The following is a 57671-nucleotide window of genomic DNA, read 5'->3' as shown; positions in this document are numbered from 1 at the left end:
ATCATAGATAAAGGAACTTTTATTGATCCAACTCAATTTCCAGATGGAATAGATTATGTATTGGTAAATGGAAAAGTAGCAGTAAATGAAGGAAAATCGACAAATAAGTTAAACGGAAAAGTAATAAGAGTTACAAAATGAAATATAATGTAATAATAAAATTTTTAAGCTTAATCAAACAATAATTATTTTTTAGAACTTAAGCTTTTAAAATTTAAAACAAGCTAATAATAGTATAAAGCCTACAAAATATTTACTATATACTGATTATAGAAATTATTTTATAGGCTTTTTATTTTTTTATAGAAAAGTATAAATTAAATAGTTAAAATTAATCTCTGCCGTTCGTATTAGTTTGAAGAGTCTGTGTTTGTTCAGCTCGAAGAACTTATATGGATGTCAAGAGATTTTATTTATTTTTTTCTGAATTCCATTATATATTTTTTATGTTTAGCAATGAGCTCTAAGATTTGTATTTTTGAAAATTTTCTTTTATTTGTATTTAAAACTAAAGTAGCAAGTTCTGAAAATTGAGAGAATATAGAAGATCTATTTTCGCCTTTTCTTAAATTTTCCTTAATCTCTTTTAATTTTTTTTGAAGTTTAATATCACTGTTTTCATTTATTTCTAATTTACTTGCCATTCTTGAAATAAGAGAATCAAAATTGGTATCAGTACTATATAATTTTTGTTCACAAATTTCACAACCACAATTTTCTTCAAGTAAATGTTCTTCAATTTTCTGATACAAATCTTTTTTTAAATCATCTAAACTTAAATATACAGAATAAATAGGAGCAACTGAACTATGAAGTTCATTAGCTATTTTCTTTGCAGTAATAGCAGAAGTACCTTCTTTTTTAAATAAATTTATAGCTGCTTCTAGTATCATTTCCTTTGTGTACTCGGTTCGTCTAGCCATAAAAAAACTCCTTTCGTAAAGAACTTCTATATTTTCATTTTATCCTATTTTTTTGATTTTATCAATATTCTTTTATTAAAAATTTTTATTTATAAAATCTTCGATAAGCGAAAAATCTGAATCGTTAGGATGAGATTGAGCTTCATCTATTATTTCCTTAATATTAGGAACAAATTTGTGGATTATATTTAGAGGGAATTTTGTAAATTTTTCTTTTAGGTCATCAGAAACTTTTCCTCTAGCTAAAACCCCGTCAATAAAATTATTTTTCTTTGAGCATAATTTACTTAAATTATTAAAACATTTTTTTGCATGGTCAGAAGATAGGGAAGCGGCTAAAGTTCCTATAAAATAAAGTTTTTTATCAACTAAAGAGTTGATAAATTTTTTTGCTTTAGCATCAGCAGTAGCTTTGTCTATCCAAGTTCCAATAATTATATTATCATATTCATCTAGATTTATAGTTTCAATCTCTTCGATAGGAACTATATTTTTTTCGTCTTTTAGAAATTCAAAAGCTTTTTCACACACAAGTTTTGTATTTCCTGTTTGTGAAGAATAAATTATTAAAGTTTTCATTTTTAAATCCTCCTTGAAATAGTTAGTTTTTAATTCTATAAGAAAATATAAATAAAGTTTCTGACGTTGGTATTAGTTCGAAGAGCCTGTGTTTATTGAGCTCGCAGAACTCATACGGCTATCAAGAGACTAATTTTTATATTAAATTTATTACTTTCCTATAGAATAAAATAAAATATTAAAAAATTAATATCTAATATCTGTTTATTTATTACTATATTTTAAAAATTTCATTACAAATAGAAAGTGTAGATTCTCTATGAGAGACTAAAATAACAGTTTTATCTTTAGCTTCTTCAGCAAGTGATTTTAAGATAATAGCTTCGTTTAAAATATCTAAATTAGAAGTCGGCTCATCTAATAAGAAAAATTCTCTATTAGCTAAGAATGCTCTAGCAAGTCCAATTCTTTGCCTTTCTCCACCAGAAAAATTCCTTCCACTTTCTTCTACAACAGTATCTAATTTATTAGGTAAAGATATTACATAATCATAGAACGAAGCTTTTTTAAGAGCTATATATATTTCTTCATCAGTAGCATCTGGTTTAGCTACAAGTAAGTTATCTCTAATATTTCCAATAAAAAGATTAGTACTTTGTGTCATATAATTAAATTTTTTATGTAATTGATTTAAAGGAATATCTTTTATATTATTACTATCTAAAATAATCTCTCCAGAAGTTATATCCCAAAATCTCATAATTAATTTAAGTAAAGTAGATTTTCCACAACCACTTTCTCCCATTATACCGGTTATCTTACCTTTTTTTATTTTTAAAGAAAAATCTTTTAAAATATCTCTTGAGTTTTCATTATATGAAAAAGAAATATTGTTAATAGAAATAATATCAACACCATTTTTTAAAACATAATTGAAATTATTAGAAACATTTTCGTTACTATCAATGATAGGTTTTTCTATCATTAAATCCAATACTCTTTCACCAGAAGCAAAAGTTTGAGCTAAGATATTTCCTAGAGCAGCAAGATTAATATATGGAGCAAAGCTACCAATTTGTAAAACACCTGCAAGTATAGCAACTTCTTTTGTTAGAATAGAATTTTTTATTAAATAGCAACTTAGTAAAATTTGAATAGTAGAAAGAAAAATAATAGCAGAATCAGCCATCATTTGAACTTCAGCCATTTTATTTCTCAAATCTTTTTGATTTTTACCTAAAGAAGAAGTAATTTCATCTATTTTTTTCTTTGTTAATAAACCTTGAGAATATTGTATTATTTCTCTAATTCCTTTTAATTTATCCAAAAATTCATCATTAAGAGATCCTAATTTTTTCCTAATTTCAATACCTGCTTTTGAAGATCTTTTATGAGCAATGTAAGGTATAATAATTCCTACAATTATTTGGCAAAATAGCATATAAAGAGCATAGATAAAATGCAAATTATAGAAGTATACAAATAAGAAGATACTTGTAAAAAATGCAATAATAATTGGAGAAATAGTATGAGCATAAAAAACTTCTAAAAGTTCGATATCAGCAGTTAAAATAGATATAAGATTACCTTGATCTTTAGTTTCCATTTTAGCAGGAGCTAATTTTCTCATAACTTTAAATAGCTTTACTCTAATATCAGCAAGTATATGAAAAGCTATGTAATGATTGGTAAATTGTTCTAAGTAATGTAGGATAGCTCTAAAAAATCCACAAAAAATCATAGCATAGAAATATGTTTGAGTAGAAAAAGAACCACCAACAACATTTTTTAAAGTATCTTTTGTTGCAGGGATAACAGATAATATGGCATAAGCTCCAAAAAGACTTATCCCAAATGAAAATAAGAAACCAATAACACCAGTTGAAACAGCTATTGTCATTTTAGACCAAAGAGAGCTTAATAATTTTATTAAATTATACATAATATTAAAAGCAGATCTATTTTTCATTCTTTTCACCTCTCTTTGATAAATAAGTTTCTAAGACTTCTTGATTTTTATACATTTCAGAATATAATCCATTTTTTTCATAAAGTTCTTGATGTTTACCATATTCTATAATTCTACCTTTATCCATAGCATATATACAGTCAGCATTTTTGATAGCTGATAATCTATGGCTAATATAAATTATAGTTTTAGTTTTTGCTAAATTATGAATAATATTTAAAATAATTTCTTCTGATTCAATATCAATATTTGATGTTGCTTCATCGAATATGTAAACTGAAGCATCATACAATAATGCTCTTGCAAGAGCAACTCTTTGAGCTTGTCCACCAGATAAATTTTTCCCTTGGCTTTTTAATATAGAATCTAGTCCTCTATCTTTTTCAAAAATAGACCAAAGTTTTACAGTTTTTAAAACTTCAATCATTTTTTCATCTGGAATATCAACTTGTCCCATTGCTAAATTTTCTCTAACAGTAGAAGCAAAAATATGAGAATCATGAGTAATTTTTAAAATATTTTTTATTAAATCTTCGCTTTTAATTTCTGTGATATCAATACCATCAATAAAAATTTTATTTCTAGGAACTTTTTGTTCGCCAGATAGAATTGAAACTAAAGTGGATTTTCCACAACCAGAATGCCCAACTATTGCTGTTAGAGAGTTCTTTTTAAAATTCAAACTAATATCTTTTAAAGCTAAAGTTCCATCAGTATAAGAAAAATCCAAGTTACTAATTTTAATTTCATTATTGTTTTTAAAATTAGAATTTCCATTACTTTGCTTTTCAGGAGCATCTAAAAATTTACTAATATTTTCAGCCGCAGTAACTCCAGTCATTGCGACATGAAATAGAGCTGTTAGACTTCTCATTGGAATAAAAAATTCAGGAGCTAACATAAAAATAAATAGCATAGAGAATAAACTTATACTTCCATTCAAATAAAATTTTATTGAATAAATGATAGACAAGATAGTTCCACCGTAAATAACCCAATTTATAAGAGCAATAGATAGCAATTGCATTTTTAAAACTTTCATAGTTTCTATTCTAAATTCTTCTGACATTCTAGCTATTTCTTTTTCTCTTTGCTCATCTGTTCCATAAAGTTTTAGAGTAGTAAGTCCTTGTAAACTATCCAAAAATAAAGTTCCAACATTCATATACTTTGAGAAGTATTTTCTCTGAACTTTTTTTACTTTATTTAAAATAACATAAAGTAAAAAAGGAATAAATAATGAGAATAACAATAAAATTAAAGCAATTTTAACATTAAAAAATGCTATTGGTATAAACAAGATGAAGCTAGAGAAAACACAATAATAAAATTGAGTAAGAAATCCTCCAAAATAAACTTCAAGTTGTTCAACATTGTCAACAGAAAGATGTATTAACTCTTGTGTTTTAAATAATTGGCTATATCCTAAACCTAATTTTAAAACTTTTTCAAAAATTATCTTTCTTAAATTTCTTTTTACATCAACAACTAAATCTCCTAGGAGATGGGAAACTTTTATTGTTGAGAACTGTCTTATTGCAATAAGAACAATAATTGCAAAAACAATGTAGATATAATTAAATGAAAAATTTTTATCTATAATACTATTAAGTAAAAATGCAATTATTGAGTAGAAAATTATATTAGCAATAAGTTTGACACAAGATAATGCGGTTGTTATAGAAATATATTTTTTTATATTTCCAGAAAAGTCATAAAGTCTTTTATCAATCATAACTAAATCCTTTCTATAAAAATATTTTATATTTTAGAGTATAGAATGTTATTTTATTTGTCAATAAAAAATTTTGACTTTGAAAATTAATTTTATAAAAATTATAATATTGAAAAAATAAAAAAAACTAGATTAACTTAAAATCTAGTTTTTTTTTATTTATAAGGAAAGTATAAAATTAAATAATGAAAATTAGTCTCGGACGTCCGTATTAGTTCGAAGAGCCTGTGTTCATTGAGCTCGTAGAACTCATACGGCTGTCAAGAGACTTTATTTAATTTTATCTAGTTATATCTTTTCCAAATTTGTTTTTTACCTATAAGTCCACTCTTATCAATAGAACCTTTTACTGTTAAAGTATTATCTTTATTTAGTTTCATATAACTGTGGTAAACTTTTCCATTTTCAGGGTTATAGATATTACCATTTTCATATTTATCATCAGTAGCATTGTAATCAAAATTATAGACAAAATCAATTCCGATAAGTTTTCTGTTTTTTAAAGATTTATCTTTATTGTTTAAATCCATTTTTTCTTGACCTTTAAATTCACCGTCTGGATAAGTAGGAATAGTCATATTTTTAATTCTTCCATTATATTTATCTTTATTTTTGTAAATTTCAACTATAAGTTGATTTCCACTAGCTCCTTTTTCAGTAATCCAAAGTCCAACTATACTATCTTCACTAGCAAATGATACAGCTGATAGTAATAAGACTAATATAAAAATAAGTTTTTTCATAAATTTCAACTCCTTTGTTTTTTTATATAATAACATCTGTTATTTTATTTGTAAAGAGCTTTTTCTTATTTCATAGGAAAGTATAAATTTAATATGAAAATTAGTTTCCGACATCCGTATTACTCTGGAGAGCATTTCGGTGAGCTCGGAAGAGTCATACGGCTATCAGGAGACATTTTTGTATACTATAAAATAAACAAAAAAAATGATATAATAAAAAAGACATAAAATTTAAATAAGGGGAAAGTTATGGAAAAAATTTTTATTAATGTAGCTGAAGAATTAAAAATACCTGTAGACAAAATTGAAAGTACGATGAAACTTTTGGATGAAGGTGCAACAATACCTTTTGTTGCTAGATATAGAAAGGAAGTTACAGGAAATCTAGATGAAGTCCAAATCGGAAATATTTTACAAAAAGTGGAATATTTGAGAAATCTTGAAGAGAGAAAAGAAGAAGTAATAAGACTTATTGAAGAACAAGGTAAATTGACAGACGAAATTAAGAAAAATATTGAAGAAGCAAAAATTTTACAAGAAGTAGAAGACATATATTTTCCATATAGAAAGAAGAAAAAAACAAAAGCAGATATAGCAAAAGAAAGAGGTTTAGAACCATTATCAGAAAAATTTTATTCATTAAATAATTTAGAAGAAATAGAAATTGCTGCAAAAGACTTTATTACTGAGGAAGTTCTTACTGTTGAAGAAGCAATAGAAGGAGCAATGCTTATTATAGCTCAAAATATTTCTGAAAAAGCTGAATATAGAGAAAAAATTAGAGAAATATATTTAAAGGTCTCTATGATAGATTCAAAAGCTAGTAAAAAAGCTGGAGAATTAGATGAAAAAAAGGTTTATACAGATTATTATGAGTATCAAGAAAAAATAAGTAAAATGCCATCTCATAGAATATTGGCAGTAAATAGAGGAGAAAAAGAAGACATACTTACAGTTCATTTATCATTGGAAGATGGTGATAGAGATAGAGTTGAAAAAATGATAATCAAAGAATTTCCAAAAAATGAATTGGAAGAAACATATAAGAGTATTATAAAGGATTCATTAGATAGATTGATACTTCCATCAATAGAAAGAGAAGTTAGAAATATATTGACAGAAAGAGCTGAATTAGAGTCAATAGATGTATTCAAAGATAATTTGAAAAACTTATTATTACAAGCTCCACTAAAAGAAAAAAATGTTTTAGCATTGGATCCTGGATATAGAACAGGTTGTAAGGTAGCAGTTATAGATAAATTTGGTTTTTATAGAGAAAATACAGTTTTTTATTTGGTTGAAGCCATGCATAATCCAAAGCAAATACAAGATGCAAAGGATAAATTTGTAAAATTAGTTAAAAAATATGACATAGATATAGTTTCTATAGGTAACGGAACAGCTTCAAGAGAAACAGAAACTTTTGTAGCTAATTTGATAAAAGAAGAAAAATTAAATATAAAATATCTTATAGTAAATGAAGCAGGAGCATCAGTTTATTCAGCTTCAAAAATAGCAGCAGAGGAATTTCCGGATTTAGATGTTACTGTTAGAGGGGCAATTTCAATAGGTAGAAGAATACAAGATCCTTTAGCAGAGCTTGTAAAAATTGATCCAAAATCTATTGGTGTAGGAATGTATCAACATGATGTTAATCAATCTAAATTAGATGAGTCTTTAGACAATGTTATAAGTCATGTTGTAAATAATGTTGGAGCAAATATAAATACAGCTTCTTGGGCATTATTATCACATATATCTGGAATAAAGAAGACAGTTGCAAAGAATATTGTTGAATATAGAAAAGAAAATGGAAACTTTAAAAATAGAAAAGAAATTTTAAAAGTAAAAGGTGTAGGTCCTAAAGCTTATGAACAAATGGCAGGATTTTTAGTAATTCCAGAAGGGGAAAACATATTGGATAATACAGTTATTCACCCAGAGTCTTATCATATAGGAGAACATATCTTAGAGAAAATCGGATTTAATCTTCAAAAATATAATGATGATTTAAAAGAAGCTAGAGAAAGATTAAAATCTTTTGACTATACAAAATTTGCTCAAGAAAACTCTTATGGATTAGAGACAGTAAAAGATGTGTATGAAGCTTTATTAAAAGATAGAAGAGACCCAAGAGATGATTTTGAAAAACCACTTTTAAAATCAGATATTTTAAATATTGATAATTTAGAAATTGGAATGGAACTTGAGGGAACAGTTAGAAATGTTGTTAAATTTGGAGCATTCATAGACATTGGTTTAAAAAATGATGCTCTATTACATATATCAGAAATATCTGATAAATATATAGATGATCCGAGCAAAGTTTTATCAGTTGGACAAATTATAAAAGTAAAGATAAAAGAAGTTGATAAGGAAAGAGGAAGAGTAGGCTTAACTAAGAAGGGGAACTAGATGTTTATAAAAAAAGACTCTTTATTGCTAAGAATAATTTCATACAATGGTATTGCTATAATAATGATATCTATTGTTATGGCACTGTTGTTTGGAATAATGATTTTTAATGAATTAAATATGAGACTTTTGGATAAATCAAGGGAAAGAACTTTATTAGTGAATAAGGCATATCTTTCTTTAATTGAAAAAACAAAAGAAACACTTAATGATGTTTCTAACGATGCTATAAATTTGGTGTTGGTGGATAGTAATGATGAATTTATTAAAAACAAGTTAGCAGATGTAATAAAAAATCAATTGAATGTGGATTCTTATTCTTTATATAACAAAAGTTATATTCAAGTACTTTCTTCTAAAAATTTAATTTTAGGTGAAAGTGGAGACAGAGAAATAAAGTATGATTTATACTTAGCTAATAATATCAATCCAAGCCTATCAACATTAGAAAATGTAAAATATGAATTTTTAGGAACAAAAAATGATTTATATGTGAGGATAATTTATCCGTACAGAGTATATAAATCTCATGAAAGAAATTATATTGTACTGACTTTACCTTTAAAAAATTATAGTCTCTCTAAAGTAAAAGAATATGCTTATTTATCAGATGAAGATAAAATATTTTTTACAACAAAAGAGGGAAAATCATATGGAGAGTTATATTTAGAAAAACCTTTAGATTTTTTTAAAAATTTTAAATTTAATAAGGTTGCGAGAGAGTTATCTAGTGATAAATACTATTTCTCAGAAAAAAAAGTTGGTGGAAATAACTACTATCTAGGAATGTTAGCTTTAAAAAACAGTGATAATACTTATATAGGAAATATAGGTGTAGCAATTTCAAAGAGTAGTTCTATAGCTATAAAATATATGCTTGCAACCATGATACTTGCTGTTTGTTTATTATCAGTAGTAATAAGTACAACATTATGTGCAAGAATATTTGCTAGGTTATTAAGACCTTTGATGCTAATTGCGGATAAAACTAGTGAAATAGGAATTTATAATAATTTAAAGAAAGACTATGACTATGAAGTTAATTTTGATGGAGAGAACATTTTTGAGATTAGATCTATATCAAACTCCTTAAAAAATATGGCAAAAAGAATAGAAGAAAATGAAACGTTATTAAGAGAGAATAATAATAAATTAAATTTTAACTTAAACAGGATTATTACAATTGAAAATATTTTAATAGGAGTAGATATTAATAAAAACTTTATAGAGAGTATAGAGCAAATATTACATGCTATGACTTCAGAAGTAGGTCTAGGTTATAGTAGAGCAATATATATGCATTATGATAAAGAGAGAAACGAGCTTACGGCAAAAAATTATTCTGTGAATGCACACATAGTTTCTAATATAGAGAAATATACTCAAGGTATAAGTGGTTTTAAATTTCAATTGAAAGATATAGAAAATATGTTACCTTTATTAAATGTTAAGTATGAACCCGGAGGAATTTTTTGGGAAAGTATGAACAGTAGAAAAATAATTTATCATAACGATAAAGGATTTAAGTATACTTTTGGGAATAAACTTTTTAAAGCACTAGGGCTAAGAAATTTTATGGTGTTACCAATAGCTGATAAAGAAATAAAAGTAGGTTGTATAATAGTAGATTATTTTGGAAGAGATCGAACGATATCAGAAGAAGAAGTTGAATTGAATGCTTTATTGTTAATGAATTTTTTGATAAGAGTTAAAAATAATATGTTGGAAGAAGATAAACTTATGAAAGAAAGATATTTAACTATGACTAAGATTTCTAGTAAATTTATTTCAAATAATAAGAATTTAATCAATAATGTAGAAACTTTTATTGAAAAAATTAAAAATAATAGATATAATAGTAAAGATATAGATAAAATTATTCGCTATGTTAGAGATGAAAAAAAGAGAAATGTTGTTCTCAATTATTCTGTGAATAATAATACCAACAATTTTAGACCTTTCAATCTTGAAAGATTGATTGATAAAATTGTGAAAAACAGCGATAGAATTTTACGAAAATATGGGATAAATATTTCTGTATTTGTAGATTTCTCAGGAGAAATTTATGGAGATAAGAAAAAAATATATCAATTGTTTTTACAAATTTTAAGAAACTCTATAAACTCTATTTTAGTTAGAAATAAATTAGATAAAAAAATAAATATTATAGTTATTACTGACAAAGACAATAGGGTTATAATAGATATAGTGGATAATGGTATTGGAATGACTGAAGAAGAAGTTAATGGACTTATGAAACCATATACTGAAACAGAAAATAGAGTTAAAAATATAATGGGTATGGGTCTTATAACTATTTATAAAATAGTTAAAGAGCATAAGGGTTTAGTAAGTATAACTTCAGAATTAGATGTTGGAACAAAAGTAAGAATAATTTTTAACAAATATAGGGAGGAAAAAATAAATGAGTAGTGAAAAAGAATACACAAGTACACTTCATTTGCCAAAAACAGACTTTCAAATGAAAGCTAATTTACCAAACAAGGAGCCAAAGTATATTAAGAAATGGACAGACGAAAAAATTTACGAAAAAGGTTTGGAAAAAAACAAAGATAGAGGGGATTTTATATTACATGATGGACCTCCTTATGCAAACGGAAATACACATATAGGACATGCTTTAAATAAAATATTAAAAGATATCATTTTAAAATATAAAACTTTTAGAGGATTTAGATCACCTTATGTTCCTGGTTGGGATACACATGGACTACCAATAGAATTAAAAGTTGTAGAAAAATTAGGAGTTGCTAAAGCTAGAGAAATGTCAGCTTTAGATATAAGAAAATTATGTGAAGAATATGCTAGAAAATGGGTAGAAGTTCAAAAAGAGCAATTTATAAGACTAGGAGTTTTAGGAGATTGGAATAATCCTTATCTAACTCTTGATCCTAGATTCGAAGCTAAACAATTAGAATTATTTGGTGAAATATATGACAATGGATATATATTTAAAGGATTAAAACCAGTTTATTGGTCTCCTGTAACTGAAACAGCTTTAGCTGAAGCAGAAATAGAATATCATGATCATACATCTCCATCTATATATGTAAAAATGAAAGCTAATAAGGATTTGTTAGAAAAAATTGGCTTTGCTGATGAAAATACATACATGGTAATATGGACAACAACTCCATGGACATTGCCAGCAAATGTGGCTATATGTTTAAATGAAAATTTTGAATACGGAGTTTACAAAACAGCTAATTGCAATTTAATACTTGCTAAAGAATTGGCAGAAATAGCTTTCAAAGAAATTGGAATAGAAAATGCTGAACTTGTAGCAGAGTTTACAGGAAAAGATATAGAAAATACTTCTTATCAACATCCTTTCTTAGAAAGAACAGGATATATTATTTTAGGAGATCACGTTACAGCTGATGCAGGTACAGGTTGTGTACATACTGCTCCAGGGCATGGACAAGATGACTATGTTGTTGGAATAAGATATAAATTACCAGTAATTTCTCCAATAGATAATAGAGGATATTTAACAGATGAAGCAGGAGATTTATTTAAAGGCTTATTCTATACAGAAGCTAACAAAGCAATAATAGCTCATTTAACTGAAACAGGACATTTATTAAAAATGAAAGAGATAAGCCACTCATATCCTCATGACTGGAGATCAAAAACTCCGGTTATATTCAGAGCTACTGAACAATGGTTCATTAGAATGGAAGGTGGAGATTTAAGAGAAAAAACTTTAAAAGCTATAAATGAAATAAACTTTATACCATCTTGGGGAAGAAATAGAATAGGATCTATGATGGAAACAAGACCTGACTGGTGTATCTCAAGACAAAGAGTTTGGGGGGTTCCAATTCCTATATTCTATAACGATGAGACAGGTGAAGAAATATTCCATAGAGAAATATTAGACCATATCTGTGATATGGTAAGAGTTGAAGGTTCAAATGTTTGGGTAGCAAAAACTCCTGAAGAATTAATTGGAGAAGAATTATTAGGAAAATATAACTTAAAAAATGTAAAATTGAGAAAAGAAACAAATATAATGGACGTTTGGTTTGATTCAGGAAGTAGCCATAGAGGAGTTTTAGAAGTTTGGGAAGGATTGCATAGACCATGTGATTTATACCTTGAAGGTTCAGACCAACATAGAGGATGGTTCCATACATCTTTATTAACATCTGTTGCATCTACAGGAGATTCTCCATATAAAAATGTTTTAACTCATGGATTTGTTAACGATGGAGAAGGAAAGAAAATGTCTAAATCATTAGGAAATACAGTTTCTCCTGATGATGTAATAAAAGTTTATGGAGCAGATATTTTAAGACTTTGGTGTGGATCAGTTGACTATAGAGATGATGTTAGAATATCTGATAATATAGTTAAACAAATGTCTGAAGCATATAGAAGAATAAGAAATACAGCTAGATATATTTTAGGAAATACTTATGATTTCAATCCAAAAACAGATAAAGTAGCATATAAAGATATGCTTGAAATAGATAAATGGGCTTTAAACAAATTAGAAGTATTGAAAAGAAGTGTAACTGCAAATTATGATAAATATGAGTTCTATAATTTATTCCAAGAAATTCATTATTTTGCAGCAATAGATATGTCAGCATTTTATCTAGATATAATAAAAGATAGATTATATACTGAAAAGAAGGAATCTGTTGCAAGAAGAGCTGCTCAAACAGTTATGCATGAAGTATTAATGACATTAACAAAAATGATAGCTCCAATTTTATCATTTACTGCTGAAGAAATTTGGGAAAATTTACCAGTTGAAACAAGAGATGAAGAGTCTGTATTCTTAGTTGATTGGTATGAAAATAATGATGAATACTTAAATCCTGAATTAGATGAAAAATGGCAACAAATTATAAAATTAAGAAAAGAAGTAAATAAAAAATTAGAAAAAGCAAGACAAGGAGAAAATAAAATTATCGGAAACTCTCTAGATGCAAAAGTAAGTCTTTTCTCAAAAGATTCATCTTTACAAGAATTTATGAAGTCTGATGTATCATTGCTAGAAACAGTTTTTATAGTTTCTAAAGTTGAAATAGTAGAAAGTACAGACGAAAACTTTACTAAAGCTGAAGAAGTGGAAGGATTAGAAATAAAAATTACTCGTGCTGAAGGAGAAAAATGTGAAAGATGTTGGAAGTATGATAATTTAGGAGTTGATGCAGAACATCCAACACTTTGCCCAAGATGTACAGAAGTCTTGAAATAGGGAGAAAAGACAATGATATACATATTTTTATTTTTAATACTATTGATAATAGATCAATACACTAAATATATAATAGATTCGGTTATGCATATAACCCAATCTATTCCCATAGTGGAAAATTTTTTCAATTTAACTTATGTTCAAAATAGAGGAATTGCTTTTGGATTATTTCAAGGAAAAATAGATGTAGTTACAATCTTTGCAATAGTAGCAGTAATATTTATTATGTTTTATTTCATAAAAAATTTAAAAAAAATTAGTTTTATTGAGAGAATTGCTTATACTATGATAGTTTCTGGTGCTATTGGAAATTTGATTGATAGAATATTCAGAGGCTATGTAATAGATATGCTAGATTTTAGAGGAATATGGCATTTTATATTCAATTTTGCTGATGTATGGATAAATATAGGGGTAATATTAATAATTGTAGAACATATATTTTTCGATAGAAAAAGAGGAGGAAATAAAAAATGACATTTCAAGAAATAATTTTTTCTTTACAACGATTTTGGAGCTCAAAAGGTTGTATAATAGGGAATCCTTATGACGTTGAAAAAGGAGCAGGGACATTTAACCCTAATACATTTTTGATGTCTTTAGGACCAGAACCATGGAATGTTGCTTATGTAGAACCATCAAGAAGACCAAAAGACGGTAGATATGGAGAAAACCCTAATAGAGTATATCAACATCATCAATTTCAAGTAATTATGAAACCATCTCCAACTAATATACAAGAAATGTATTTGGAAAGCTTGAGAGTTTTAGGAATAGAACCAGAAAAACATGATATAAGATTCGTTGAAGATGACTGGGAATCACCAACTTTAGGAGCTTGGGGACTTGGTTGGGAAGTTTGGTTAGATGGAATGGAAATAACACAATTCACATATTTTCAACAAGTTGGAGGATTAGAATTAGATATAGTTCCAGTTGAGATAACTTATGGACTAGAAAGATTGGCTCTTTACATTCAAAATAAAGAAAATGTCTATGATTTAGAATGGGCAAAAGGTGTAAAATACGGAGATATGAGATATCAATTTGAATTTGAAAATTCAAAATATTCATTTGAACTTGCTAGTCTTGATAAACATTTTAAATGGTTTGATGAATTTGAACAAGAAGCAAAATATATTTTAGAAAAAGGGTTGGTTTTACCAGCTTATGATTATGTTTTAAAATGTTCACATGTTTTTAATGTTTTAGATTCAAGAGGAGCTATTTCTACAACTGAAAGAATGGCATATATATTGAGAGTTAGAAATTTGGCTAGAAAATGTGCAGAAGTTTTTGTAGAAAACAGAAAAGCATTAGGCTACCCTCTTTTAAATAAAAAGTAAGGAAAATATTTTGTTTGTTAGATAACATCTAACTTATAGTAAAATATTTAGAGAAAAGAGAAAAAAGAGGAGGATATAAAGTGAAATTATTATTTGAAATAGGAATGGAAGAAATACCAGCAAGATTTTTAAATCAAGCTTTAACAGATTTAAAAAATAATTTTGAAAAAAAATTAACTACAAATAGAATAAAATTTGACGGAATAAAAACTTATGGGACACCAAGAAGATTAGTTTTAGTTGTTGATGAAGTTTCAGAAATGCAAGAAGAATTAAATGAGTTAAATATGGGACCATCAAAAGAAATAGCATATAAAGATGGAGTTTTAACAAAAGCAGGACTTGGTTTTATAAAAGGGCAAGGAGCAGAAGAAAGCCAAGTTGAACTAATTAAAACTGATAAGGGAGAATATATTGCTATTAGAAAATCCTCTAAAGGAGAAGCAACAGAAAAAATACTTCCTGAAATATTAAAATCTTTAGTTTTAGAAGAAACATTTCCAAAATCAATGAGATGGTCGGATAAAACTTTGAGATTTGCAAGACCAATTGAATGGTTTTTAGCTTTATATGGAGATAAAGTTATAGATTTTGAAATTGAGGGAATTAGAAGCTCAAATAAATCTAAAGGACATAGATTCTTTGGAAAAGAATTTGAAGTTGCAACAGCTGACGACTATTTGTTAAAAATCAAAGAAAATAATGTAATAATTGATATTGATGAAAGAAAACAAATGATAGAAAAGATGATTAATGAATCTTTAAAAGAAGATGAACAAGTAGTTATGGATAAAGGACTTTTAGAAGAAGTAACAAACTTAATTGAATATCCTTATCCTATTATAGGTTCTTTTTCTGAAGATTTCTTAGAAGTTCCACAAGAAGTTTTAATCATATCTATGCAAGTACATCAAAGATATTTTCCTATATTAAATAAAAAAGGGAAATTATTACCTAAGTTTGTTGTAATAAGAAATGGTATAGATTATTCAGAAAATGTTAAAACAGGAAATGAAAAAGTTTTATCTGCAAGACTTTCAGATGCTAGATTTTTCTATCAAGAAGATTTGAAAATTCCTTTAAAAAATAATGTTGAAAAATTAAAGACAGTAGTTTTCCAAAAAGACTTAGGAACTATTTATTCAAAAATTAAGAGAAGTGAAAAAATAGCTAATTTCTTAATAGAAAAACTTGGTTATGAATATAAAAAAGAAGATATATTAAGAACAGTAGAATTGGCTAAAGCTGATTTAGTGTCTAATATGATAGGAGAAAAAGAATTTACAAAACTTCAAGGATTTATGGGAGCTGATTATGCTTTAAAACTTGGAGAAAAAGATAGTGTTTCTCTTGGAATAAAAGAACATTATTATCCTAGATTCCAAGGAGATTTATTACCTAGTGGAATAGAAGGAATAATAGCAGGTATTTCAGATAGAATAGATACTTTAGTTGGATGCTTTGGAGTAGGATTAATTCCAACAGGTTCTAAAGATCCATTTGCATTGAGAAGATCAGCTCTAGGTATAGTTAATATAATTGTTAATTCATCATTGAATGTATCTTTAAAAGATTTAGTAAATGTATCTCTTGATACATTAGAAAAAGATGGAGTTTTAAAAGAAGATAGAGCTAAGACTGAAAAAGAAGTACTAGAATTTTTTAAACAAAGAATAATTAATATTTTCTCTGATATGAAATATAGAAAAGATATAATTAATTCAGTTTTAGATAAAGATTTTGATAATATTATAGATGCTCTTGATGTAGTAAAAGCAATAACAGAAAAACTTCAAAAAGAAAAATTTGTTAAACTTTTACAAACATTGAAAAGAATTGCAAATATTGTTAAAAATAATAAAACAAAAGAAGTTAATGAAAAATTATTCCAAAATGAATATGAAAAGACTTTATATGTATCTGCTAAAGATTTAGCAGTAGAAATTCAAGAAATTTTGAAAAATAAAGAATATTCAGAATATTTTGATAAATTGACTACAATTATACCTGCTATAGATAAATATTTTGAAAATACTATGGTTATGGATGAAAATAACGAAATTAAACAAAATAGAATCAATCAATTAACTTATATTTTAGAAATATTTGATAAAGTGGCTTATTTGAATAAGTTAGATTAAAACTTGGAGGGAAAATGGACTCAAAGAAGATAGAAAACGCTTTTTTTGAAGTAATAGATGCCTTAGAGGATAACAGTAAATATAAGGAAGAATTAAAAGAAACTCCTAAACGGATAGCCGATAGCTATAGAGAAATATTTGGGGGGATTGGAGTAGATCCTTTTTCTGTATTGAATAAAACTTATGAAGTTGTTAGTGATGACTTAATTATAGAAAAAAATATAGATTTTTATTCAATGTGTGAACATCATTTTCTACCTTTCTTTGGGACTATTTCCATAGCCTATATACCAAACAAGAAAATTTTTGGATTTGGAGATATAATAAAACTTATAGAAATTTTATCAAGAAGACCTCAACTGCAAGAAAGACTTACAGAAGAGATAGCTAGATATATTTATGAAATTTTAAACTGTCAAGGGGTTTATGTTGTTATTGATGCTAAACACTTGTGTATGACTATGAGAGGTCAAAAAAAAGAAAATACAAAAATTTTAACGACTTCTGTAAAAGGTGTGTTTGAAACTGATATTAATAAAAAACTTGAAGTTTTGACATTATTGAAATAAAAAGAAAGAGAAATTCATCAATTTGTATTTAATTTATTTTACTTAATGAGGAGTAGAAATGGATAAAATTTATATAAGAGATTTAGAATTTATAGGTTATCATGGAGTTTTTGAAGAAGAAAAAAAATTAGGACAAAAATTTTTTATAAACTTAGAGCTTACGACTAATTTAAGAGAAGCAGGCTTAAATGATGATATAACAAAAACAACTCATTATGGAGAAGTTTCAGAAAGTATAAAGAAAGTCTTTTTTCAAAAGAAATATGATTTGATAGAAACGTTAGCAGAAGATATTGCTAGAGAAGTATTAGTTAATTACCCTCTGGTAAATGAGTTAAAATTAGAAATAAAAAAACCTTGGGCTCCAGTAGGCTTACCTTTGAAAGAAGTTTCTGTTGAGATTACAAGAAAATGGACAGAAGTATATATCTCATTGGGCTCTAATATGGGAAATAAAAGAGAAAATCTTGAAAAAGCTATTAAAGAAGTAGCTAATATAAGAGATACTTTTATTATAAAGGAAAGTAAAATTATAGAGACAGAACCTTTTGGTTACAAAGAACAAGATGATTTTTTAAACTCTTGTATAGGAGTAAAAACTTTGCTTAGCTCCAGAGAAATTTTACAGGAATTACTTTCTATTGAAAAGAAAATGGGAAGAGAAAGAAAAATTAAATGGGGACCTAGAATTATTGATTTAGATATTATTTTTTATGGAAAAGAAGTTATAGAAGAAGATGACTTGATAGTACCTCATCCATATATGGAATATAGAGAATTTGTTTTGAAACCTTTGGAAGAAATAATACCTAATTTTGTTCATCCTTTACTTTCAAAGAGAATTAGTACACTTAGAAAGGAGCTTGAAAATGAAAAAAATTAGTTGTGGAAATAAAGAAATTATTTTGGGCGAAAGAACTTTAGTAATGGGAATTCTAAATGTTACACCTGATTCATTTTCAGATGGAGGTAAGTATAATAATTTAGATGCTGCTATGAAACAAGCAGAAAAACTTATCTCAGATGGAGCAGATATAATAGATGTTGGTGGAGAATCGACACGACCAGGGCATATACAAATAAGTTCAGAAGAAGAAATTTCAAGAGTTGTACCTATAATAGAAAAAATTTCTAAAAATTTAAATACAATAATATCAATAGATAGTTATAAATATAATGTGGTTGAAGAGGCTATAAAAGTTGGTGCAAATATCGTAAACGATATTTGGGGCTTACAATATGATAATGGAGAAATGGCACAGATTGTAAAAAAATATAATTTGCCTTTAATAGCTATGCATAATCAAAATGATGAAATCTATAAAAAAGATATAATTTTATCTATAAGAGATTTTTTTGAAGAAACTTATAAAATAGCAGATAAATACGAAGTAGATAGAAATAAAATAATTTTAGATCCAGGTTTGGGATTTGGGAAGAATGCTGAGCAAAATATAGAAGTTTTATCTAGATTAAATGAAATTAGGGATATGGGTCCTATATTATTAGGAGCCTCTAAAAAAAGATTTATAGGAAAACTTCTAAATGATTTACCTTTTGATGAAAGAGTAGAAGGAACTGTTGCAACGACAGTAATAGGTATTGAAAAAGGAATTGATATTGTGAGAGTTCACAATGTTTTAGAAAATAAAAGAGCTTGTTTAGTTGCAGATGGGATTTATAGGAAATAGAATAGTAACAAGTAAGGAGTAATAACAAAAATGGAAATGAACAAACAAAGAGTAGTGCAAGAATATGTACCAGGGAAGCAAGTAACACTTGCACATTTAATAGCAAATCCAGATAAAGATATGTGTATAAAATTAGGATTAGATGAAGAAAGAACTAATGCTATTGGAATACTTACAATAACACCTGGAGAAGCTGCTATAATAAGTGCCGATGTAGCTATAAAGTCTGGAAGTATAGAGTTAGGATTTTTAGATAGATTTAGTGGAACACTTTTATTAGTGGGAGATTTTGCTAGTGTAGAGTCTTCTTTAAAAGCAGTATTAGAATTTTTACAAAATACATTAAAATTCTATGTTTGTGAAATTACAAAATCATAGATTTTTGAAGAGGTTACAAAATGAAAAAAATAATGTTAATAGGAAAAACTGGTTGTGGAAAAACAACTCTAACTCAAAAATTAAATAATGAAGAAGTTAAATACAAAAAAACACAAGCAGTTTCTTATAAGAGTAAAGTAATAGATACACCTGGAGAGTATGTTGAAAATAAAGTATATTACAAGTCATTGCTAGTTCTTTCGTCTGATGCAAAAATGATAGTAATGGTGCAATCTTCAATAGATGAATCAACATTATTTCCACCAAAATTTGCAACTATGTTTCCTAGAAAGGAAGTAATTGGAGTTATTACAAAAGTAGACCTAGAAAACTCCAATGCAGAAAGAAGTGAAAAAATATTAAGAGAGGCAGGAGCAACAGAAATATATAGAATTGGACTAAATGATAGTGAAGGTTTAGAAGCTATTAGAAAAAGGTTGGGGTTAGATGAAGCTTAGAGTTGTTGTTGTGGAAGATGAAACACTAACAAGAATAGACCTTATAGAAATATTAAAAGAAAATGGATATGATGTTGTAGGAGAAGTTTCTGATGGAATAGAAGCTGTTGAAGTGTGTAAAAAGATGCAGCCTGATATAGTTTTATTAGATATAAAGATTCCATACATTTCAGGTTTGAAAGTAGCAAATATTTTAAAAGAAGAGGGTTTCACAGGTTGCGTGGTAATACTTACAGCCTATAATATTGCTGAATATATAGAAGAGGCTTCTAATAGTATAGTCATGGGATATATTTTAAAACCAATAGATGAGCCTATTTTTATTGAAAGGCTTAAAATGATATATAAAAATTTTAAGCTATATAGTGACTTGAAAAAAGAAGTTGAGGAAACTAAAAAGAAACTAGAAGAAAGAAAAATTGTTGAAAGAGCCAAAGGAATAGTTATGGCAAAATATACTCTTTCTGAGGAAGAGGCGTATAAAAAAATTAGAGATTTAAGTATGCAGAAAAGAATAAGTATGTATAAGTTATCAGAAATAATTATAATGACAGGAGGTCTTGAGTAAAGTGCTAAGATTACTTTGTAAAATTTGTGCCACTTTAACTCCATCTGATATAGATATAGTAGAACAAATGTCTAATGTAGCTACAATACTTAGTAACATTTTGGATATGGACGTATTTTTGGACTGCCCAACAAAGAAAAATGAAGAAGCTATGGTAGTATTCCATGCAAGACCAGAAAAAAATAGTTTATACAGCAAAAATATTTCTGGTGAAATAGCATATAGGCTAGATGAACCAGCAGTTTTTAGGACATTTGAAACAGGATTACCCTCAAGAAACTACAAGGCTATCACTCAAGAAAAAGCTAATGTTTTACAAAATATTTTACCTATATTTAATTCTTTAGATGAGGTGATTTGTACTATAATAATAGAGTATAGTGAGCAGCAAAAAGAGTTTTTTGAAAAGGAATATGACAAAAAAGCAGCTGGAATATTGATGGGACAAATAGATAGTCTGAAAGATAGGGTAACAGAGTACATCAATGATGGGATAATAATTTTTAATAAAAATGGTTATTCAACATATGCTAATAAAGTTGCAAAGAGTTTGTATGAAAAATTAGGGGTAACCTCTATAACAGGTCAAAGTTTTGAAAATTTATATTTTGAGAGAGCTAAATATAACGACATAATTAAAAACCCAGATGAGTATCAACAAAAAGAAGTTAAAATATTAGATTTTATTTTAAATGTACAATGTTTAGTAAGTAAGATAAACGAAGATGTAAAAAGAGTAACTTTAATTATAAAGGACATTACAGAAGAAAAAAAATATGAAGAAGAGCTTAAAATAAAAACAGTTTTTATTAAAGAAATTCATCATAGAGTTAAAAATAATTTACAAACAGTTGCAAGTTTGCTTAGAATACAAAAAAGAAGAGTTAAAAGTCTTGAAACTAAAAAGATTTTAGATGAAACTATTAATAGAATTTTAAGTATAGCAATAACTCATGAGATTTTATCTGCTACTGGAATAGAAAATATTTCTATAAAACAAATATTGGATATTTTATGTAAAAATTATTTTAAGAATAATATAGATAGGTCTAAAAAAATAGATTTTGAAATAGTTGGAGATGAATTTTTTATTAGCTCTGATAAAGCAACTTCAGTAGCTCTAGTAGTGAATGAAATAGTACAAAATGCAACTGAACATGCTTTTGTAACAAGAGATAGTGGGAAAATTGATATAACTATAAAAAAAGGAGAAAAAAGTTCAAAAATTACTGTTTCTGATAACGGTATTGGTATGAAAGCAACAGAAAATAATGATAGTATGGGACTTTTAATTATAAGTTCATTAGTCAAAGATAAATTAAAAGGAAATTTAGAAATTAAGAGCCAAAAAGATATTGGAACAACAATAGAATTTGATTTTAAAAATTAAAAAGATAAAAAAGACCCTTGACATCTGTGTTTATTGAGTTCATAAAACTTATATAGATGTCAAGTTTTTTTATTTTGGTTATTTGGGTTATTTGTCAAATAGTATTGATGAAAAAGTTTAGACTATCACTTAGTATAATTAAGAGAATTTTTGAGAATAAAAACTTGAAAATTTTCTTCAATAATATTTCTTCTTCTACATTAAGCTTTGATATAGTATTTCTGACTACTTCAATCATCATCTCAATAATCTTTTCAACATCAACACTTTCAACAATAATATTATCTACAAAGTGTCCAACATAAAAAAAAGAGCAAGTGTTTTTTTCTTGTCTGCCTGTTCTAAATATTTTTCATGTTTTTTTCTTATATATCTACTTACTAACTTTAACCTTTTGTCCGTTGAAATAAAGATAATATTCTTTTGGGATTTTATTTCTTCCATTTTTTTGCCTGTATTTTTAGACAAAAAAAGAGGACTTCCGCACAATAATAGGTCCTCTGAAATGGAAGAAAGTTACTCTTTTTCTATATTTCAAATTTGATTTTTTATAATAATTACCAGTATTAAAAAGGTCAATTGTTATTTTCTATATGAATAACAGACTTTAAATAATACATTGTAATTCCCCATTACTGCTTAATCTATTTTTATTCCTCTCATGATTACCCTCACTAAGAAATCTACACTACTTTTTAAGAATTGTTAACTTAAAACAACTTCATTATTGCTTATTGGTTGCAAGACTAATTTTGTCAAATATTGTTCCACAATATTACTTCTTATATTTTTCTTTCACTTATAGTATAATGTATAAAAGTTTCAAAATATGATACCTTTATATTTATAGGAGATGTTTGAATGAATAAATCAGAGCGACTTAATGATATGATGATATATTTAAATAATAAGAGCTATTTTAACTTAACAGATTTGATGGAAAAATATAATATCTCAAGAAGCACTGCAATCAGAGATATTCAATCTTTAGAACAGATTGGAATGCCAATATTTTCGGAATATGGCAGGTATGGAAGATATGGAATTTTAAAAAATCGATTACTTTCACCCATTATTTTTACCACAGATGAAATGTATGCGATGTACTTCTCCATGCTGACACTAAAAGAATATCAATCCACCCCTTTTAATTTAGATCTACAGAAATTAAAACTGAAATTTGAATCCTGTATCTCTAAAGAACATAAGTTGAATTTGAGCAGAATGGAAACAGTATTCAGCTTTAAAGCTTTAAAGCAAGTGAATAATTGTCCATTTTTGAAGGATATATTGTATTTATCAATTAACTATTCTGTATGTGATATTACTTATAAAAGTAAAAATAATGATTATAAATATACCGTACAATTTTTGAATATATCTACATCGTTTGGTCAATGGTATGTGACAGTATATAATTATGATAATGACAAAATGCAAGTATTTCGTTGTGATAAAATTCTTTCTTTATCTATCAATGAAAATAAGAAACCTGTTGACAACTATAGAATTGAAACCTTGAAAAAAAATAATTTCAAAGAAAAAAAATCTACGGATTTTGAAGTAAATATAACAGAAAGAGGTGTGGATTTATTTATAAAAGAAAATTATCCATCAATGGCATTAGTTTGGTGTAATAATGCACCGGTTATTAGAGGATACTATAACAAAAATGAAGAAGATTTTATCTCGAGTTACTTTTCCGTTTTTGGAAAAGAAATTATTTCAATTAATCCACCTGAGTTAAAGGAATTGATTATTAAAAAAATAGAAGATAATATAACTTACATTAAATCTCTTTAAATTTGTAACTGAATTTTAAAGGTTTCACAATTTGATACTTTTATTCTGTATAATTAAATTATATAAAAAGGAGGTCTTCTTAAATGAATGCAAAAACAGAATTTTTGAAAATTATGGCTGAACAAACAGAAATAGCCTTAGCAACATCTGTAGATAATATTCCAAATGTGAGAATAGTAAATTTTTATTTTGAGCCGACTGAAAATATAATTTACTTTTCGTCTTTTAGAGGAAATGATAAAATCAAAGAAATAAAATCGAATCCATATGTGGCATTTACTACAATTCCTCACTCAGGAAATGAACATGTCAAGGCTAAAGGCATAGTTCAAAAAAGTTTAAAAACTATTTTTGATGTTGCTGAGCAATTTATTGCTAAAGTTCCGGATTACAAAGATACTATAGAATATGCGGGAGAATCCTTGATTTTATTTGAAATAAGATTTGATACGGTTATAGTTACAAAGGATTTAGGGACAATCAAAACATTAAAGCTATAATTTGGAACATATTTATCAAGATTAAGTTCTAAAAATTAATAAAATCTTTGAGAGTATAGAAAAAACTCTGTAAATATTTAAAAGAATAGTCTTCTACAATAGAATATAAAATATCGTAGGAGGCTATTTTTATTATATAGGAAAGTATAAAGTTTAATAGCAAAATTAGTCTCTGACACCCGTATTACTCTGGAGAGCATTTCGGTGAACTCGGAAGAGTCATACGGCTGTCAGGAGACTTTATTTAGTTAAAAAAGTATATAAAAAATGATAAGAATATTACTTTTGTATGTTATTAACTCTTATTTGTCTGTTAGATTTAATAAATCTTCAAGTATTAGTTCTTTTTTTAGTCTATTTATCTTCAATAATTCACTAATATTAACTTTATCTAAGAATTCTTTTTTTAGACCATAGTTTAATACTTTAACATTTGAATTTCCATAAAATCTAGCAATTTTTTCTCCAAAACCACCATCTAAAACTCCATCTTCAAGAGTAACGACTAGGTCATGTTCTCTTTTTAAGTCTTCTAACATTTCAGTATCTATTCCACTTGCATAAATTGGATTTATAACAGTAAGATTAATACCTGTTTTTTCTTCATACAGCTTAGCAACTTGTTCTCCTAGTTGATAGAAAGTTCCAAGTCCAATAATAGCAATTTTTTTTCCTTGTTGCTTCATTTCAAAAGTATTCAATTTAGAAAAATCTTTTTTAAATTCTTTTCCTGTTGACACCATATTTCCACCTGGAATTCTAATTACAACCGGATATTTTTCTTGCTCTATTGCCCATTCTAACATTGCAAGATGTTCTTCTTTAGTAGAAGGAGCAAGATAGACTATATTAGGAATATTGCTTATTAGGGGTATATCAAACCAACCTAAGTGAGTAACATCAGTCATTCCAATAGCTCCACCATAATAAATGATAAAAGTAGCAGGATTATTATTTATTGCTAAATCTTGTGATAATTGGTCATAAGTTCTTTGAATAAAACTACTAACAACTCCAAAAATTGGTTTAGCTCCTTTTGAAGCCATACCAGATGCAATAGCAACTGCTGTTTCTTCAGCTATACCGACATCTATGAATTGAGAACCAACTTCATCTCTAGTTTTTTTGTTAAATCCTAATGTTCCAGGAGTTCCTGCTGTTATAAGTACAACTTTTTTATCTTCTTTCATTTTTTTTAGTAGATATTCTCTTGTAACTTTGGTATAATTCTCAGAGTTATTTTTTGATTTTGGTTCCATTGTTTCTAAATCAAAAGGCATTACATAATGCCAAGGTTCTTTATCTATTTCTGCTTGTTTATATCCTTTACCTTTTTGAGTAGAAATATGAACAACTATTGGTTGTTCAATATCTTTAACTTTTTGAAAAGCCTCTATTACTCGTTCAATATCGTTTCCGTCTTTAACATATATATAGTTAAGTCCCATAGCTTTAAATAAATTAGTTTCTGCTGTTCCATCAGTATCTCTTAATAATTTTAAATTTTTATACAGCCCACCATGATTTTCAGCTATTGACATATCATTATCATTTACTACTATAATAAAATTAGAATTTAATTCACTACCTGCAAAATTTAATCCTTCAAGAGCTTCTCCACCACTTAGAGAACCATCTCCAATTATAGCAATGATATTTTCTGTTTCTCCTTTAACATCTCTTGCTTTAGCAAGTCCTAAAGCTAAACTAATAGAAGTAGATGTGTGACCTAATATAAAATGATCGTGTTCACTTTCATATTGATTGCTATATCCAGTAACGTCATCAAAATGTTTTTCATCAATAAAAGCTTCTTTTCTTCCTGTAATTATTTTATGTGGATAAGTTTGGTGAGATACGTCAAATACAAACTTATCTTTTGGAGAATTAAATACATAATGTAGAGCTATCGTAGTTTCAACTATTCCTAAGTTAGGACCAAAGTGTCCTCCGTATACGGCATCTCTTTTTATGATAGTGTCTCTAATTTCTTGGGCTAATTCTCTCATCTCGTTAAAATTTAATTTCTTTATGTCTTCTGGTTTATTAATTTTTTCTAAAAGCATTCCTTTCTCCTTGCTATATATTTTTTTTAAATGATATAAATTATTTAATAGTATAATTTTATCTTATATAAGAAAAAATGCAAATATTTTTATTCTATAGGAAAGTATAAAATTAAATAAAAAAAATTAGTCTCTTGACAGCCGTATGAGTTCTACGAGCTCAATGAAGATAGGCTCTTCGAAATAATACGGACGTCAGAGACTTTATTTATAATAATTTAAATAATAAATTAAAAGTAATTTAATGGATAATAAATAAAAAATCTTGAAATTATACACATAATCGGTTATAATACAAAATGATAACAAATAAAAAAAATGCTTTGTTTTAGAAAAGGAGGATAAATATGAAAAATGCAATATTAGCAATTTCTGAAAAGAAAGAAGTACTAAAACAAATAAGAAAAGAGTTGGCTGAAAAATATGAGGTTATAACATTCAATAATTTATTAGATGCAATAGATATGGTTAGAGAAAGTGATTTTGATCTGATTCTTTTAGATAACAATTTAGAAGGTTTATCTATAGAAGAAGCTAAAAAGAAGTTGGAAAGTATAGGAAAGGAATTTGTAACTATAGCTTTAGTTGATGAGTATAACAATGATATTTATAAAACAATAGAAAATTCAGGAGTTTTTGCTATTTTAAATAAGCCTTTAAAAATAGAAGACTTAGATGCAATATTATTACCATCATTAAAAGGTTTAGAATTAAAGAAAGAAAATAGAAGACTAGAAGATAAAATAAGTATACTAGAAGAAGATACAGATATCATTGGTCAATCTATGAAAATAAAAGAAGTAAGAAATCTTATAGAAAAAATAGCTGACAGTGATTTGCCAGTTCTTATAGTTGGAGAAACTGGTACAGGAAAAGACATCATAGCTAAAGAAATTCATAAGAAAAGTGAAAGAAATAAAGGAAAATATTCTCAAATAAGTTGTGCTTTATTTCCTGGAGAATTAATTGAAAGAGAAATGTTCGGTTATGAAAGAGGAGCTTTTTTAGGAGCAAATGCAAGTAAGAAAGGACTACTTGAAGAAATAGATGGTGGAACTATATACATAGAAGATATAGCTAAAATGGATATAAAAGTTCAATCAAGATTTTTAAAAGCAATAGAATATGGTGAATTTAAAAGAGTTGGTGGGACTAAAGTTAGAAAAACTAATGTTAGATTCATAGTTGGAACAGATATAGATTTAAAAGTTGAAACTGAAAAAGGAAAATTCAGAAAAGATTTATATCATAGATTAACAGCATTAACAATAGAAGTTCCTCCTTTGAGAGAAAGAAAAGAAGATATTCCAGTATTAGCAAATTACTTTTTAAATAAAATAGTAAGAATACTTCACAAAGAAACACCAGTTATTTCTGGAGAAGCTATGAAATTTTTAATGGAATATTATTATCCAGGAAATATAATGGAATTGAAAAATTTAATAGAAAGAATGGCTTTATTATCTAAAGATAAAATATTAGATGTTGAACAACTACCTTTAGAAATAAAAACTAAATCAAATATAGTTGAAAATAAAACAGTTATTGGGGTAGGACCATTAAAAGAAATCTTAGAACAAGAAATATATAGTTTAGAAGAAGTTGAAAGAGTTGTTATAGCTATAGCTCTTCAAAAAACTAGATGGAATAAGCAAGAAACTTCTAAAATACTTGGTATAGGAAGAACAACTTTATATGAAAAAATTAGAAAATATGGTTTAGATATAAAATAATGAAAATTAAAAGTGAGGAATCTTAAAATGTCAATTAGAAAATTTCGTAAACAAATGAAACCTTTTATTATTGTTTTAACAGTTGTCTTTATATTATCTTTAGCATACAGTGGATATGAAAGTTTTAGAAAAAGTAGAGCTGATAAAAAAGCACAAGAAGCAATGCTTTTAAATGCTGATTATGTACAAAAGATTGATATAGAGAGAGCAAAACAAGAATTAAATAACACATATAAAGAAGGTGTAGATAAATCAATAATAGATATACTTGCATTCAATGATGTTATTGAAAAAAATCTAACATTACATCTTGCTAAAGATTTAAAAATAAAAGTACCTAGCTCAGAAATAGATAAACAATATCAAGAATTAGAAGCTTCTATGGGAGATAAAGAACAATTTAAAAGAATGCTTCAAGTTCAAGGTCTTACTAAAGATTCTTTAAAGAAAAAAATTGAAGAAAATTTATTAATTCAAAAGACTATTGAACAATTCTCTAAGGATATTAATCCAACAGATGAAGAACTTAATAGTTACATAGCACTTCATTCATTAGTGAATGCTGATAGAGCAAAAGTGCTAGAAAGCTATAAATTTGAAAAAGGTGCTGAAAAATATAGAATTGAATTAGGAAAAGCTAAAAAAGCTATGACAATAAAAGAATTGGCTCCTGAGTATGAAGCTCTAGTAGAAAAAACTTCTTATGAAGAAGAAGGATTTGCTATAACAAATTTAGATTTAGCGAAGGCTACAATCCAAGTAATGTTATCAAAGAAAACAACTAAAGAAGAAGCTGAAAAAGAAGCTAAACAAATAATATCTAATCAAATAAAAGTAGCAAAAATTGCAAAAGAAAAAGGTGTTTCAGTTGATGAAAACTTAGATATGCTATCTCAATTACAAGAGTATTTGCTAGGTTTATCAAAAAAAGTAGGGGAAGATGTAAAACCTACTGATAAAGAATTAAGAGAGTTTTTTGAAAGATACAAAAATAGATATGATATTTTACCTTCTGCAGATGCAAAATTAACATTTATAAATGTAAAACCATCTAAAGAAGATGAAAATTTATCTAAACAAAAAGCAGAAAAAGTATTGGCTGAAGTAACAACTCAAAATTTTGAAAAAAAAGGAAATGAGTTAAAAGCTACTGGAGAATATGTATATGAAGATTTAGGAACTTTCCAAACAGGAATGATGGTAAAAGAATTTGAAGAAGCTGTAAAAGATGCTCCAAGTAATTCAATAGTAAAGAAAGTTGTAAAAACTGGATACGGATACCATGTAATTTTTGTTAGAGAAAATGATTCTAAAAATTCAAAATGGACAGCATCTCATATAATGGTTCCAACTAAACCTTCAGAAAGTACAATAAAGGCTAAAATGGATAAATTAAATAAAGTTAAATCTGATGTAGAAGCTGGAGTTATAGCATTTAATGATAAAATAGACGAAGATGTTATTCAAAATATAGAAGTTAAAGATGTTTCTCCAGACGGAAATATTCCTAATGTTGGATATAGCCCAGAAATAGCTAAAGCTATTTTTGAAGCTCCTTTGAATAGTATAAAGATAATAAATAATTTTGGACCAACACCTACTAAATATACAATATTATTAGTTCAAAAGACTAAAGAAGTGAAACCAGAATTAGCCAATTTTGAAAAATCAAAAGAACAAGTAAAAATTGACTATATTAATTTAAAAGTTGCAGAATATATGGCAAAACTTTTTAAATAATAACAAAAAAATAATTTAAAAAAGGGACTGTTGTGAAGTTTAAAATATGAAATTAAAAATAGTTTGTTATAAGTAGATTTTTATAAATAAAATCTGAGAAGATAACTCTTTAATTTTTTAATTTTAATAGATGCAATAGCCCTTTTTATTCTATAGGAAAGTAAAAAATTAAATAGTAAAATTAGTCTCTGACGTCCGTATTACTCTGGAGAGCATTTCGGTGAGCTCGGAAGAGTCATACGGCTGTCAGGACACTTTATTTATTCTCTATGGAGAAATCTAAAAATAATAGAAAAATTGAACTTTAATGTTAGTCTTAATAAGAAATATATCTTTGTTGAAGCTATAAAATTTATATAGCTATTTATAAAAAAAGAAGGAGGAGAGATGTATTATAAACCGGAAGATGTAGATAAGTTATTAGATACAGTTGCAATACAAGATGTTGTTGGAGAGTTTGTAGACTTAAAGAAATCAGGTTCTAGTTATAAAGGGTTATGCCCCTTTCATGCAGATACAAATCCTTCTTTTTCAGTAAATCCAGAAAAAAGAGTTTGTAAATGTTTTGTATGTAATAATGGTGGTAATGCAATATCATTTTATTCTAAATATAAAAAAATACCATTTTATGAAGCTGTGAAGGAGTTAGCAAGAAAATATAAAGTCAATATAAAGCCACAAAAAGACAATTCTAATGTTGATGAGTATGAGAAATTTTATGAGATTATGGAAGAAACTCATCGTTTTTTTATGGAAAATATATTCAAAAATGAAGCTAGGGGAGCTCTAAATTATCTTTCTAGTAGAGATATTGATACAAATCTCATAAAAGAACATCAACTAGGTTATGCTTCAGCTAAATGGTCTGATTTATATGAATTTTTAACTTTAAAAGGTTATACAGAAGAAGATTTATTAGTTTTAGGTCTTATTAAGAAAAATGATAACGGAAATATTTATGATACTTTTAGAAATAGAATTATTTTTCCAATATTTTCAAATCATGGAAGAGTAATAGCTTTTGGAGGAAGAACATTAGAAAATAATAAGGAAATTCCTAAGTATATAAATTCTCCAGATACTCCCATATTTAAAAAAGGTAAAAACTTATACGGATTAGAAAGAGCTCCTATTATAAAAAATAAAGACTATTGTATATTGATGGAAGGATATATGGATGTCCTTTCAGGAGTATTATATGATTTTGATACAAGTATTGCTCCCTTAGGAACAGCTTTAACTGTTGAACAAGCAAGTTTATTAAAGAGATATACAGCTAATGTTTTTCTATCTTTTGATATGGATAAGGCAGGAGTTTCAGCAACAGAAAGAGCAGGCCTGATTTTAAAAGAACAAGGATTTAATATAAGGGTATTACAATTTGAAGGAAGTAAAGACCCAGATGAGTTTTTAAAGAAAAATGGTAAGGAAGCATTTATAGAAGTTGTAAAAAAATCTCAAGAGATATTTGATTTCTTGTATAAAACTTATTCGAGCGAATATGATTTGGAAAACCCATTAGCTAAACAACATTTTATAGAGAGATTTTCACCTTTCTTTTCTGTAGTGGCTAATCCTATTGAAAGAGAAACATATTTAAAAAATTTATCGTCAAAGACAGGGATTAGTTTTGAAAGCTTGTTTGATCAACTTGTTAAAAATAATAAAGAGAACACAAAACATTATTTTCAGGAAGAAATTAAAAAGGAAAAAAGAAAAGAAAAACAAGAAGAAAGATTTTCCAGTCAAGATAGAGAAAGTCAAAATTTAGAAATTGCTATATCTAAATTGTTGTTATTAAAACCTAAATATTATAAGTTTTTTGATGAAAAAATGAGTAATGGTTTTATTTTAAAAAAAGTTTTTGAATTTTTTTCAAAAAAAATAAAGGAAGATAATGATTTAGGTAGTAATAATATAATAAAGGATTTCAATATATTTATAGAAGAAGATAATGATTTAACCCTTAGTGAAAGAGAAGATATACTAGGAATATTAAATATAAAGTGCTCTATGGAGAACGATAGAGATATAGAAGATGAAAAAAATAATATAGAAACCATGAAGAGTTATTTTAGAAATAGAAGAGATCAAGAAATAGAAAAAGGTGATTTAAGTCTTCAAAGAAAACATAATTGGAATCTTTTTTTTGACGAGATAAATTTTGTCTTTGTGGAAGAAAACAGAAGAGTTGGGAAAAAAAATGTAAAAAAAGTAAGAACTAATATGAGTTTTGATGAGTTAGTGATAATTTTTGAAAAATATAAATATCTTTTTCAAGAAAATTAAAGTTTAAAGTTATTTAAGGGAGGTAGCATGAAAGAATTATTAAAGAAAGAAAAAGTTCGTGCATTAATTAACAAAGCAAAAGAGGATAAGATAACTTATGAAGAAATTAATGAAGAATTAAAAGATGACTTTCCTATTGAAAAAATAGAAAAACTTATACATACAATAATAGAAACTGGTGGAAAAATTGTAAGTAAAAGTCAACTTGAAGAAGAGGATGAAGAAGAAGAATTAGATGAATTTGATGAACACGAAGAAGAACATAAAGATTCAGATGATTATATAGAACATGAAGATGATATACTTGATGAAGAAGAAGAAGATGAAGATAAGGTTGATGAAGATACAGAACATTTTTTTGATGATGAGTTTAACCCAGACTATGTTGAAGATATAAGTGAAGATGAACTTACTGATGAAAAACTTTTAAATTTAGGTGGAAGTACAAAAGTTGATGAACCTATAAAAATGTATTTGAGGGAAATAGGACAAGTTCCATTGTTATCACATGAACAAGAATTGGAGTTTGCAAAAAGGGCTTATGATGGAGATGAGTATGCAAAAAATCAACTAACAGAAGCGAATTTAAGATTAGTCGTAAGTATTGCTAAAAAACATACAAATAGAGGATTAAAACTTCTTGATTTAATTCAAGAAGGTAATATTGGTTTGATGAAAGCAGTTGAAAAGTTTGAATATACAAAAGGGTATAAGTTTTCAACATATGCAACTTGGTGGATAAGACAAGCTATAACAAGAGCAATAGCAGATCAAGGTAGAACAATAAGAATACCTGTTCATATGATAGAAACAATAAACAAAATAAAGAAAGAATCAAGAATTTATTTACAAGAAACTGGGAAAGATGCTACTCCTGAAATATTAGCTGAAAGATTAAATATGGAAGTTGAAAAAATTAAAGCAATACAAGAAATGAACCAGGAACCTATATCTTTAGAAACTCCAGTTGGAAGTGAAGAAGATAGTGAGCTTGGAGATTTTGTTGAAGATCAAAAAACAACAAGTCCATATGAAGCAACTAATAGAGCTATACTTAGAGAAGAGTTGGATAGTGTGTTAAAAACTTTAAGTCAAAGAGAAGAAAAAGTATTAAGACTTAGATTTGGATTAGATGATAGCTCACCAAAAACTTTAGAAGAAGTTGGGAAAATATTCAATGTTACTAGAGAAAGAATAAGACAAATAGAAGTAAAAGCTATTAGAAAATTAAGACACCCAAGTAGAAAGAAAAAACTAGAAGACTTTAAGGTGGATTAATAATTAGGAGGAGTATTTTGAAAATTTTAGAGTTTGAAAATTTTTTACAAAAAAATAGAGATATAGATATTGAAGAATTGAAAAAATATGTTTTAGAACATTCTAAAAATTTGGAATTATATCCTATTCAAAAAGGTAGAAAATTAACAGAAGAAGAAATAGAATATGAGTATATAGATTTATTAATAACAGAAACTTTGGAGAATTTAAAAGATGACATTTGCACTTGTGAACATGATTGTGGTGTTGACGATTGCTGTGGAACAAGGGTTGAAAAAAATTTAAAAAAAGTTTATGAAATAGGGCTACATATGTTGAAAGATGGAATATCATACACCGATTTAACTCAAGAAGGTTTTATAGGAATGATGACAGCTGATAGTTTATTTGATGATGATAAGGATTTTAAAAAATATAAAGACTATTTCATAGTTAGAGAAATGTTTAATTACATTGATGACTATGCTAATTATAGAAAAGCTGGATATAAAAATTTTGCTGAAAGTGAAATAGATAAAAGTGGACATTCTAAAGTATCTTTAAAAGATAAAAGTAAGTCAGATGAGTTGAGAAAACTTGAAAAAGAAAATGAAGAAAAAAAGATTGAAGAAATGAGAAAACTTGAAAAAACAGTTGAAAATCTTTTTGATTATTCTAACATAAAATATAGATTAAGGGAAAGAGAAATACAGGCTTTGACACTATACTTTGGTTTAGATGGACATAGAAAAAGAGATATTTTAGAAGTTCAAAAAATCATGAATATGAAACAAGAAGAACTTGATAATCTTTTAAAAGATGGACTTTTCAAATTATCGGTTGTAGATGAAAGAGTTGAACTATGAAAACTAGAGAAATTATAAAAATAATTGAAAAAAAATTCCCTAGAGAAAATGCTGAAGACTGGGATAATATCGGACTTTTAATAGGAGATTACGACAAAGAAGTCCAAAAAATTCAGTTTTCTATAGATGCAACTTTAGAAGTCATAGATAATGCAATAAAAGAAAAAGTTGATATGATTATTACTCATCATCCTATTATATTTAAAGCTATAAAGGAAATAAATGAGCAAACTGTTTTAGGTAAAAAAATAAGAGCTTTAATAAAAAATGATATAAATGTTTATAGTATTCATACAAATTTAGATTCTACGATTGATGGGTTGAATGACTATGTTTTAAAAAAATTAGAAATTGAAGAGAGTAAAATTCTAGATTTGGATAAAGAAAAAAATTGTGGAATAGGAAGAGTTTTTAAACTAAAAACACCAATATCGTTATTAAAATATTCAGATTTTGTAAAAGAAAAATTAGGTATTTCAAATTTGAGAGTGATTACAAATGATTTAGATACAGAGATAAAAAAAGTTGTCTTAATCAATGGTTCAGCTATGAGTTATTGGAGAAAGGCTAAAAAAGAAAATATTGATTTATTTATAACCGGAGATGTTTCTTATCATGATGCTTTAGATGCAAAAGAAGCTGGTTTAAGTGTTATAGATTTTGGACATTATGAAAGTGAAAACTTTTTTTCTGATATTTTAGTCAAAGAATTGAAAGCAACTGGATTGAATTTTATAGTTTTTAATAGTGAGCCAGTGTTTAAATTTTTATAAATGGAGAGATTATGAAAAAAATATTAGCAATATTTCTATTTTTATTAATTTCAATTTTATCTTTAGCAAATGTTAATGACAATTTGAATTTATTAAAAGATGATGATAAGAAAGAAATTAATGAAAAAATAGAACAAATAAAAAAAGAGAAAGATGTTACAGTCTTTGTGAATACATTATACATGGAGGAAAGTTTTGTAGTTTCAGATCCGGAGAGAGCTTTAATTTTGAATTTAAAAAAATCTAATGATGAAAAATATAATGTTGAAGTCTCTTTCAGTAAGGATATAGATGTTGATGATTATCAAGAAGAGATGAATAATTTGCTAAATGAAACTGCAATCTTGCTTGAAAGAAAAGAATATACAAAGTATATATTAACTATACTTGATGGTGCAACAGCAATTTTACAAGAAGTTAATATAGATCCTTTAAATCAGATGACAATGACTAAAGAGCAAAAAGATGGGAAAGATGTTTCTATATGGCCAATTTTATTAATAATGGTACTTGTAGGAATTGGATATAAAGGTTATACTGTATATGAAGAAAAAAGAGCTAACAAAAGAGATTCTAATGAAAAAAATGATTAGGTAGAATGAGTAATGGTATTCGAGTTAATTGCTGTATTTTACAGAGGAAAGTCCGGGCTTCACAGAGCAAAAGGGTAGCTAACGGCTACTAAAGGAAACTTTAAGGAAAGTGCCACAGAAAATAAACCGCCATTATGGTAAGGGTGAAAAGGTGGTGTAAGAGACCACCAGTTTTTTAGGAGACTAAAAAAGCTAGGTAAACCCCCTTTGAAGCAAGACTAAATAGGAAAGTGATAGGAGTTGCTCGCTCTCTTTCAGGGTAAGTCGCTAGAGATTATAAGTAATTATAATTCGAGAAAAATAATTAACAAATACAAAACCCGGCTTATTGAATGCCAAAATAAAAAAACACACAGTATAATTTTAACTGTGTGTTTTTTTACTCTATAGGAAAGTATAAAAATAAATAATGAAAATTAGTCTCTGATATCCGTATTAGTTCGAAGAGATTGTATTTATTGTTCTCGTAGAACTCATACAGCTGTCAAGAGACCAAGAGACTTTATTTAGATATAAGTTCTCTTAAATTTTTTACAACACGATTAGGGTAAATTTTTAACTTTTCTATATCTTTTTCAGTATGGACACCTGAACAAACCATTATAGTTTCAATTTTAGCATCATAACCTAATTTTATATCAGTTTCTAGATTATCTCCTATTAAAATTACTTGATCTTTAGTTAATTTTTTTTCTTTTAAAAAAATATCTAAAATTATTTCATAAGGTTTTCCAACTTTTATAGCAGTTTTTCCTGAAGAATACTCAAGCATATTTACAATAGCTCCATTACCTATATCAAAAGTTTCATTATTAGAAAGTAGTCTATCTGTGTTGGTAGCTATAAAAGTAGCACCATTTAAAAGACAATGTAAAGCTGAGCTATATTTTTTGTAATCAGCATTTTTGTCTAAACCAACAAATAAAAAGTTAGCATCATTTTCAACAAATTCAAAATTCTCATCTAAAAGAGCTTCTTCAAGTCCACTCTCACCTATCATAAAGCATTTTCTTTCAGAATAATTTTGAGCAACATATTTTGCCGCAGCAATAGCTGATGTAAAAAATTGCTCTTCTCTAATATTTTTAAATCCTAGATTAAGCATATGCTCTTTTGCTTGTTTTTTAGTTCTAGTTGCATTGTTAGTGAGAAATATATGAGGAATGTTATTGTTATTTAAATATTCAATAAATTCACGAGCACCATCAATATTTGTATTTCCACTATACATAGTGCCATCTAAGTCTATAAGATAAGTTTTAGTCATTATTCTCCTCCGTTTTTTTGATTCTATATGAAAGTATAAATTTAAATATTAAAATTAGTCTCTTGATAGCCGTATGAGTTCTACGAGCTCAATGAATACAGGCTCTTCGAACTAATACGGACGTCAGAGGCTTTGTTTATTAAATTAAATAGCAAAGTAAAAATTAAGCTTGATATTCGTATTAACTTAGATAGTTTATATAATTGAGTTTCTAAAGCTCATAAAAATATCAATAATTAACTAAGTTTATATTATCCCATTGCAGAAAAAATATCAAGAAAAATATTGTAAAAATCAAGCAGTACTATAGTTTTTTATTTGACAAAACTTAAAAAAAATGCTAGAATTGTCAATGGATTAAATAATCACAACAATTATTTCTAAGCAGGGTGGTCTTGAATAGATTGCTTAGTTTTGAGATTGTTGGAAGTATAACCAAATTTCAATTTATTTTAGGAGGAAAAAAATGTCAGTTGTATCAATGAAACAATTATTAGAAGCAGGAGTTCACTTTGGGCATCAAGCAAAAAGATGGAATCCAAAAATGAAAAAGTATATTTTCACAGAAAGAAATGGTATTCATGTAATTGATTTACACAAATCTTTAAAGAAAATAGAAGAAGCATACGAAGAAATGAGAAAAATAGCTGAAAACGGAGGAAAAGTTTTATTTGTTGGAACAAAGAAACAAGCTCAAGAAGCTATAAAAGAACAAGCTGAAAGATCTGGAATGTACTATGTAAATAGTAGATGGCTAGGTGGAATGTTAACAAACTTCTCTACAATTAAAAAGAGAATTGAAAGAATGAAAGAATTAGAAAGAATGGATGCAGATGGAACTTTAGATTCTGATTACACTAAAAAAGAAGCAGCAGAATTTAGAAAAGAATTATCTAAACTTTCTAAAAACTTATCAGGAATAAGAGATATGGAAAAAGCTCCAGATGCAATATATGTAGTAGACGTAAAAATGGAAGAATTATCTGTAACTGAAGCTCACTTATTAGGAATTCCTGTATTTGCTATGATAGATACAAATGTAGATCCAGATTTAATAACTTACCCAATTCCAGCAAATGATGATGCTATAAGATCAGTAAAATTAGTTACATCTGTTATAGCTAATGCAATAGTTGAAGGAAATCAAGGTAAAGAAGTAGTAGAACCTCAATCAGAAGAAGTTTCTGTTGAAGAAGGATCAGCTGAATAATAATATATAGAAGTATATAAAAATATAGGAGGTAGTAAAATGGCAGCAGTAACAGCTACTTTAGTAAAAGAATTAAGAGAAAGAACAGGGGCAGGAATGCTTGATTGTAAGAAAGCATTAGAAAGCCATGATGGAGATATAGAAAAAGCAATAGACTATCTAAGAGAAAAAGGGATAGCTAAAGCTGTTAAAAAAGCAGGAAGAATAGCAGCAGAAGGATTAATATTTGATGAAGTAACTGCAGATCATAAAAAGGCAGTTATATTAGAGTTTAACTCTGAAACAGATTTCGTTGCTAAAAATGAAGAATTTAAAGATTTTGGAAGAAAATTAGTTAAAATTTCTTTAGAAAAAAATATTCATACATTAGAAGAATTAAATGAAGCTCAATTAGATGGTGGTAAGAAAGTATCTGAAGCTTTAACAGATTTAATAGCTAAAATCGGAGAAAACATGAGTTTAAGAAGATTAGCTGTTGTAGAAGCTAAAGACGGTTTCGTACAAACATACAGCCACTTGGGTGGAAAATTAGGAGTTGTAGTTGAAATGTCTGGAGAAGCAAACGAAGCTAATCTAGAAAAAGCTAAAAATATAGCAATGCACGTTGCAGCTATGGATCCTAAATATTTATCAGAAGCACAAGTTACAGCTAATGATTTAGAACACGAAAAAGAAATAGCTAGAAAACAATTAGAAGAAGAAGGAAAACCAGCTAATATAATAGAAAAAATATTAATTGGAAAAATGAATAAATTCTATGAAGAAAATTGTTTAGTAGACCAAATTTATGTAAGAGCAGAAAACAAAGAAACTGTTGCTCAATATGCAGGAGATATTAAAGTTCTTGGATTTGAAAGATTTAAAGTTGGAGACGGAATAGAAAAGAAAGAAGAAGATTTCGCTGCAGAAGTTGCTGCTCAAATCAAAGGTTAATCTTAATTAATGAGAGGATGCAACTTGCATCCTCTATTTTTTCAATCTATAGGAAAGTATAAAATTAAATAATAAAAGTTAGTCTCTGACGTCTGTATTAGTTGAAGAGCCTATGTTCATTGAGCTCGTAGAACTCATACGGCTGTCAAGAGACTTTATTTATTTTAAAATATATAGGAGGAAATATGGGAACCCCGTTTTATAAAAGAATTTTATTAAAATTAAGTGGTGAAGCTTTAATGGGAGAACAAGAATTTGGTATATCATCGGAAGTTATAGCCTCGTATGCAAAGCAAATTAAAGAAATTGCAGATTTAGGTGTTGAAGTTTCTATTGTTATAGGTGGAGGAAATATATTTAGAGGAATTTCTGGAGCTGCTCAAGGAGTAGATAGAGTTACAGGAGACCATATGGGTATGTTAGCTACTGTTATAAATTCTTTAGCTCTTCAAAATTCAATAGAAAAATTAGGAGTACAAACAAGAGTACAAACAGCTATTGAAATGCCAAAAATAGCTGAGCCATTTATAAAAAGAAAAGCACAAAGACACTTAGAAAAGGGAAGAGTAGTTATATTTGGAGCGGGAACTGGGAATCCATATTTCACAACAGATACAGCAGCAGCTTTAAGAGCTATTGAAATGAACACTGATGTAGTTATAAAAGCTACAAAAGTTGACGGTATTTATGATAAAGATCCAGTAAAATTTAAAGATGCTAAAAAATATGAAACAGTTACATATAATGAAGTTTTGGCAAAAGATTTAAAGGTTATGGATGCAACAGCTATTTCTTTGTGTAGAGAAAATAAATTACCTATTATTGTATTTGATTCATTAACTGAAGGAAATCTTAAAAAGGTAATTATGGGAGAAAAAATAGGAACTATTGTGGTTGCTGAATAGATGATATAATAAAATACTAGATAGAGATAATCCGGGAGGTAATTATGAGTATGGCAAGTGAGATACTTGTTAAAGAATGTGAAGAAAAAATGTTAAAAACTATTGAAGCAATAAAAGAAAAATTTACTGCAATAAGAGCTGGAAGAGCAAATGTTGCTATGCTTGATGGTATAAAAGTAGAAAATTATGGAAGTGAAGTTCCATTAAATCAAATAGGGTCTGTATCTGCTCCAGAAGCGAGACTTTTAGTAATAGATCCTTGGGATAAATCTTTAATTTCTAAAATTGAAAAGGTATTACTTGCTGCAAATTTAGGAATGACTCCTAATAATGATGGTAGAGTAATAAGACTTGTATTACCAGAACTTACAGCAGATAGAAGAAAAGAATATGTTAAATTAGCTAAGAATGAAGCTGAACAAGGAAAAGTTGCTGTAAGAAATATAAGAAAAGATATAAATAATCATCTTAAAAAATTAGAAAAAGATAAGGAAAATCCTATATCTGAAGATGAATTAAAGAAAGAAGAAACTCGTGTACAAGCTTTAACTGATAAATATGTTAAAGAAATTGATGATTTATTTGCTAAAAAAGAAAAAGAAATTACTACAATTTAAGTTTTAAATTAATAAAAAAAAGGATTACTATTAGTAATCCTTTTTTTTTATTCTATAGGAAAGTATAAAATGAAAATTAGTCTCCGACGTCCGTATTACTCTGGAGAGCATTTTGGTGAGCTCGGAAGAGTCATACGGCTGTCAGGAGACTTTATTTAATTTATAAGGAAAACATAAATTTAAAAGCGAAAATTAGTCTCTTGTGATAACCGTATGAGTTATAAACACAAGCTTTTCGAACTAATACGGACGTCAGAGATTTTATTTATAAATTTAACTAGCCAAAAATAGTGTCTGAAATTGTCAATGATTTAGTAAAAATCTAATAAATTTTTTGAATTACTAAAAATATAGAATTTAAATTATATTAAGGTTACCAAATATTATTTTAATAAATATATAATTAATCATATATTTTGACAAAGAAAATATTTATAAGTATAATGTTTATAAGAACAAGAGAAAGGAGTATTTGTATAGTGATGTCTAATAATAAAAAAATCTTAACAATTTTAGCTTTGTTTATTTCAAGCACTATTTATTCAGAAGATTTTGTTATTTCTAAAACAGAAAAAAAGGAAAAAATAGAAAAATTAAAAAAAGATTCAATAAATAGTGGAATTATAGGAATATTTGCAAAATCCGGAAATGCAGTTGTCTTTCAAAGAAACGGAAAAATACTTAATAAAGGAAAAATTCAAGGAAAAGTTATTTTTGAAGCTGAAGATGATACAAAAAATGATAAAACAAGAATAGGGGAAGTTATATCAACATCTCAAGGGAATGGAGTATCTGGAGTAGGATATTCTCCATACAGTAATAAAAATGGAGTGTCAAAAAAAATAGAAAAATTAGAGAATGAAGGGCATATTTCAGGAACTGTTAATCTTATAGCTGGAAATACACCTACATTTGGTGGAATAGAAGAAGTATATTCAAGTGGAAATGGAGTATCAGGCTTATCACTTGTAGATTTTGGAGAAACAGCAACAGGAGCATCTGGAGATAGTGGAAAAGTAGATGCAATAGGAGGAGCAAGTTCAAGAGGAAGAGCAAGCTTTAGATCTGTATCGACTGCTAAACTTTTAAGTTCTGGAAATACTGAAAAAAGTCCTATTGATAAAAAAGTAGATGAAGCAGATATATATGGTAAAAATAATAAGTTTGCTATTGAAAATGTAAGAAATAATGGCCAAATAAAAGGAAAAGCTGTGTTAAAAACAAAAGAGGGCTATGTAAAGCCTGATTCTATAGCTTTTGGAGAAAATAAAGCAATGTCTCCACAATGGAGAACAATAAATTCAACAGCAACAGGAAATGGAATATCTAATATGGTATATTTAACAACAATAGATAAATATACTTGGTCTGATGATAAAGAAAATATTGCTTCTATAGGAAATATAGAAAATAATGGGCATATATCTGGAAATGTTGATGCAACTACAGGGAATTTTGCAACATTAAATAATATTAGAGCATTAGCAACAGGAAATGGAGTATCAACTACGGCTTACTCTAATCAATTTGTAAAAGCAACAACAAAATCTACTTTAGGAAATATAAAAAATGATGGAGAAATAAGTGGAAAATTAAGTGCTGTTGTAGGGAAAAATACTTCAAGAGGTATTCATGAATATTCTAATGCTGATATAAAAGGTTCTGCAAATGGAATTTCTGTATACACTTATGCAAATAATAATCAAGTAAAAGAAACAGAGTCAAGTATAGGAGAAGTAGAAAATACAGGAAAAATGGTTGGAGATCTTTATGCTAAGGCTGGAACTGGATACGGAGAATTAAAGGCTGATGTAGTTTCATCTGGTAATGGAATAGCAGTTTATAATTCAGGTAATTCTAAGAGAACAACTAGAATAGAAAGTATTAATAATAAAGGTTACATTTTAGGGAAAGCTGTGGTTTATGGTGGAAAATCATATGATAGTACACAAGATAATGATTTAAAAGAGAAAAGATTTCATATTGACATAGAGGATAAAGATGCAATTAGTAAAGAATCAAACTTTGCTAAAAGTTTGAGAAGTCAAAAAGATGAATTAGAATTTTTAAAAAATGAAAATTCTGAGTGGAAAAAATATGAAAATGAAAAAGAAAATGAGAAAGCTATTAAAATTGCAAAATTAAAAGAAGATATTACCAAAAAGGATAAAGAAATCTCAGACGCCAAGTTTAATGCTATACCATTGGATACACGTAAAGAAGGTGGAAGAGAGTATTTGAATGCTCTTAAGAAAGAATTTGAGACTAAGGAAAAAGAAATAAAAAAAGAAATTGAAAGAAAAGAAGATGACTTAAGATGGTTTTCTTCAGGTGATTATAGAAAAAAAATTGAAAATGATATAGCAGTACTTAAAAAAAATGCAGAAAAACTTAAAGAAGATTATGAAGCAGAATATGAACCTTATAAAGATAGCCCAGAAGAATCTCCAAAAGCATTAGAAGTATTTTCAAAAAAAATAGACGTTATTAAAGAAAAAATAAAAAAGGCTGAAGATTATATAAAAAAATATGAAAATATAAATTATATGAAATACCAAGTTGCTACTAAGAGAGAAGAGCTAAAAAAAGAACAAGCTAATTTGGAAGTTTTAGAAAAGAAATTAGAAAGTCCTAATACTCCAGAAATAATTGCTTTAAAAGAAGAAAAAGCTAAACTTGAAAAAGAATTAGAAAAGAAATTAGCAGAAAGTAAAAAAGTAGATCATATTAAAGCAAATATTCACACAGAAGGGGATATTATAGCAACAGGAAATGGAATCTCTATAAAAGGGACTAGAAATGATAACCAAAAAGATAATGATGCAAGTTCGAATAAAATAGGATCTTTCTTAAATGAAGGAACTTTATCAGGTTATGCAGAACTTTATCATGGACATTCTCAAGGTAAATATTCAAGATTTAATTATCAAAATACAGGAGCAGGATTATCAGTTGAAGGTAATGTTGAAACAGAAATAAAAAATACTGGAATAATATCAGGTAGTGAGTTTGCTTTATTGTCAAAAGGATTAGTAGATGATAGTCAGAGTATAGCAAATCCAAATTTTGTATCAGGATTTAAGGGTGGAGTTAAAAACTACGGTATCTTAGCAGGAAGAATAATTATAGGTGGATATAAAGGAGGAATTGGAACCTTTGATTATTTTGAAACTATATACGAAGATAAAAAACACTATACTAACGATGGAATATTTGTTATTTTGGATAGAAAAGGAGAAGCTAGAAAAGTAATAGGAGAAAACAAAAAGACTAAATATGATGGAAAAACTATTGAAAATATATTGTCTTTAGATGGATCTTACGAAGAGAGTGGAAATATTGAAAATAAAATTATTAATGGTGTAGGTAATAATGGACTTATAAAAATTAATAATGAAGAAGATAAATCAATAAAAAATACTACTATTAATGCATTTAAAACTGCAATAGCTTTTGATAAGGCAGGTGTAGTTAAAGTAGAAAATAGTATAGTAAATACAAATGGCTTTGGGGATACTTATGCTATAAAAGGAAGTGCAGAAGATGATATTGTAAAATTAGGATCAGGTAATATAATTAATGGAAAAATTAACTTAGCTGAAGGAAATGACACAATAGTTATTTCAGATAATATAATATTAAACGGAAATGTTGATTTAGGAGCTGGAGAAAATAAATTAGTATTTGGAGAACTTAAAAATAATAAAAAATCAAGTGTTGCAAATTTATTAAGTTTGAGAACAGCAAGTGAAGAAAATTCTTATGAAAATAGAGAAAGCACCAATGGAATAATTTTTAATTCTACTTTAGAAAATGTCAATGAAATTGATGTAAATAAAAATACAGAGATAGGAATAAATTCTAAGATTACAGGGGTTAAAAAGATTAAAATTTCAGATGACAGTAAATTAACTTATACTTTTATAGATAAAAAAAATCAACCTTTTGCAGATTTAGCAGATAAAGATCTTTTTGTAGAAGTTAAGGGTAAAAAGAAAGTTGAATTAAATCCTATAGGAGATGAAGTCCAAATTGGGAAAGAAAAAGATATACTTGGTTTTGAGTTTAGAGGAGAAAAAAATGAAAATTTAGTAGACTCTAATCCTGAAAAAATAGAAGTCGACAAGAAAGAAACAAATACTCAACCTCAAAAAACAGAAGTCGACAAGAAGGAAACAAATACTCAACCTCAAAAAACAGAAATCGACAAGAAGGAAACAAATACTCAACCTCAAAAAACAGAAGTCGACAAGAAGGAAACAAATACTCAACTCCAAAAAACAGAAGTAACTAATACAGATAACAAAGGAAATAATAAAGAAGATAATTTCTTTGTGGATCCAAGATTAGGAAATTTAGAAAAATATTCAAATGGAGCTCTAAATGCATATATTAATGATTTAAAAGGAAACTCTTTTGACTATTTAAAAGAGTATAAAAAATCAAAAGAATTATTTGTAAATTATTTATATAATGTGACAAATAATAACCCAATAATTTATTTTAAAGAATTAGGAGTTGATAGTGCTTTAGCTTATCATAGAGCTAATAATGTAGAATTTTTAGAAAAAAATAAAATAAAAGTTGAAGCAGAAAATTATAATATTAAAAGAAACTATAACTCAGATAATAGCTATAGCTCAAATGGAATGATAGCAAAATTAAATTATGGATTAACAGAAAATATAAATATAGGAGTTAATTTAGGGGGAGCTAACGGAAAGTTAAGAAGTTTTGAAGATGTTAAAATACAATCAACTTTTATTGGTGGAGATATACTATTTAAGGCTAATAATTTAGTTTGGCAAAATTCATTATCTTATGGAAGCGTAAAACCAAAGGATTATAAAGCATTAAACTTAGAATCATTCTATTCAAAATTAGAATATGATTTAAAATTAATGAATAATTGGAGTATAAAACCTCAAATTTCGTTATTAGCAACAAGAGTAGAGCAAAAAGAAACAGTAGCAAAGAATGAAGATATAAAAATTAAGAAGAAAATTCAACCATATTTTGAAACAAATACTGGAATAGATGTTAGTAAGAAATTTATAAAAGATAGACATCAATTTACAGTTTCAGGTGGGATAGACTATTCTATAGCTAAGGATTTAGAAAATTCAAAAGCGACTTTTGTTGGTGGAACAAATGAATTTGAACTAAAAAATTATAATAGAAAAAATATGCTTTCAGAAGTTATAAAAATAGATTATAAGAACTTGAATGGAATTTCAACATCATTAAAATATAGAAGAAGTAATAAGAATAGAAGCATAGGATTTAATATAGGGTATATTTTCTAAAATTTAAATTTATACTTTTCTATTGAATAAAAAAGTCTTTTGATAGCCGTATGAGTTCTACGAGCTCAATAAACACAGGCTCTTCGAACTAATACGGACGTCAGAGACGAATAACCATTTAATTTATACTTTTCTATCAAATAAAAAAGGAGTTAAAAACTCCTTTTTTGTTTGAGTAGAAATTAAATTATAAAGAATTTACTTTAGCAGCTAATCTAGCTTTCTTTCTAGAAGCTGTGTTTTTCTTTAAAATTCCTTTACTAACTGCTTTATCTAATTCTTTGTATGCAACAGATAAAGCTAATTTAGCAGCTTCTAGATCTTTGTCTTCAATAGTTGCTAAAACTTTTTTAGCCATAGTTTTAACTCTAGTTTTAACTGCTTGATTTCTAACTCTATTTCTTTCTGCTACTAATACTCTCTTTTTAGCTGATTTTGAATTTGCCATTTAAATAACCTCCAAATGTTTTTATAACATATAATAAATTAAAATTGAGATAACATAATTAAATAAATATTCAATTAAGCTTCAAAGAGACACATATTTTACAATGGACCTCAAGTATTATACCACAATTTATATATATTTTTCAACTATATTAATTCTTTTATTTTGTTTTTCATTTCAACTGCTTTTTTAGGATTACCATTAGCTGAAACTGCAATTTGTATATCATCTTTTTCACAAATTGACATAAATCTTAAATTCATATCATTTTTTGAAGTTATATTATTTACTAAAATATTTTTTTTAATACATAAATCGGATATATTTTTATTGATTTCTTCATTATCTGTTGCAGCGACAACTAAAAAAACATTTTCTAAATCTTTTTCTTCAAAAGCTTTAGAATTAATTAATTCTATTTTCTTTTTTTCATAAAGACTTAAAATATTTTTTTCTGAAATATCTTTAGTTATAACTTTTATGTTACAATTATATTTTAATAACGTTTCAATTTTTCTATAAGCTATGTTCCCTGCTCCAATAACTAGAACATTTTTATGATTTAAATCAATTGAAACTGGAAAAAATTTATTTACCATTTTTTTCTCCAATATTTTTAAATGCTTTCTCAATAATTTCTAATGTTTTATCTAAATCTTTTTGTTTATGAGCCATAGATAAGAAATGAGCTTCAAATTGAGATGGGGGAACAACAACACCATTCTCTAACATCGTATTAAAATAAATAGAAAAATTTTCTGTATTCGATTTTAAAGAATCCTCTAAATTTTCAACTTTTTTATCATTAAAGAATATAGTAAAAAGTGAACCTATTGAATTTACACAAATATTAACTGAATATTTTTTTGCTAATATTTCAATATTCTTCACTAGATATTTTGTTTTTTCTTCTAAGTCTTTGTAAATGCTTTTATTTTCTTTTAGATATGTAAGTGTTGCAAATCCTGCTTTTGAAGCTATAGGATTTCCTGATAGTGTTCCAGCATGATAAACTCTTCCAACTGGTGCTACTAAATCCATGATTTCTTTTTTCCCGCCAAAAGCTCCAACAGGATAGCCACCACCAATTATTTTTCCAAGAGTTGTTAAATCTGGAGTAATTCCAAAAAATTCTTGAGCACCACCTAAAGCAAGTCTAAACCCAGAAATAACTTCATCAAAAATTAATAAAGTTTCTGTTTTCTTAGTTATTTCCCTAAGTTCAAGTAAAAATTCCTTATGAGTTTCAATGAGTCCCATATTTGCTGGGATAGGTTCTACGATAACACAGGCAATATCTTTATTTTCTAAAATTTTCTTAACTTTTTCTATATCTCCAAAAGGCAATGTTAGGGTATCTTTTAAAACTCCGTCTGTAATTCCATTACTATCTTGATATCCATCAGTTAATAATCCAGACCCAGATTTTACAAGTAAAGCATCAGAATGTCCATGATAACAACCTTCAAATTTTAAAATTTTATTTCTTTGAGTGTATGCTCTGGCAAGTCTTACAGCTGACATAGTTGCTTCAGTTCCTGAAGTTGTTAGTCTAACTTTTTCTATAGATGGGACAATATCAACTATTAATTCAGCTAAGTCTACTTCATATTTTGTAGGTAATCCATAAGAACTTCCATTTTCTATTATTTTTTTTACTTCTTCTATAACTTTAGGATGGTTATGTCCTAAAATTAATGGACCCCAAGAACAAATATAGTCAATATATTCGTTGTCATCTTCGTCCCAAATTCTACAACCTTCTCCTTTTTTCACAAAAATAGGAGCTTCTCTATTAACTGATTTAAAAGCTCTAACCGGACTATTAACTCCACCAGGTATTAAGTCCACAGCTTTTTTATATAATTTAACAGAATTAGTAAATTTCACATCTATCCCTTCCCTTTTATTTTGACAACCATTTTGCTATATCTTTTGCATGATAAGTTATTATTATATCAGCACCCGCTCTTTTTATTGCATACATATTTTCTATAACAATTCTTTCTTCATCTATCCAACCATTTTGAGCTGCAGCTTTTACCATAGAGTATTCTCCACTAACATTATATGCAACTATTGGTAAAGTTGTTATTTGAGATACTGATTTTATGACATCTAGATAGGCCAGTGCAGGTTTTACCATAATAAAATCTGCCCCCTCTTGAGTATCAGCTTCAACTTCTCTATAGAAATTATTAGTGCTTCTAAAATCCATTTGATAAGTTTTTCTATCTCCAAAACTTGGAGCAGAATCTGCTGCATCTCTAAATGGTCCATAATAAGCTGAAGAGTATTTTACACTGTAAGCCATAATTGGAATATCTTTAAAATTATTTTCATCTAAAGTTTTTCTAATTGCTTCAATTCTTCCATCCATCATATCAGAAGGAGCTATAATATCAGCACCGGCTTTTGCATGAGATAAAGCTATCTTTGAAATATACTCTAAAGTAATATCATTTTCAACATCGTGCTCATGTAAAATTCCACAATGTCCATGACTAGTGTATTCACACATACATACATCAGTAATTATTAAAAATTTATCTTTATAATCTTTTCTTATTTGTCTTATAGCTCTTTGAACAATTCCATTTTCAGAATAGCCTTGACTACCAACTTCATCTTTTATATTAGGTATTCCAAAAAGTAAAATATTATTTATACCTAAAGATAAAAGTTCATCTAATTCTTCATTTAATCTATCCAGAGAGTATCTATATTGTTTTGGCATAGATTCGATTTCCGATTTTATATTTTCTCCATCACATACAAATAACGGATAAATAAGAGAGTTTAGTTCTATACTTATATTTTTAACTAATTCTCTTGTTAATTTATTTCTTCTAAGTCTTCTTGTTCTTATAAACATTTTTCCCCCATTTTGATATTATTTAAAAATAATATCTAATAAACCATCAGCTGTATATTTTTCAGCTTCATAAGAAACTTTCATACCCAATCTTTTTATAGTTTCACTTGTCATAGGACCAATGGAAGCTATTTTTTTATCTCCTAAAATAAAGAAATCTCCATCTAGGCTTTCATAAAAAGCTTCTACTGTTGATGAACTTAAAAAAGTTATGATATCGATATCTTTTAAAGCTTCAATAATTTTTTCTCTATCCACTTTTATTTTTTTTGTGTTGTAAGCTACAACTTTTTCATAATTTCTTTTGTACAAAGAATTATATTTTTCTATATTACAAGGAGAAATATCAGAAGTAACTATTAAAATATTATCATTTTCATTTGTAAATTTAACAACTTCTTCTGCTAATCTATCAACTAAGTATTCTTCTGGAATAAAATCAGGAATGATTTTATAATTTTCTAGAACTTCCTTTGTTTTAACCCCAACAGCTCCTATTTTTATATTTGATAAAATTCTAATATCTTTTAAATTTTCAAAAAATGCATTAACTCCATTAGGAGAATTAAATAGGATAGCTTTATATTTTTTTAAAGATTCTAAATCAATTTTTAAATTTTCTATCTCTATAAAAGGTAATTCAACAGGAATAGCTCCTCTTTTAGAAATATTGTCAGACATTTCCTTAGCTTGTTTTTTATCTCTAGTAACTAAAATCTTTTTAGCTAATATATCATTTTTAAACCATTTGAAATTTTCTCTTAGTTCAACAACTTCCCCAATTATTGTAATTGCTGGAGGAAGTATTTTGTTTTTTTCAACAAGTTCTAAGATATTTTCTAATGTTCCAACTGTAACTCTTTGATTTTTAGTTGCTCCTTTTTCTATAATAGCAACAGGAGTTTTGGAATTTTTTCCAAATTTTATTAAATCTCCGACTATTAAGTCTAAATTTTTAACACCCATTAAAAATACAAGAGTTCCTTCTAATTTAGCAATATTCTCAAAATTATGCCATTTTCCATTTTCCATAGTATGTCCAGTAAATACATGAAAAGATCTTGCAAGACCTCTATGAGTAACAGGTATTCCTGCATAAGCTGGAACAGATATAGAAGATGTTATTCCAGGTATAACTTCAAAATCTATTTCATTTTTAACTAAGGCTTCAATTTCTTCTCCACCTCTACCGAAAACAAAAGGATCTCCACCTTTTACTCTTGCAACATTCTTACCATCTAAACATTTCTTCACTAAGGTTTCATTTATTTCATCTTGAATAAGTCCACCTTCTGTATTTCCTTTTCCTAGATATATAAGCTCTGCATCTTTTTTAGCAAGTTTTAGTATATCTTCACTAATTAATCTGTCATATACGATGCAATCTGAATTTTCAATAATTCTTTTTGCTTTTATTGTTAAAAGTTCAAAATCTCCTGGACCTGCTCCAATGATATATGCTTTTCCTTTTTTCATTCTATCCCCTTTATATTACTGTACCTTTCCTTTTGTAATCTTAGATTTTATTTCATCAGCCGCCATATGTGCAATTTCTTTTCCTTTTTCTAAACTATCTTCTATTACAGCTTTTATTTGTTTTCCTTCATCAGAATAAACAGCAGTAAATTTAATTTTATCACCATCAATTTGAGAATAACATCCCATCGGTGTGTGGCAACCACCATCAAAAATTTTAGAAAACTCTCTTTCAATTTCAACAATTTTAGCTATATCTTCATTATGGATTGTTTTTAAAATATTTTTTACTTCTTCATCATTTTCTCTACATTGAATGTATAAAACACCTTGAGCTGGAGCTGGAGGGAAAACCTCTCCATTTAAGTATTCACTTATTTTATCTGTTAAGCCTACTCTTTTTAAACCGGCAGCAGCAAGAACAATAGCATCGTAATCTTCAGTTTCAAGTTTATTTAATCTTGTGTGAATATTACCTCTCAAATGTTTGATTTCAAAATCAGGTCTAACAGCTTTTAAATTCATGGCTCTTCTTAGAGAACTTGTACCAACTTTAGCTCCTTTAGGTAAAGTTACTAAAAAGTCTCCCTTAGTTACAAGTACATCTCTTGCATCTTCTCTATCTGGAATAGCTCCACAAATTAAGCCTTTTGGAGAAACAGCAGGCATATCTTTCATAGAATGGACTGCTATATCTATATCTCCATTTAATAATTCGTGTTCAATTTCTTTTGTAAAAAAACTTTTTAAAGAAACATCACTGTTTTCCCAATTCGATTTTAAATCTTTATCTCCACTTGTAACTATTTTTTTAATTTCAAAATTTATATTTGAAAATTTTTCTGATAACATATTTTTTACAAGTTCTGCTTGTGCAAGAGCAAGTATACTTCCTCTAGTTCCGATAACTATATTTTTTTTCATTTTTTCCCTTTCTGAACTATTTTTCATAAAAACTTAAAGATTTCATTAATTTTTCTTTTTGTTCATCTATTAAATACAAATAATCTTCCAAAAGTTTATCTCTATTCATAGAGTTTTGATTATATACTTCCCAAATATCGTCAAGATTAAAAATATCTATGTTTTCAAAATCTTCAGCAAGTCTTATATCAACATCTCTAGGAACAGCTAAATCTAAGAAAAGATATTTTCTATTTTCTACCATATTTTTGATAAATTTATCGTATTCAACCACTATATGAGGTGCAGAAGTAGCACTAATTATTATATCTGCATATTTCATAGAATCATATTTCTCTTTATAATCTACTACATTTAGGATATCATATTTTTCTTTTATCTTTTCTGCTGTGTGGTAAGTTCTATTTGTTATGTAAATGTTTTTAAGTTTTTCTTTAACCATAAGTGCTAGAACATCCTGAGCTAAATCACCGATACCTAAAATAAAAATGTTTTTATCTTCAATATTATCAAATTTAGATTTTATAAATTTTAGAGAAATAGCTTCTAAAGATAAAGCATTATGAGCTATGGAACTTTCTGTTCTAAATTTTTTTCCAAGTTCTATGGCTTTATTAAAAATAATATTTAAAAATTTAGAGCTGTGGTTTTTCTCTAAGGCTTCAGTATGAGCAGATTTCACCTGAGCAAGTATTTGATCTTCCCCTTTTATTATTGAGTAGTATCCACAACCGACTTTAAACAAGTATTCAATTGCTTCCATTCCAGTCTTTATTTTCATCTCTACAGAAAAATTTTTCTTAATATCATCCACATTAATTTCAGAGTTTAGTTCCAAATAAAACTCTGTTCTCAAACAAGTAGAAAGATTAACATAACCATTTATTTTTTTATTCTTAAAAAAATCTTCTATGATATATTTTGGACGAGTTTTCATAAAGTTTTCTCTCTCTAAAAGAGAAAGATTTTCATATGACGTCCCAATCACAATGATTTTTTCCAAATCTAACATTTTTTGTATCCTTTCAAATTCCCTTAATTATTTTTATTTTATTAAAATTTATTGCTTGATAATTAAAATAATATTACAATTGTATATTTTATCATAAATATATAAAAAGATATATAGAAAAATAAAAAAAGTCTCTTGACAGTCGTATGAGTTCTACGAGCTCAATAAACACAGGCTCTTCGAACTAATACGGACGTCAGAGACTAAATTTATACTTTCTTATAGAGTAAAAAAACTGCACTTCCATTCTTATGTCGAAGAATTTAGATACAGTTCACTATAGTTTATTAGATATGGTTTTATTGTAAATTTAAAAAAATTAAAATTTAATTAGTTTATTCAGTTGTAACTATTTTCTTTGCCATATTTTCTAATTTCTCTTTTGTTTCAGCATTTGGGCTACCTTTACAAGCCATAGGCAGTTCAACTAATTTTGCTCCAAGCTCTTCAACTTGTTTTATCCATTTAGCCATAAATTTACCACTTCCCCAACCAAATGTACCAAACAAATAAAGTTTTTTATTCTTAAATTTTTCAGAATTTCTTTGCATAAAAGGTTGGAAATAATTTTTTTCTATTTCTTCAGTTTGGTTAGCTGGAGAAGCTAAAGCTAGTATTTCACAGTCAAATGCTAAATTGTCATCTTTTAATTCAACAATACTATAACTTTTAAAATCTACTCCTGCTTCTTGAAGTCCTTTTTCAAAAGCTTTAACCATTCTTAAAGTATTTCCGGTAAAACTATAATAAACAATATTAATTTTATTCATTTTTTATCCCCTTAACTTAAATTTAATTTGTATTGTATTTATTTTAACACTATTCTATTTTTTTTCAATACTTTTCTTTAGAAAGATTGCTTTTTAAATAAATTTGCTATACAATTAATTCAAAGAAATATAGAATTTTAATGAGACAGAGGAAATATATTAATTATGAATATAAATAAAGTCTCCTAATAGCCGTATGACTCTTCCAAGCTCACCGAAATACTCTTCAGAGTAATACGGACGTCGGAGACTACTTTCCTATAAAATAAAAAATAGAAGGAGGATTGTATGAAAATTTTAAATAGAATAAAAAAAGCACAAGAAATTTTAGAGAAATATAAAGCGGATGCTTATATTGTTACAAGTTCAGATTATCATGAAAGTGAGTATATAGATATATATTTTAAAGGAAGAGAATATTTATCTGGTTTTACAGGTTCAGCTGGAACTTTAGTAATATTTAAAGATGAAGCTTGTTTGTGGACAGATGGCAGATATCATATTCAAGCTGAAAAACAATTAGCTGGAAGTGGAATAAAATTATTTAAACAAGGCAATATAGGTGTTCCAAGTTATAAAGAATATATTTTGTCAAAATTGAAAGAAAATTCTAAATTGGGTATAGATGCTAAAATCGTGACATATTCAGATGTAAATGAAATTGTGAGTCAAAAAAAATTAAAAATTGTTGATTTTGATTTGTTGGCAGAAGTTTGGGAAGACAGAAAAAGCCTTCCAAATGGAAAAATTTTTATATTGGAAGATAAGTATAGTGGGAAGTCATACAATGATAAAATTCAAGAACTTAGAGATATTATTTCAAGTAAGAATGCAGACTATAATATAGTAACTACTTTAGATGATATAGCATGGATTTATAATTTTAGAGGTGAGGATATAAAAAATAATCCTGTTGCTCTTTCTTTTACAATAATTTCAAAAGATAAGTCAGTATTATACATAGATAACTCTAAATTAGATAAAAAATGTAATAAATATTTTAAAGATAATAAAATAGAAATAAAAGAATACTTTATGTTCTTCGAAGATATAAAGAAATTGAAGGGGAATATTTTAGTGGATTTCAATAAGATAAGTTATGGAATTTTCGAAGCTATATCAAAAAATGAAATAATTTCTTCAATGAACCCTAGTACATATTTGAAATCACATAAAAATGAAATAGAAATAAAAAATACAAAAGAAATTCACATACAAGATGGAGTAGCTGTTGTGAAATTTATGTATTGGCTAAAAAATAATTATAAAAAGGAAAAAATAACAGAATATTCTGCTGAACAAAAAATAGATTCATTAAGAAAAAAAATAGAAGGTTTTATAGATTTAAGTTTCAATTCAATTTCAGCTTTTGGAGCCAATGCTGCTATGATGCATTATAAATCTAACAAAGAAAATGAAGTTCAAATAAAAGATGGAGTTTATTTATTAGATTCGGGAGGAACTTATTTAAAAGGAACAACTGATATTACAAGAACTTTTTTCTTAGGAAAAGTTGCAAGACAAAAAAGGGTAGATAATACATTAGTGTTGAAAGGAATGTTGGCATTAACAAGAGCAAAGTTTTTATTTGGTGCAACGGGAACAAACTTAGATATTTTAGCAAGACAATTCTTATGGAATGTAGGTATTGATTATAAATGTGGAACAGGTCATGGAGTAGGGCATGTTTTAAATGTTCACGAAGGACCTCATGGAATTAGAATGCAATATAATCCACAAAGACTAGAAAATGGAATGATAGTTACTAATGAGCCTGGAGCATATATCCAAAATAGTCATGGAATAAGAATAGAAAATGAACTTTTAGTTAGAGAGTGCTGTGAAACAGAGCATGGTAAGTTTATGGAATTTGAAACAATAACTTATGCTCCAATTGACTTAGATGGAATAGTAAAGTCACTTTTGACAAAAGAAGAAAAGAAACAATTAAATTTGTACCATAAGGAAGTTTTTGAGAAATTAAGTCCTTATTTAACAAAAAAAGAAATTGAATTTTTAAAAGAGTATACAAAAGAAATATAAAAATATGTGAATAAAATACTATACTAAAATAAACATATATGATATAATATTATTGACTAAAAGACTAAAGTTTTTATGTTGATAATATTTTAAGAGGTGAAATTATGGAAAATATAATAAAAAAATCATATAAGATGTTTATAAATGGAGAGTGGGTAAATTCAAGTAATGGAGTTGTAGTAAAAACTTATTCACCATATAATGGAGAGCTGTTATCTGAATTTCCAGATGCTTCTGAAGGAGATGTTGATTTAGCTGTAAAAGCTGCTAAAGAAGCGTTTAAGACATGGAAAAAAACTACAGTAAAAGAAAGAGCAAAACTTTTAAATGAAATAGCTGATATTATAGATGCTAATAAAGATTTGCTTGCTACTGTTGAAACTATGGATAATGGAAAACCTATAAGGGAAACTAAGGGAGTAGATATTCCTTTGGCATCAGCTCATTTTAGATATTTTGCCGGTTGTATTCTAGCAGATGAAGGAAAGGCTACTGTTTTAGATGAAAAGTTTTTAAGTTTAATTTTAAGAGAACCTATTGGAGTTGTAGGACAAATTATCCCTTGGAACTTCCCATTCTTAATGGCAGCTTGGAAACTTGCTCCAGCACTTGCTGCAGGAGATACAGTTGTAATTAAACCATCTAGTTCAACTACTCTTAGTTTAATTGTGTTGATGGAATTAATTGAAAAAGTTTTACCAAAAGGAGTTGTAAATTTAATTACCGGAAAAGGAAGTACAGCTGGAGAATTTTTAAAGAATCATCCTAATTTGGATAAGTTAGCATTTACAGGATCAACAGCAGTTGGTAAAGATATAGCACTTGCTGCTGCTGAGAAGTTAATTCCGGCTACTCTTGAACTAGGAGGAAAATCGGCTAATATAATTTTAGATGATGCTGATATTGAAAAAGCTCTTGAAGGGGCTCAACTTGGAATTTTATTTAATCAAGGTCAAGTTTGTTGTGCTGGTTCAAGAATCTTTGTACAAGAAGGAATTTATGACGAATTTGTAAAAAGATTGGTTGAAAAATTTAATAATATAAAAATAGGAAATCCATTAGACCCTGAAACAGTTATGGGAAGCCAAATAGATGAAAAGCAAGTAAGAACTATTTTAAATTATGCTAAACTTGCAAAAGAAGAAGGTGGAATAATTTTAACTGGTGGAGAAAAATATACTGAAAATGGTTGTGAAAAAGGGAATTTTGTAAGACCTACTTTAGTTGCAAATGTAAACAATGCTTGCCGTATCTCACAAGAAGAAGTGTTTGGTCCACTAGCTGTTGTAATTAAATTTAAGACAGATGAAGAAGTAATAGCTATGGCTAATGATAGTGAATATGGTCTTGGAGGAGCAGTATTTACAAAAAATATTAATAGAGCTTTAAATATGGCAAGAGCTATTGAAACAGGAAGAGTTTGGGTAAACACTTACAATCAAATTCCGGAACATGCTCCATTTGGAGGATATAAAAAATCCGGTATAGGTAGAGAAACTCACAAAGTCATACTTGATCACTATACTCAAATGAAAAATATACTAATAGATTTAGAAGATGGAGTAAGTGGATTATATTAAAAAATAAGCAGATTAAATTATCAAGAAATTATTGTAAAGTTTAATATTAAACTGCACTCAAAATCTTAGACATAAGATTGAAGGTGCAGTTTTCTATTTATTCTATAGGAAAGTATAAAATTAAATAAAAAAATGATGTCCGTATTAGTTTGAAGAGTCTGTGCTCGTTAAGCTCGTAGAATTCATATGGCTATCAAGAGACTTTATTTATAGAAAAATATAAAATTAAATTTAAATATTAAAAATTATTCTCTGATACCAGAATTTATTTATAAAATTATATACATATAGTTATTGATAAAATTTATTTAAAATATTTATATTTTAGATAATTATTAAAAAATAATAAAATATTATATTGAATTATTAATTGGAAATGATAAGGAAAAGAAATAAAAAATAAAAAAATAATAAAAAATGATTAAAAAAGAAAAAAAGTAGTTGACAAAGTTTTTGAAAGATGATATCATAACCGATGTCGATATGACAAAGGACATTAACAACAGAATAGAGAAAAGACAAAAAGCAACCATAAATTTGGTGTAAACAAAAAAGCAAATGAGCTTTAAAAAGATTGAACGAAGAGTTTGATCCTGGCTCAGGATGA

General features: G+C 27.1%; 45 protein-coding genes and 1 other RNA gene (1 of these 46 running past the window's edge). 31 read left to right on the top strand and 15 right to left on the bottom strand.

From position 1 onward, the window contains the following. Positions 1 to 141: the final stretch of an N-acyl-D-amino-acid deacylase family protein gene (locus BQ2505_RS02690; RefSeq protein WP_074016263.1), read on the top strand. It extends 1449 nt beyond the left edge of the window; the window shows 141 of its 1590 coding nt (coding positions 1450-1590); its start codon lies off the left edge, out of view; it ends in the stop codon at positions 139 to 141. Positions 142 to 413: 272 nt separating this feature from the next. Here the strand turns inward: BQ2505_RS02690 and BQ2505_RS02685 are convergent, their stop codons facing one another. From BQ2505_RS02685 to BQ2505_RS02665, 5 genes are all read right to left on the bottom strand, one after another. Beyond that, complete coding sequence (locus BQ2505_RS02685; protein WP_074016262.1) at positions 414 to 923, bottom strand: TetR/AcrR family transcriptional regulator; 510 nt, start codon at positions 921 to 923, stop codon at positions 414 to 416. Positions 924 to 998: 75 nt separating this feature from the next. Beyond that, the gene (locus BQ2505_RS02680) at positions 999 to 1502 is read right to left on the bottom strand and encodes a flavodoxin family protein (RefSeq protein ID WP_074016261.1); all 504 of its coding nucleotides are present in this window, start codon (positions 1500 to 1502) and stop codon (positions 999 to 1001) included. 214 nt (positions 1503 to 1716) lie between these two features. Continuing rightward, positions 1717 to 3411 (bottom strand): amino acid ABC transporter ATP-binding/permease protein, encoded by a 1695-nt coding sequence (locus tag BQ2505_RS02675; protein WP_074016260.1) that lies wholly within the window; start codon positions 3409 to 3411, stop codon positions 1717 to 1719. After that, on the bottom strand, positions 3401 to 5146 hold the full coding sequence (locus tag BQ2505_RS02670; protein WP_074016259.1) for an ABC transporter ATP-binding protein/permease: 1746 nt from the start codon (positions 5144 to 5146) through the stop codon (positions 3401 to 3403). The genes BQ2505_RS02675 and BQ2505_RS02670 overlap by 11 nt, the downstream gene beginning before the upstream one ends. 284 nt (positions 5147 to 5430) lie before the next feature. Next, the gene (locus BQ2505_RS02665; protein WP_074016258.1) at positions 5431 to 5889 is read right to left on the bottom strand and encodes a DUF2147 domain-containing protein; all 459 of its coding nucleotides are present in this window, start codon (positions 5887 to 5889) and stop codon (positions 5431 to 5433) included. 249 nt (positions 5890 to 6138) lie between these two features. Here BQ2505_RS02665 and BQ2505_RS02660 point away from each other — a divergent pair, with 249 nt between their 5' ends. The 15 genes from BQ2505_RS02660 to BQ2505_RS02585 all read left to right on the top strand — a co-directional run bounded on the left by BQ2505_RS02660 (position 6139) and on the right by BQ2505_RS02585 (position 24381). After that, on the top strand, positions 6139 to 8304 hold the full coding sequence (locus BQ2505_RS02660; protein ID WP_074016257.1) for a Tex family protein: 2166 nt from the start codon (positions 6139 to 6141) through the stop codon (positions 8302 to 8304). Beyond that, a complete protein-coding gene (locus BQ2505_RS02655) occupies positions 8305 to 10737 on the top strand; it encodes a sensor histidine kinase (protein WP_074016256.1) in 2433 nt (810 codons plus the stop codon). Next, positions 10730 to 13537 carry an isoleucine--tRNA ligase gene (ileS, locus tag BQ2505_RS02650; RefSeq protein ID WP_074016255.1) on the top strand — a complete coding sequence of 936 codons (2808 nt, stop codon included), beginning with the start codon at positions 10730 to 10732 and terminating at the stop codon, positions 13535 to 13537. The genes BQ2505_RS02655 and ileS overlap by 8 nt, the downstream gene beginning before the upstream one ends. 12 nt (positions 13538 to 13549) lie before the next feature. Then, positions 13550 to 14014 (top strand): signal peptidase II, encoded by a 465-nt coding sequence (lspA, locus tag BQ2505_RS02645; RefSeq protein ID WP_074016254.1) that lies wholly within the window; start codon positions 13550 to 13552, stop codon positions 14012 to 14014. After that, positions 14011 to 14883 (top strand): glycine--tRNA ligase subunit alpha, encoded by an 873-nt coding sequence (gene glyQ, locus BQ2505_RS02640; protein ID WP_074016253.1) that lies wholly within the window; start codon positions 14011 to 14013, stop codon positions 14881 to 14883. Before lspA ends, glyQ begins: the two co-directional genes overlap by 4 nt. 80 nt (positions 14884 to 14963) lie before the next feature. After that, on the top strand, positions 14964 to 17024 hold the full coding sequence (gene glyS, locus BQ2505_RS02635) for a glycine--tRNA ligase subunit beta (protein WP_074016252.1): 2061 nt from the start codon (positions 14964 to 14966) through the stop codon (positions 17022 to 17024). A gap of 14 nt (positions 17025 to 17038) precedes the next feature. Further along, on the top strand, positions 17039 to 17593 hold the full coding sequence (gene folE, locus BQ2505_RS02630) for a GTP cyclohydrolase I FolE (RefSeq protein WP_074016251.1): 555 nt from the start codon (positions 17039 to 17041) through the stop codon (positions 17591 to 17593). 58 nt (positions 17594 to 17651) lie between these two features. Further along, positions 17652 to 18476, top strand: a complete 825-nt coding sequence (folK, locus tag BQ2505_RS02625; RefSeq protein ID WP_074016250.1) for a 2-amino-4-hydroxy-6-hydroxymethyldihydropteridine diphosphokinase — start codon at positions 17652 to 17654, stop codon at positions 18474 to 18476. Further along, positions 18463 to 19284 carry a dihydropteroate synthase gene (gene folP / locus BQ2505_RS02620; RefSeq protein ID WP_074016249.1) on the top strand — a complete coding sequence of 274 codons (822 nt, stop codon included), beginning with the start codon at positions 18463 to 18465 and terminating at the stop codon, positions 19282 to 19284. The genes folK and folP overlap by 14 nt, the downstream gene beginning before the upstream one ends. 30 nt (positions 19285 to 19314) lie before the next feature. Continuing rightward, positions 19315 to 19662 (top strand): BMC domain-containing protein, encoded by a 348-nt coding sequence (locus tag BQ2505_RS02615; protein ID WP_074016248.1) that lies wholly within the window; start codon positions 19315 to 19317, stop codon positions 19660 to 19662. 20 nt (positions 19663 to 19682) lie between these two features. Beyond that, complete coding sequence (locus tag BQ2505_RS02610) at positions 19683 to 20120, top strand: EutP/PduV family microcompartment system protein (RefSeq protein ID WP_074016247.1); 438 nt, start codon at positions 19683 to 19685, stop codon at positions 20118 to 20120. Continuing rightward, positions 20110 to 20688, top strand: coding sequence for an ANTAR domain-containing response regulator (locus tag BQ2505_RS02605; protein WP_074016246.1), 579 nt, complete (start codon positions 20110 to 20112; stop codon positions 20686 to 20688). Before BQ2505_RS02610 ends, BQ2505_RS02605 begins: the two co-directional genes overlap by 11 nt. Position 20689: 1 nt before the next feature. Continuing rightward, the gene (locus BQ2505_RS02600) at positions 20690 to 22078 is read left to right on the top strand and encodes a sensor histidine kinase (RefSeq protein WP_074016245.1); all 1389 of its coding nucleotides are present in this window, start codon (positions 20690 to 20692) and stop codon (positions 22076 to 22078) included. An 861-nt stretch (positions 22079 to 22939) separates the two neighbouring features. After that, entirely contained in the window at positions 22940 to 23881 is a 942-nt protein-coding gene (locus BQ2505_RS02590) for a helix-turn-helix transcriptional regulator (protein ID WP_074016243.1), read from the top strand. Positions 23882 to 23964: 83 nt separating this feature from the next. Beyond that, entirely contained in the window at positions 23965 to 24381 is a 417-nt protein-coding gene (locus BQ2505_RS02585) for a pyridoxamine 5'-phosphate oxidase family protein (protein ID WP_074016242.1), read from the top strand. 302 nt (positions 24382 to 24683) lie between these two features. Here the strand turns inward: BQ2505_RS02585 and BQ2505_RS02580 are convergent, their stop codons facing one another. Next, positions 24684 to 26447 carry a 1-deoxy-D-xylulose-5-phosphate synthase gene (locus BQ2505_RS02580; protein ID WP_074016241.1) on the bottom strand — a complete coding sequence of 588 codons (1764 nt, stop codon included), beginning with the start codon at positions 26445 to 26447 and terminating at the stop codon, positions 24684 to 24686. Positions 26448 to 26794: 347 nt separating this feature from the next. On the opposite strand from BQ2505_RS02580, the gene BQ2505_RS02575 reads away from it, so the two are divergent. The 8 genes from BQ2505_RS02575 (at position 26795) to rnpB (ending at position 36041) form a co-directional block, all read left to right on the top strand. Continuing rightward, complete coding sequence (locus BQ2505_RS02575; RefSeq protein ID WP_074016240.1) at positions 26795 to 28180, top strand: sigma-54-dependent transcriptional regulator; 1386 nt, start codon at positions 26795 to 26797, stop codon at positions 28178 to 28180. Between the two features lie 27 nt (positions 28181 to 28207). Further along, the gene (locus BQ2505_RS02570) at positions 28208 to 29920 is read left to right on the top strand and encodes a peptidylprolyl isomerase (protein WP_074016239.1); all 1713 of its coding nucleotides are present in this window, start codon (positions 28208 to 28210) and stop codon (positions 29918 to 29920) included. Positions 29921 to 30307: 387 nt separating this feature from the next. After that, the gene (gene dnaG / locus BQ2505_RS02565) at positions 30308 to 32209 is read left to right on the top strand and encodes a DNA primase (protein WP_074016238.1); all 1902 of its coding nucleotides are present in this window, start codon (positions 30308 to 30310) and stop codon (positions 32207 to 32209) included. 27 nt (positions 32210 to 32236) lie between these two features. Further along, positions 32237 to 33487 carry an RNA polymerase sigma factor RpoD gene (gene rpoD / locus BQ2505_RS02560; RefSeq protein ID WP_074016237.1) on the top strand — a complete coding sequence of 417 codons (1251 nt, stop codon included), beginning with the start codon at positions 32237 to 32239 and terminating at the stop codon, positions 33485 to 33487. A 17-nt stretch (positions 33488 to 33504) separates the two neighbouring features. Beyond that, a complete protein-coding gene (locus tag BQ2505_RS02555) occupies positions 33505 to 34332 on the top strand; it encodes a sigma-70 family RNA polymerase sigma factor (protein WP_074016236.1) in 828 nt (275 codons plus the stop codon). After that, positions 34329 to 35105 carry a Nif3-like dinuclear metal center hexameric protein gene (locus tag BQ2505_RS02550; protein ID WP_074016235.1) on the top strand — a complete coding sequence of 259 codons (777 nt, stop codon included), beginning with the start codon at positions 34329 to 34331 and terminating at the stop codon, positions 35103 to 35105. Before BQ2505_RS02555 ends, BQ2505_RS02550 begins: the two co-directional genes overlap by 4 nt. A gap of 11 nt (positions 35106 to 35116) precedes the next feature. Next, positions 35117 to 35698: a hypothetical protein gene (locus tag BQ2505_RS02545; protein ID WP_074016234.1), complete on the top strand. Its 582-nt coding sequence runs from the start codon at positions 35117 to 35119 to the stop codon at positions 35696 to 35698. A 12-nt stretch (positions 35699 to 35710) separates the two neighbouring features. Beyond that, an RNA gene (rnpB, locus tag BQ2505_RS02540) (RNase P RNA component class A) lies at positions 35711 to 36041 on the top strand. A 159-nt stretch (positions 36042 to 36200) separates the two neighbouring features. Here rnpB and BQ2505_RS02535 read toward each other — a convergent pair. Further along, a complete protein-coding gene (locus BQ2505_RS02535; RefSeq protein ID WP_074016233.1) occupies positions 36201 to 36965 on the bottom strand; it encodes an HAD-IIA family hydrolase in 765 nt (254 codons plus the stop codon). A gap of 466 nt (positions 36966 to 37431) precedes the next feature. On the opposite strand from BQ2505_RS02535, the gene rpsB reads away from it, so the two are divergent. From rpsB to BQ2505_RS08715, 5 genes are all read left to right on the top strand, one after another. After that, entirely contained in the window at positions 37432 to 38175 is a 744-nt protein-coding gene (rpsB, locus tag BQ2505_RS02530) for a 30S ribosomal protein S2 (protein ID WP_074016232.1), read from the top strand. Between the two features lie 39 nt (positions 38176 to 38214). Continuing rightward, the gene (tsf, locus tag BQ2505_RS02525) at positions 38215 to 39108 is read left to right on the top strand and encodes a translation elongation factor Ts (RefSeq protein ID WP_074016231.1); all 894 of its coding nucleotides are present in this window, start codon (positions 38215 to 38217) and stop codon (positions 39106 to 39108) included. Positions 39109 to 39293: 185 nt separating this feature from the next. Continuing rightward, entirely contained in the window at positions 39294 to 40013 is a 720-nt protein-coding gene (pyrH, locus tag BQ2505_RS02520) for a UMP kinase (RefSeq protein WP_074016230.1), read from the top strand. Between the two features lie 44 nt (positions 40014 to 40057). Continuing rightward, positions 40058 to 40630, top strand: coding sequence for a ribosome recycling factor (gene frr, locus BQ2505_RS02515; protein WP_074016229.1), 573 nt, complete (start codon positions 40058 to 40060; stop codon positions 40628 to 40630). Positions 40631 to 41112: 482 nt separating this feature from the next. Next, positions 41113 to 45936 (top strand): hypothetical protein, encoded by a 4824-nt coding sequence (locus BQ2505_RS08715; RefSeq protein ID WP_074016228.1) that lies wholly within the window; start codon positions 41113 to 41115, stop codon positions 45934 to 45936. Positions 45937 to 46123: 187 nt separating this feature from the next. Here the strand turns inward: BQ2505_RS08715 and rpsT are convergent, their stop codons facing one another. The 8 genes from rpsT to BQ2505_RS02470 all read right to left on the bottom strand — a co-directional run bounded on the left by rpsT (position 46124) and on the right by BQ2505_RS02470 (position 53441). Next, positions 46124 to 46384, bottom strand: a complete 261-nt coding sequence (gene rpsT, locus BQ2505_RS02505) for a 30S ribosomal protein S20 (RefSeq protein ID WP_074016227.1) — start codon at positions 46382 to 46384, stop codon at positions 46124 to 46126. A gap of 146 nt (positions 46385 to 46530) precedes the next feature. After that, positions 46531 to 46983 (bottom strand): precorrin-2 dehydrogenase/sirohydrochlorin ferrochelatase family protein, encoded by a 453-nt coding sequence (locus tag BQ2505_RS02500; protein WP_074016226.1) that lies wholly within the window; start codon positions 46981 to 46983, stop codon positions 46531 to 46533. Further along, positions 46973 to 48274 (bottom strand): glutamate-1-semialdehyde 2,1-aminomutase, encoded by a 1302-nt coding sequence (gene hemL, locus BQ2505_RS02495; RefSeq protein ID WP_074016225.1) that lies wholly within the window; start codon positions 48272 to 48274, stop codon positions 46973 to 46975. Before hemL ends, BQ2505_RS02500 begins: the two co-directional genes overlap by 11 nt. A gap of 16 nt (positions 48275 to 48290) precedes the next feature. After that, entirely contained in the window at positions 48291 to 49259 is a 969-nt protein-coding gene (gene hemB / locus BQ2505_RS02490; RefSeq protein ID WP_074016224.1) for a porphobilinogen synthase, read from the bottom strand. An 18-nt stretch (positions 49260 to 49277) separates the two neighbouring features. Then, a complete protein-coding gene (gene cobA, locus BQ2505_RS02485; RefSeq protein ID WP_074016223.1) occupies positions 49278 to 50735 on the bottom strand; it encodes a uroporphyrinogen-III C-methyltransferase in 1458 nt (485 codons plus the stop codon). Positions 50736 to 50750: 15 nt separating this feature from the next. Then, complete coding sequence (hemC, locus tag BQ2505_RS02480) at positions 50751 to 51659, bottom strand: hydroxymethylbilane synthase (protein WP_074016580.1); 909 nt, start codon at positions 51657 to 51659, stop codon at positions 50751 to 50753. Positions 51660 to 51675: 16 nt separating this feature from the next. Further along, entirely contained in the window at positions 51676 to 52671 is a 996-nt protein-coding gene (locus tag BQ2505_RS02475) for a glutamyl-tRNA reductase (protein ID WP_074016222.1), read from the bottom strand. A 335-nt stretch (positions 52672 to 53006) separates the two neighbouring features. Further along, complete coding sequence (locus BQ2505_RS02470) at positions 53007 to 53441, bottom strand: flavodoxin domain-containing protein (protein WP_074016221.1); 435 nt, start codon at positions 53439 to 53441, stop codon at positions 53007 to 53009. 288 nt (positions 53442 to 53729) lie between these two features. On the opposite strand from BQ2505_RS02470, the gene BQ2505_RS02465 reads away from it, so the two are divergent. Both BQ2505_RS02465 and BQ2505_RS02460 read left to right on the top strand, forming a co-directional pair. Then, positions 53730 to 55484: an aminopeptidase P family protein gene (locus tag BQ2505_RS02465; RefSeq protein ID WP_074016220.1), complete on the top strand. Its 1755-nt coding sequence runs from the start codon at positions 53730 to 53732 to the stop codon at positions 55482 to 55484. 104 nt (positions 55485 to 55588) lie between these two features. Further along, positions 55589 to 57064, top strand: a complete 1476-nt coding sequence (locus BQ2505_RS02460; protein WP_074016219.1) for an aldehyde dehydrogenase family protein — start codon at positions 55589 to 55591, stop codon at positions 57062 to 57064. The last annotated feature ends 607 nt before the right edge of the window (positions 57065 to 57671 follow it).

Source organism: Fusobacterium massiliense (assembly GCF_900095705.1).
In the GTDB taxonomy this organism is placed as follows: Bacteria; Fusobacteriota; Fusobacteriia; order Fusobacteriales; family Fusobacteriaceae; genus Fusobacterium; species Fusobacterium massiliense.
The sequence above is the reverse complement of the archived record's forward strand: the minus strand, read 5'-3'. Positions and strand labels throughout refer to the sequence as shown.

Coding starts and splice junctions, on each gene's coding strand:
- BQ2505_RS02680 (WP_074016261.1), bottom strand. CDS start 1,502: ATGAAAACTTTAATAATTTATTCTTCACAAACAGGAAATACAAAACTT.
- cobA (WP_074016223.1), bottom strand. CDS start 50,735: ATGAAAAAAGGAAAAGCATATATCATTGGAGCAGGTCCAGGAGATTTT.
- ileS (WP_074016255.1), top strand. CDS start 10,730: ATGAGTAGTGAAAAAGAATACACAAGTACACTTCATTTGCCAAAAACA.
- BQ2505_RS02460 (WP_074016219.1), top strand. CDS start 55,589: ATGGAAAATATAATAAAAAAATCATATAAGATGTTTATAAATGGAGAG.
- rpsT (WP_074016227.1), bottom strand. CDS start 46,384: ATGGCAAATTCAAAATCAGCTAAAAAGAGAGTATTAGTAGCAGAAAGA.
- folP (WP_074016249.1), top strand. CDS start 18,463: ATGAAAAAAATTAGTTGTGGAAATAAAGAAATTATTTTGGGCGAAAGA.
- BQ2505_RS02465 (WP_074016220.1), top strand. CDS start 53,730: ATGAAAATTTTAAATAGAATAAAAAAAGCACAAGAAATTTTAGAGAAA.
- BQ2505_RS02580 (WP_074016241.1), bottom strand. CDS start 26,447: ATGCTTTTAGAAAAAATTAATAAACCAGAAGACATAAAGAAATTAAAT.
- BQ2505_RS02590 (WP_074016243.1), top strand. CDS start 22,940: ATGAATAAATCAGAGCGACTTAATGATATGATGATATATTTAAATAAT.
- BQ2505_RS02500 (WP_074016226.1), bottom strand. CDS start 46,983: ATGGTAAATAAATTTTTTCCAGTTTCAATTGATTTAAATCATAAAAAT.
- BQ2505_RS02670 (WP_074016259.1), bottom strand. CDS start 5,146: ATGATTGATAAAAGACTTTATGACTTTTCTGGAAATATAAAAAAATAT.
- BQ2505_RS02665 (WP_074016258.1), bottom strand. CDS start 5,889: ATGAAAAAACTTATTTTTATATTAGTCTTATTACTATCAGCTGTATCA.
- BQ2505_RS02545 (WP_074016234.1), top strand. CDS start 35,117: ATGAAAAAAATATTAGCAATATTTCTATTTTTATTAATTTCAATTTTA.
- BQ2505_RS02660 (WP_074016257.1), top strand. CDS start 6,139: ATGGAAAAAATTTTTATTAATGTAGCTGAAGAATTAAAAATACCTGTA.
- BQ2505_RS08715 (WP_074016228.1), top strand. CDS start 41,113: ATGTCTAATAATAAAAAAATCTTAACAATTTTAGCTTTGTTTATTTCA.
- BQ2505_RS02575 (WP_074016240.1), top strand. CDS start 26,795: ATGAAAAATGCAATATTAGCAATTTCTGAAAAGAAAGAAGTACTAAAA.
- tsf (WP_074016231.1), top strand. CDS start 38,215: ATGGCAGCAGTAACAGCTACTTTAGTAAAAGAATTAAGAGAAAGAACA.
- BQ2505_RS02570 (WP_074016239.1), top strand. CDS start 28,208: ATGTCAATTAGAAAATTTCGTAAACAAATGAAACCTTTTATTATTGTT.
- hemC (WP_074016580.1), bottom strand. CDS start 51,659: ATGAAAAAAAATATAGTTATCGGAACTAGAGGAAGTATACTTGCTCTT.
- pyrH (WP_074016230.1), top strand. CDS start 39,294: ATGGGAACCCCGTTTTATAAAAGAATTTTATTAAAATTAAGTGGTGAA.
- BQ2505_RS02470 (WP_074016221.1), bottom strand. CDS start 53,441: ATGAATAAAATTAATATTGTTTATTATAGTTTTACCGGAAATACTTTA.
- folE (WP_074016251.1), top strand. CDS start 17,039: ATGGACTCAAAGAAGATAGAAAACGCTTTTTTTGAAGTAATAGATGCC.
- BQ2505_RS02550 (WP_074016235.1), top strand. CDS start 34,329: ATGAAAACTAGAGAAATTATAAAAATAATTGAAAAAAAATTCCCTAGA.
- folK (WP_074016250.1), top strand. CDS start 17,652: ATGGATAAAATTTATATAAGAGATTTAGAATTTATAGGTTATCATGGA.
- lspA (WP_074016254.1), top strand. CDS start 13,550: ATGATATACATATTTTTATTTTTAATACTATTGATAATAGATCAATAC.
- BQ2505_RS02585 (WP_074016242.1), top strand. CDS start 23,965: ATGAATGCAAAAACAGAATTTTTGAAAATTATGGCTGAACAAACAGAA.
- BQ2505_RS02535 (WP_074016233.1), bottom strand. CDS start 36,965: ATGACTAAAACTTATCTTATAGACTTAGATGGCACTATGTATAGTGGA.
- BQ2505_RS02685 (WP_074016262.1), bottom strand. CDS start 923: ATGGCTAGACGAACCGAGTACACAAAGGAAATGATACTAGAAGCAGCT.
- BQ2505_RS02655 (WP_074016256.1), top strand. CDS start 8,305: ATGTTTATAAAAAAAGACTCTTTATTGCTAAGAATAATTTCATACAAT.
- dnaG (WP_074016238.1), top strand. CDS start 30,308: ATGTATTATAAACCGGAAGATGTAGATAAGTTATTAGATACAGTTGCA.
- rpoD (WP_074016237.1), top strand. CDS start 32,237: ATGAAAGAATTATTAAAGAAAGAAAAAGTTCGTGCATTAATTAACAAA.
- glyQ (WP_074016253.1), top strand. CDS start 14,011: ATGACATTTCAAGAAATAATTTTTTCTTTACAACGATTTTGGAGCTCA.
- frr (WP_074016229.1), top strand. CDS start 40,058: ATGAGTATGGCAAGTGAGATACTTGTTAAAGAATGTGAAGAAAAAATG.
- BQ2505_RS02615 (WP_074016248.1), top strand. CDS start 19,315: ATGGAAATGAACAAACAAAGAGTAGTGCAAGAATATGTACCAGGGAAG.
- BQ2505_RS02605 (WP_074016246.1), top strand. CDS start 20,110: ATGAAGCTTAGAGTTGTTGTTGTGGAAGATGAAACACTAACAAGAATA.
- hemB (WP_074016224.1), bottom strand. CDS start 49,259: ATGTTTATAAGAACAAGAAGACTTAGAAGAAATAAATTAACAAGAGAA.
- rpsB (WP_074016232.1), top strand. CDS start 37,432: ATGTCAGTTGTATCAATGAAACAATTATTAGAAGCAGGAGTTCACTTT.
- BQ2505_RS02675 (WP_074016260.1), bottom strand. CDS start 3,411: ATGAAAAATAGATCTGCTTTTAATATTATGTATAATTTAATAAAATTA.
- BQ2505_RS02610 (WP_074016247.1), top strand. CDS start 19,683: ATGAAAAAAATAATGTTAATAGGAAAAACTGGTTGTGGAAAAACAACT.
- BQ2505_RS02475 (WP_074016222.1), bottom strand. CDS start 52,671: ATGTTAGATTTGGAAAAAATCATTGTGATTGGGACGTCATATGAAAAT.